59 protein-coding genes, 1 tRNA gene and 1 pseudogene (1 of these 61 only partly in view) are annotated in these 57,671 nt (G+C 43.3%); 16 read left to right on the top strand and 45 right to left on the bottom strand.

Annotated elements, in window-relative coordinates; genetic code table 11:
• Nucleotides 1–276 precede the first annotated feature (276 nt).
• Nucleotides 277–352 (bottom strand) — tRNA-Phe (locus ABFY09_RS05850).
• Between the two features lie 120 nt (nt 353–472).
• On the opposite strand from ABFY09_RS05850, the gene trmL reads away from it, so the two are divergent.
• Nucleotides 473–940 (top strand): tRNA (uridine(34)/cytosine(34)/5-carboxymethylaminomethyluridine(34)-2'-O)-methyltransferase TrmL, encoded by a 468-nt coding sequence (gene trmL, locus ABFY09_RS05855; RefSeq protein WP_347983359.1) that lies wholly within the window; start codon nt 473–475, stop codon nt 938–940.
• Nucleotides 941–954: 14 nt separating this feature from the next.
• Nucleotides 955–2,052: a potassium channel family protein gene (locus tag ABFY09_RS05860; RefSeq protein WP_347983360.1), complete on the top strand. Its 1,098-nt coding sequence runs from the start codon at nt 955–957 to the stop codon at nt 2,050–2,052.
• 39 nt (nt 2,053–2,091) lie between these two features.
• Here ABFY09_RS05860 and ABFY09_RS05865 read toward each other — a convergent pair whose 3' ends face one another.
• The 12 genes from ABFY09_RS05865 to ABFY09_RS05920 all read right to left on the bottom strand — a co-directional run bounded on the left by ABFY09_RS05865 (nt 2,092) and on the right by ABFY09_RS05920 (nt 12,485).
• Nucleotides 2,092–3,831, bottom strand: coding sequence for a potassium/proton antiporter (locus ABFY09_RS05865; protein WP_347983537.1), 1,740 nt, complete (start codon nt 3,829–3,831; stop codon nt 2,092–2,094).
• A gap of 9 nt (nt 3,832–3,840) precedes the next feature.
• Nucleotides 3,841–4,092 (bottom strand): YfhL family 4Fe-4S dicluster ferredoxin, encoded by a 252-nt coding sequence (locus tag ABFY09_RS05870; protein WP_317005829.1) that lies wholly within the window; start codon nt 4,090–4,092, stop codon nt 3,841–3,843.
• 43 nt (nt 4,093–4,135) lie between these two features.
• The gene (coaD, locus tag ABFY09_RS05875; RefSeq protein WP_347983361.1) at nt 4,136–4,621 is read right to left on the bottom strand and encodes a pantetheine-phosphate adenylyltransferase; all 486 of its coding nucleotides are present in this window, start codon (nt 4,619–4,621) and stop codon (nt 4,136–4,138) included.
• Nucleotides 4,622–4,794: 173 nt separating this feature from the next.
• Complete coding sequence (locus ABFY09_RS05880; protein WP_347983362.1) at nt 4,795–5,337, bottom strand: YggT family protein; 543 nt, start codon at nt 5,335–5,337, stop codon at nt 4,795–4,797.
• A 5-nt stretch (nt 5,338–5,342) separates the two neighbouring features.
• Nucleotides 5,343–6,179, bottom strand: coding sequence for a pyrroline-5-carboxylate reductase (gene proC / locus ABFY09_RS05885; protein WP_347983363.1), 837 nt, complete (start codon nt 6,177–6,179; stop codon nt 5,343–5,345).
• A gap of 49 nt (nt 6,180–6,228) precedes the next feature.
• Nucleotides 6,229–6,960, bottom strand: a complete 732-nt coding sequence (locus tag ABFY09_RS05890) for a YggS family pyridoxal phosphate-dependent enzyme (RefSeq protein WP_347983364.1) — start codon at nt 6,958–6,960, stop codon at nt 6,229–6,231.
• Nucleotides 6,961–7,076: 116 nt separating this feature from the next.
• The gene (locus ABFY09_RS05895; protein ID WP_347983365.1) at nt 7,077–8,183 is read right to left on the bottom strand and encodes a diguanylate cyclase; all 1,107 of its coding nucleotides are present in this window, start codon (nt 8,181–8,183) and stop codon (nt 7,077–7,079) included.
• Between the two features lie 116 nt (nt 8,184–8,299).
• Nucleotides 8,300–9,577, bottom strand: a complete 1,278-nt coding sequence (locus ABFY09_RS05900) for a dihydroorotase (protein WP_347983366.1) — start codon at nt 9,575–9,577, stop codon at nt 8,300–8,302.
• 1 nt (nt 9,578) lies between these two features.
• Nucleotides 9,579–10,583 (bottom strand): aspartate carbamoyltransferase catalytic subunit, encoded by a 1,005-nt coding sequence (locus ABFY09_RS05905; protein WP_347983367.1) that lies wholly within the window; start codon nt 10,581–10,583, stop codon nt 9,579–9,581.
• A gap of 301 nt (nt 10,584–10,884) precedes the next feature.
• The gene (gene pyrR, locus ABFY09_RS05910; RefSeq protein ID WP_347983368.1) at nt 10,885–11,379 is read right to left on the bottom strand and encodes a bifunctional pyr operon transcriptional regulator/uracil phosphoribosyltransferase PyrR; all 495 of its coding nucleotides are present in this window, start codon (nt 11,377–11,379) and stop codon (nt 10,885–10,887) included.
• Nucleotides 11,380–11,442: 63 nt separating this feature from the next.
• Nucleotides 11,443–11,913 carry a Holliday junction resolvase RuvX gene (ruvX, locus tag ABFY09_RS05915; RefSeq protein WP_347983369.1) on the bottom strand — a complete coding sequence of 157 codons (471 nt, stop codon included), beginning with the start codon at nt 11,911–11,913 and terminating at the stop codon, nt 11,443–11,445.
• Nucleotides 11,913–12,485, bottom strand: a complete 573-nt coding sequence (locus ABFY09_RS05920) for a YqgE/AlgH family protein (RefSeq protein WP_347983370.1) — start codon at nt 12,483–12,485, stop codon at nt 11,913–11,915. Before ABFY09_RS05920 ends, ruvX begins: the two co-directional genes overlap by 1 nt.
• A gap of 319 nt (nt 12,486–12,804) precedes the next feature.
• Between ABFY09_RS05920 and ABFY09_RS05925 the strand changes: the two genes are divergently transcribed.
• Nucleotides 12,805–12,951: a hypothetical protein gene (locus ABFY09_RS05925; RefSeq protein WP_347983371.1), complete on the top strand. Its 147-nt coding sequence runs from the start codon at nt 12,805–12,807 to the stop codon at nt 12,949–12,951.
• Nucleotides 12,952–13,061: 110 nt separating this feature from the next.
• A complete protein-coding gene (locus ABFY09_RS05930; RefSeq protein ID WP_347983372.1) occupies nt 13,062–13,901 on the top strand; it encodes a 2OG-Fe(II) oxygenase family protein in 840 nt (279 codons plus the stop codon).
• Between the two features lie 87 nt (nt 13,902–13,988).
• Here ABFY09_RS05930 and ABFY09_RS05935 read toward each other — a convergent pair whose 3' ends face one another.
• Complete coding sequence (locus ABFY09_RS05935) at nt 13,989–14,738, bottom strand: sulfite exporter TauE/SafE family protein (RefSeq protein ID WP_347983373.1); 750 nt, start codon at nt 14,736–14,738, stop codon at nt 13,989–13,991.
• A 178-nt stretch (nt 14,739–14,916) separates the two neighbouring features.
• On the opposite strand from ABFY09_RS05935, the gene ABFY09_RS05940 reads away from it, so the two are divergent.
• Complete coding sequence (locus tag ABFY09_RS05940) at nt 14,917–15,819, top strand: LysR family transcriptional regulator (RefSeq protein ID WP_347983374.1); 903 nt, start codon at nt 14,917–14,919, stop codon at nt 15,817–15,819.
• Nucleotides 15,820–15,840: 21 nt separating this feature from the next.
• Here the strand turns inward: ABFY09_RS05940 and ABFY09_RS05945 are convergent, their stop codons facing one another.
• The 3 genes from ABFY09_RS05945 to ABFY09_RS05955 form a co-directional block, all read right to left on the bottom strand.
• Nucleotides 15,841–16,896: a carbon-nitrogen hydrolase family protein gene (locus ABFY09_RS05945; protein WP_347983375.1), complete on the bottom strand. Its 1,056-nt coding sequence runs from the start codon at nt 16,894–16,896 to the stop codon at nt 15,841–15,843.
• A 28-nt stretch (nt 16,897–16,924) separates the two neighbouring features.
• A complete protein-coding gene (locus ABFY09_RS05950; RefSeq protein ID WP_347983376.1) occupies nt 16,925–18,808 on the bottom strand; it encodes a TRAP transporter fused permease subunit in 1,884 nt (627 codons plus the stop codon).
• Between the two features lie 80 nt (nt 18,809–18,888).
• Nucleotides 18,889–19,914: a TAXI family TRAP transporter solute-binding subunit gene (locus ABFY09_RS05955; protein WP_347983377.1), complete on the bottom strand. Its 1,026-nt coding sequence runs from the start codon at nt 19,912–19,914 to the stop codon at nt 18,889–18,891.
• A 370-nt stretch (nt 19,915–20,284) separates the two neighbouring features.
• On the opposite strand from ABFY09_RS05955, the gene ABFY09_RS05960 reads away from it, so the two are divergent.
• Nucleotides 20,285–20,947, top strand: coding sequence for a DsbA family oxidoreductase (locus ABFY09_RS05960; protein WP_347983378.1), 663 nt, complete (start codon nt 20,285–20,287; stop codon nt 20,945–20,947).
• A gap of 20 nt (nt 20,948–20,967) precedes the next feature.
• Here ABFY09_RS05960 and ABFY09_RS05965 read toward each other — a convergent pair whose 3' ends face one another.
• From ABFY09_RS05965 to ABFY09_RS05990, 6 genes and pseudogenes are all read right to left on the bottom strand, one after another.
• Complete coding sequence (locus ABFY09_RS05965) at nt 20,968–21,555, bottom strand: Crp/Fnr family transcriptional regulator (RefSeq protein WP_347983379.1); 588 nt, start codon at nt 21,553–21,555, stop codon at nt 20,968–20,970.
• A 9-nt stretch (nt 21,556–21,564) separates the two neighbouring features.
• Nucleotides 21,565–22,473, bottom strand: a complete 909-nt coding sequence (locus tag ABFY09_RS05970) for a DMT family transporter (protein ID WP_347983380.1) — start codon at nt 22,471–22,473, stop codon at nt 21,565–21,567.
• Nucleotides 22,470–23,324, bottom strand: a complete 855-nt coding sequence (locus tag ABFY09_RS05975) for an arylamine N-acetyltransferase (protein ID WP_347983381.1) — start codon at nt 23,322–23,324, stop codon at nt 22,470–22,472. Before ABFY09_RS05975 ends, ABFY09_RS05970 begins: the two co-directional genes overlap by 4 nt.
• Nucleotides 23,325–23,472: 148 nt before the next feature.
• Nucleotides 23,473–23,667: pseudogene (locus ABFY09_RS05980) on the bottom strand (GNAT family N-acetyltransferase); the annotation flags it as partial.
• A 15-nt stretch (nt 23,668–23,682) separates the two neighbouring features.
• Complete coding sequence (locus ABFY09_RS05985; protein WP_347983382.1) at nt 23,683–23,976, bottom strand: hypothetical protein; 294 nt, start codon at nt 23,974–23,976, stop codon at nt 23,683–23,685.
• A 23-nt stretch (nt 23,977–23,999) separates the two neighbouring features.
• On the bottom strand, nt 24,000–25,001 hold the full coding sequence (locus ABFY09_RS05990; protein WP_347983383.1) for a helix-turn-helix domain-containing protein: 1,002 nt from the start codon (nt 24,999–25,001) through the stop codon (nt 24,000–24,002).
• A 201-nt stretch (nt 25,002–25,202) separates the two neighbouring features.
• Here ABFY09_RS05990 and ABFY09_RS05995 point away from each other — a divergent pair, with 201 nt between their 5' ends.
• From ABFY09_RS05995 to ABFY09_RS06020, 6 genes are all read left to right on the top strand, one after another.
• Nucleotides 25,203–26,624: an ethanolamine ammonia-lyase subunit EutB gene (locus tag ABFY09_RS05995; RefSeq protein ID WP_347983384.1), complete on the top strand. Its 1,422-nt coding sequence runs from the start codon at nt 25,203–25,205 to the stop codon at nt 26,622–26,624.
• 23 nt (nt 26,625–26,647) lie between these two features.
• Nucleotides 26,648–27,523, top strand: a complete 876-nt coding sequence (gene eutC, locus ABFY09_RS06000) for an ethanolamine ammonia-lyase subunit EutC (protein WP_347983538.1) — start codon at nt 26,648–26,650, stop codon at nt 27,521–27,523.
• 234 nt (nt 27,524–27,757) lie between these two features.
• On the top strand, nt 27,758–29,086 hold the full coding sequence (locus tag ABFY09_RS06005; protein WP_347983385.1) for an ammonium transporter: 1,329 nt from the start codon (nt 27,758–27,760) through the stop codon (nt 29,084–29,086).
• A gap of 17 nt (nt 29,087–29,103) precedes the next feature.
• Nucleotides 29,104–29,268: a hypothetical protein gene (locus tag ABFY09_RS06010; RefSeq protein ID WP_347983386.1), complete on the top strand. Its 165-nt coding sequence runs from the start codon at nt 29,104–29,106 to the stop codon at nt 29,266–29,268.
• Between the two features lie 159 nt (nt 29,269–29,427).
• Nucleotides 29,428–30,363: an allantoinase PuuE gene (puuE, locus tag ABFY09_RS06015; protein WP_347983387.1), complete on the top strand. Its 936-nt coding sequence runs from the start codon at nt 29,428–29,430 to the stop codon at nt 30,361–30,363.
• 14 nt (nt 30,364–30,377) lie between these two features.
• Complete coding sequence (locus ABFY09_RS06020) at nt 30,378–30,998, top strand: hypothetical protein (protein ID WP_347983388.1); 621 nt, start codon at nt 30,378–30,380, stop codon at nt 30,996–30,998.
• Nucleotides 30,999–31,162: 164 nt separating this feature from the next.
• On the opposite strand, the gene ABFY09_RS06025 is transcribed toward ABFY09_RS06020, so the two are convergent.
• The 19 genes from ABFY09_RS06025 to ABFY09_RS06115 all read right to left on the bottom strand — a co-directional run bounded on the left by ABFY09_RS06025 (nt 31,163) and on the right by ABFY09_RS06115 (nt 51,330).
• On the bottom strand, nt 31,163–31,612 hold the full coding sequence (locus ABFY09_RS06025) for a pyridoxamine 5'-phosphate oxidase family protein (protein WP_347983389.1): 450 nt from the start codon (nt 31,610–31,612) through the stop codon (nt 31,163–31,165).
• Between the two features lie 81 nt (nt 31,613–31,693).
• Nucleotides 31,694–32,551 (bottom strand): AraC family transcriptional regulator, encoded by an 858-nt coding sequence (locus ABFY09_RS06030; protein WP_347983390.1) that lies wholly within the window; start codon nt 32,549–32,551, stop codon nt 31,694–31,696.
• Between the two features lie 72 nt (nt 32,552–32,623).
• Entirely contained in the window at nt 32,624–33,199 is a 576-nt protein-coding gene (locus ABFY09_RS06035) for a LysE family transporter (RefSeq protein WP_347983391.1), read from the bottom strand.
• 166 nt (nt 33,200–33,365) lie between these two features.
• Entirely contained in the window at nt 33,366–33,731 is a 366-nt protein-coding gene (locus ABFY09_RS06040; protein ID WP_347983392.1) for an AraC family ligand binding domain-containing protein, read from the bottom strand.
• A gap of 177 nt (nt 33,732–33,908) precedes the next feature.
• On the bottom strand, nt 33,909–35,138 hold the full coding sequence (locus ABFY09_RS06045; protein WP_347983393.1) for an allantoate amidohydrolase: 1,230 nt from the start codon (nt 35,136–35,138) through the stop codon (nt 33,909–33,911).
• Nucleotides 35,139–35,140: 2 nt separating this feature from the next.
• On the bottom strand, nt 35,141–36,355 hold the full coding sequence (locus ABFY09_RS06050; protein WP_347983394.1) for an alanine--glyoxylate aminotransferase family protein: 1,215 nt from the start codon (nt 36,353–36,355) through the stop codon (nt 35,141–35,143).
• Between the two features lie 29 nt (nt 36,356–36,384).
• The gene (locus tag ABFY09_RS06055; protein ID WP_347983395.1) at nt 36,385–37,203 is read right to left on the bottom strand and encodes a sulfite exporter TauE/SafE family protein; all 819 of its coding nucleotides are present in this window, start codon (nt 37,201–37,203) and stop codon (nt 36,385–36,387) included.
• Nucleotides 37,204–37,245: 42 nt separating this feature from the next.
• Nucleotides 37,246–38,859 (bottom strand): gamma-glutamyltransferase, encoded by a 1,614-nt coding sequence (locus ABFY09_RS06060; RefSeq protein ID WP_347983396.1) that lies wholly within the window; start codon nt 38,857–38,859, stop codon nt 37,246–37,248.
• Nucleotides 38,856–40,064 carry an amidase gene (locus tag ABFY09_RS06065; RefSeq protein WP_347983397.1) on the bottom strand — a complete coding sequence of 403 codons (1,209 nt, stop codon included), beginning with the start codon at nt 40,062–40,064 and terminating at the stop codon, nt 38,856–38,858. Before ABFY09_RS06065 ends, ABFY09_RS06060 begins: the two co-directional genes overlap by 4 nt.
• Nucleotides 40,065–40,314: 250 nt before the next feature.
• Complete coding sequence (locus ABFY09_RS06070; protein ID WP_347983398.1) at nt 40,315–42,153, bottom strand: ABC transporter ATP-binding protein; 1,839 nt, start codon at nt 42,151–42,153, stop codon at nt 40,315–40,317.
• Between the two features lie 9 nt (nt 42,154–42,162).
• On the bottom strand, nt 42,163–43,092 hold the full coding sequence (locus ABFY09_RS06075) for an ABC transporter permease subunit (protein ID WP_347983399.1): 930 nt from the start codon (nt 43,090–43,092) through the stop codon (nt 42,163–42,165).
• Nucleotides 43,093–43,103: 11 nt separating this feature from the next.
• Nucleotides 43,104–44,027, bottom strand: a complete 924-nt coding sequence (oppB, locus tag ABFY09_RS06080) for an oligopeptide ABC transporter permease OppB (RefSeq protein WP_347983400.1) — start codon at nt 44,025–44,027, stop codon at nt 43,104–43,106.
• Between the two features lie 150 nt (nt 44,028–44,177).
• Nucleotides 44,178–45,815, bottom strand: a complete 1,638-nt coding sequence (locus tag ABFY09_RS06085; protein WP_347983401.1) for a peptide ABC transporter substrate-binding protein — start codon at nt 45,813–45,815, stop codon at nt 44,178–44,180.
• A gap of 566 nt (nt 45,816–46,381) precedes the next feature.
• A complete protein-coding gene (locus tag ABFY09_RS06090; protein WP_347983402.1) occupies nt 46,382–47,263 on the bottom strand; it encodes a prohibitin family protein in 882 nt (293 codons plus the stop codon).
• Nucleotides 47,264–47,621: 358 nt separating this feature from the next.
• Nucleotides 47,622–48,377, bottom strand: coding sequence for a BPL-N domain-containing protein (locus tag ABFY09_RS06095; RefSeq protein ID WP_347983403.1), 756 nt, complete (start codon nt 48,375–48,377; stop codon nt 47,622–47,624).
• A 31-nt stretch (nt 48,378–48,408) separates the two neighbouring features.
• The gene (locus tag ABFY09_RS06100) at nt 48,409–48,969 is read right to left on the bottom strand and encodes a biotin transporter BioY (protein WP_347983404.1); all 561 of its coding nucleotides are present in this window, start codon (nt 48,967–48,969) and stop codon (nt 48,409–48,411) included.
• Nucleotides 48,970–49,584 carry an energy-coupling factor transporter transmembrane component T gene (locus ABFY09_RS06105; RefSeq protein WP_347983405.1) on the bottom strand — a complete coding sequence of 205 codons (615 nt, stop codon included), beginning with the start codon at nt 49,582–49,584 and terminating at the stop codon, nt 48,970–48,972. It abuts the gene before it with no gap.
• Nucleotides 49,559–50,311, bottom strand: coding sequence for an ABC transporter ATP-binding protein (locus ABFY09_RS06110; RefSeq protein WP_347983406.1), 753 nt, complete (start codon nt 50,309–50,311; stop codon nt 49,559–49,561). Before ABFY09_RS06110 ends, ABFY09_RS06105 begins: the two co-directional genes overlap by 26 nt.
• A gap of 200 nt (nt 50,312–50,511) precedes the next feature.
• Nucleotides 50,512–51,330, bottom strand: coding sequence for a MurR/RpiR family transcriptional regulator (locus ABFY09_RS06115; protein ID WP_347983407.1), 819 nt, complete (start codon nt 51,328–51,330; stop codon nt 50,512–50,514).
• 356 nt (nt 51,331–51,686) lie between these two features.
• Here ABFY09_RS06115 and ABFY09_RS06120 point away from each other — a divergent pair, with 356 nt between their 5' ends.
• Both ABFY09_RS06120 and ABFY09_RS06125 read left to right on the top strand, forming a co-directional pair.
• The gene (locus tag ABFY09_RS06120) at nt 51,687–52,346 is read left to right on the top strand and encodes a helix-turn-helix transcriptional regulator (RefSeq protein WP_347983408.1); all 660 of its coding nucleotides are present in this window, start codon (nt 51,687–51,689) and stop codon (nt 52,344–52,346) included.
• A 298-nt stretch (nt 52,347–52,644) separates the two neighbouring features.
• Nucleotides 52,645–53,283, top strand: coding sequence for a LysE family translocator (locus tag ABFY09_RS06125; RefSeq protein WP_347983409.1), 639 nt, complete (start codon nt 52,645–52,647; stop codon nt 53,281–53,283).
• 28 nt (nt 53,284–53,311) lie between these two features.
• Here ABFY09_RS06125 and ABFY09_RS06130 read toward each other — a convergent pair whose 3' ends face one another.
• Both ABFY09_RS06130 and ABFY09_RS06135 read right to left on the bottom strand, forming a co-directional pair.
• On the bottom strand, nt 53,312–53,824 hold the full coding sequence (locus ABFY09_RS06130) for a hypothetical protein (RefSeq protein ID WP_347983410.1): 513 nt from the start codon (nt 53,822–53,824) through the stop codon (nt 53,312–53,314).
• Between the two features lie 124 nt (nt 53,825–53,948).
• Nucleotides 53,949–54,800: a LysR family transcriptional regulator gene (locus ABFY09_RS06135; protein WP_347983411.1), complete on the bottom strand. Its 852-nt coding sequence runs from the start codon at nt 54,798–54,800 to the stop codon at nt 53,949–53,951.
• A gap of 118 nt (nt 54,801–54,918) precedes the next feature.
• Between ABFY09_RS06135 and ABFY09_RS06140 the strand changes: the two genes are divergently transcribed.
• Together ABFY09_RS06140 and ABFY09_RS06145 are read left to right on the top strand one after the other, a co-directional pair.
• Complete coding sequence (locus ABFY09_RS06140; RefSeq protein WP_347983412.1) at nt 54,919–55,572, top strand: glutathione S-transferase family protein; 654 nt, start codon at nt 54,919–54,921, stop codon at nt 55,570–55,572.
• Nucleotides 55,573–55,598: 26 nt separating this feature from the next.
• Complete coding sequence (locus ABFY09_RS06145) at nt 55,599–56,492, top strand: phytanoyl-CoA dioxygenase family protein (RefSeq protein ID WP_347983413.1); 894 nt, start codon at nt 55,599–55,601, stop codon at nt 56,490–56,492.
• Between the two features lie 207 nt (nt 56,493–56,699).
• Here the strand turns inward: ABFY09_RS06145 and ABFY09_RS06150 are convergent, their stop codons facing one another.
• Nucleotides 56,700–57,671, bottom strand: the 3' portion of a protein-coding gene (locus ABFY09_RS06150) for an MATE family efflux transporter (RefSeq protein ID WP_347983414.1). It continues 396 nt past the right edge of the window; only the last 972 of its 1,368 coding nucleotides appear in the window; its start codon lies off the right edge, out of view; its stop codon occupies nt 56,700–56,702.

Here is a 57,671-nt window from a genome sequence, read left to right on the forward strand (position 1 = left end):
CAAAATCATCAAGGCCTCCCAACCTTGAGACACAAACGTTTCTTGAAAGCGTTCAAATAACGACGTCTCCTCTAAAGTGGCAGCCTCGCCAAAAAAACGTGATGAACTGATAGATAAGCTGATATAAATCGACGCGCATATTGTTTACGAAGAGTTATATAGTATATGCTCCCTAAACCCGCTATCCAAGAGAGAGCATTCAAAAGAAAAGAATGTGCTTCTTTAAACAAATTTCAGGCAAAAAAAAACCTGCTATAAAAGCAGGTTTCTTTAATATGGTGCCCAGAGACGGAATCGAACCGCCGACACGAGGATTTTCAATCCTCTGCTCTACCGACTGAGCTATCTGGGCAAGTGGGGCGTATTATAGAGAAACCTTTTTACGGGTCAACAGTTTTTTGAAAAAAAATTAAAAACTTAGTTTCTTCCGCTCCTCTGGTATTATCTCTCTAATATCAAGGAGATAAAACTTATGCTTCATATCGTACTTTACCAACCAGAAATCCCACCCAATACAGGCAATGTCATCCGCCTGTGTGCTAACACAGGTTACCATTTACATTTAATCGAACCTTTTGGGTTTGATCTTGATGATAAAAAGCTACGCAGAGCCGGTCTTGATTATCATGAGTTTACTCGGTTAAAACGTTACCCTGACTTTCAAGCATTCATTGATCAGAATGACATAGGCACAGTATACGCTCTAACAACCAAAGGTAGCAGAACACATAGCGAAGCGAACTTTGTTGAAAATGATGTATTGGTTTTTGGACCAGAAACTCGTGGCTTGCCTGCTGAATTCATCGAGGCGCTACCACTTCCTCAAAGACTACGTTTGCCAATGCAAGCAAACTCTCGCAGTTTAAACTTATCCAATACGGTTGCCGTCATGGTTTATGAGTCTTGGAGACAACTTGGTTACGCTATGCCAGCAGAATAATACACTGAGGTAAAATGAACGCTCTTTCACTGTTTTTAAAACGAAAAAAAAGTCGTCTGACATTTCGCGATAAAGTGCATTTACATGAATCTACCGATTTAAAAAAGCGCTTCCTGCTCTTAATTGGCGTCATTGCTTTGCATAGCTTAGCCATGGTGTTTTTTGAAGACTTAAATTGGTGGCAAGCTTTTTGGCTAACCATGACATCTGCAAGCACCACAGGTTATGGAGATATTTCAGCCGCAACTTTTTGGGGGCAGTTCTCAACCATCTTATTAATTTATGGCATGGGAATAACCTTACTTGCACAGATTGCCAGTGATTATGTGGAACTCAGGCTAATAAAGAAAGAAATGCGCGTAAAAGGCGTTATAAGGTGGAATGAAATGCAAAACCATATACTGATTATCAATACTCCAAAATATGACTCTGAGCGCTATCTAGGGCTTTTGGTGAGCCAAATTACACAAACGCCTGAACTTGCCGACGCTCCTATTCAGATTCTTACCACAGCCTTTCCTGAAGGTTTACCGTTAGAATTGAGGTCTCAAGGTGTGGTTCATCACACTGGAGATGCATTAAGCGATGGTATGCTTTTAGCGGCTGGAGCCGATAAAGCGAAGTACATCATTGTTTTATCACCAGATGCTCAGGACAGTCTCAGCGACAGCTTAACCTTTGATGTTTTGCACCGCATTCAAGCTCTACAGCCTTCGGCTTTTATTATGGCGGAAGCCATTAATGACTCGAATCGACCTCGCTTTAAAAGCGCAGGGGCAAATGCTGTTATTCGTCCGGTAAGAGCTTACCCTGAAATGCTAGTACGCTCTTTAATGGCGCCTGGCACAGAGCAAGTGTTGGAAGATTTATTTCGCCATCAAGGAGACCACACCATTCGCTTAAACATTCAGCTTACGAATGTTACTTGGGCGAAAGTCGTGACAACCTTGATTCAAAAAGACATTGGAACTGCGCTAGGCTACATACAAGAAAGTGGTGACGTTGTAACGCACCCTCAGACTCATGCAGTCATCAATGCAACAGGATTAATCGTGCTGATAAATGACGACCAAGCCATTCCGTCGCTGGATGAAATAGGGAAGTTATTCTAAGGCGAGTATTCAGCTCAAAGTATAATGATGGGCTTGAGATTACTTATTTTGTAACTTAAGCCCTATCACTTCTATTTGATTGCCTTTCATTTCACGAATCGTCAGGCGCTGGTTACCAAACCTAGCTCTATCACCTACCACAAGAGACTTACCAAGTTGTTGTTTTAACAACTCAGCAGCGGTATCGTTTTCACTAATTCCTTCCAATGAAACACCATACACCTTGGCGAGATCCAGTAGTGACGCATCGCCACGAATGGCAAACTCGCCAAAGAAGTTCTGCAGCAGGAATGATCCTGAGGATTGTTGTGAGAATATTTGCGCCACATCATTCACATCCTCTGGATGTAAAAGCATCCAGATTCTATCGCCTGATTTAAGCGCTGTTTCAGTATTCACGACAATCGGTTTCTGGTCTCGAACCAAAGCCACCAGCTGAGGCGTAGAAACCGTCTCACTAGGAACGTTTTGAACAATTGCCGCAGGAATACGAATCGATTCCGCTTGCACCAAAAATTCGTAAAGTTCTAATGTGTGGTGAGAATTCACATCGTCGATTAAAGAGAAACGTGTTGTCGGCGCGGGCGCCGGAGGAACAACAACTTTTAGCCAACGGGCCATCCAAGGCACAGTAGAGCCCTGCAACAACAAAGAAATCAGCACTACGGTGAAAGTGATTTCAAACAAGAGCTCTGCATTGGTGAGGCCTGCGATGACAGGGTAAAGTGCTAATACAATCGGAACCGCGCCGCGCAACCCAACCCAACTAATATAAAGACGCTCAGGCCAACGAAAATCAAACGGCAACAAACAAATAATCACAGCAACAGGACGAGCGATAAAAATAAGAAAAGCAGCTATCGCAACGGCTTCAAAACCATGCGTCAACAAACTCGACGGCGCAACCAAAAGCCCTAATAGCAAGAACATACCTGCCTGAGCCAACCAAGCCAAACCATCCATCACTTGAGATATAGCCTCAAGCTGCTTGATACGACCATTTCCAACCGTTAACCCGACAAGGTAAACAGCAAGGAAACCACTACCACCAACAATGTTAACGCCGGAGAAAACGGCAAGCCCGAAGGAGATAATCAGTAGCGCGTACAAACCTTCTACTAAAGGCACTTTACGCAGTACAAGCAATAATAGTTTCCCACCCAACAAACCAACAATGCCACCGATCGCGAACTGCTGAAGCATTTGACCTAAAAACACCAAAACACTTAAGTGATCCGTACTTTGTAGCAAGCCTGTTAGCATCACCACCAACAAAATTGCCATTGGATCATTGGCGCCAGATTCGATCTCTAGCGTACCACCAACACGTTCATTAAGGCTCACTCCGCTGTTACGCAGTAAATTAAATACTGCTGCCGCATCAGTAGAGCCAACAATGGCACCGAGCAATAAGCCGTAGATAAGTTTGACGTCAAGCAACCAAGCAGCAAAAGAGCCTACCGCTGCTGTGGTGAAGACAACACCTAATGTCGCAAGGGAAAAAGAGGGCCACAAGGCCACACGAAAGGTACTGGTTTTGGTACGCATACCACCATCAAGAAGGATGATAGCAAGAGCAAGATTACCAACAAAAAAAGCAAGATTTGGGTTGTCAAAAGCCAGTCGACCAATACCCTCTTCGCCTGCTAACATCCCCATTCCGAGGAAAACAAGTAACAAGGGCAGACCAACACGAACAGTTAAAGAGCTGGCTAAAATGCTAACCAGTAGCAATATGCCTGCTAAAAAGATAAATCCATTTGTGTCGATAGTAGCAATAACCTCTAACTAAAGTTGTCCGGTAAGCGTTAAGTACTTTTCCATCAGTTGCTCTTCACTTTCTTTGTAGTTTGGGTCCAGAGGAATACAATCTACTGGGCAAACCTGCTGACATTGAGGTTCATCAAAATGCCCTACGCATTCAGTACACTTTGCTGGTTCAATCACATAGATTTCTTCACCTTGAGAAATCGCCTCATTTGGGCACTCAGGCTCACAAACATCACAGTTTATGCATTCATCTGTAATAATAAGAGACACTTTTCTCTCCTAACAAAAACACTATGTAGTAGAACCAAAAAATTTAAATCGTTTGAAAGTGCTCTTGCAAAACGCGCTTAACTTCTGGATTTACAAATTGACTAAAGTCACCATTTAAAGACGCGATTTCTCTTACTAATGTTGATGATATGTAAGAGTGCTTCTCTGATGGTGTCAGGAAAATACTTTCCACATCTGGCGCAATCGCTCTATTCATATTCGCCAGCTGGAACTCGTATTCAAAGTCAGAAACCGCACGCAAACCTCGAATCACCACTTTGGCATTCACAGAGCGCGTAAACTCAGTTAATAAGTTATCAAAGCCCATTACTTGTACATTCGGCAAATGCCCTAATACATGTTTAGCTAATGATATACGCATCTCATGTGATAATGCTGGGCGCTTTTTTGGGCTAGCAGCAACCGCTACGATAACTTGATCGAAAAGCTTTGATGCTCGTTCAACCAAATCCGTGTGGCCATTTGTAATCGGGTCAAATGTCCCCGGATAAACCGAAATCGTACTCATGGTTTTCATCCAAATTTAGTAAGGGATAATGAGAAAGAGCAACCAAAATCGTCATAATAATTCACTCTCGTTCTCGTTTTAGGGGTCGCATCATATAGGAATACGCCCTTATTCTCAATTCACCAAACAATATCGATTGTCTAACTTATATTCAAGATTATAGGGCGCTCTCTTTATAAGCTGTAGGGCCCTAATATTTGCTTAAGAAAAGAAATCGTTAAAAATATAAAGATAGGCGATAAATCCAAACCACCCAAGGTAGGAATTACTCGCTGGCACGCTCGATATAGAGGTGCCGTAATCTGTCCAACCAACATAGCACCAGGATGACTTGCACCAGGAGCAACCCAGCTCAAGATCACAGAAATCAGCATGGCCCAGAAATACAGATCCAACAAATGATAAAAAGTGCCCGCGATGGTGTAAATCGCATAACCTGCTGGAGAGAGTGAAACACCTTTAATAAGCACAACCAAAGCTACTGTTAGAAGTTGCACCGCAAACGCCAATACAAGGGAAGCAGTATCCAAGCGACCAATAGCTGGTATGATTTTGCGTAATGGCAATATCAGCGGACTCGTTGCTCTAACCACACCTTGGCTAATAGGGTTATAAAAGTCTGCTCGCGTCAGTTGAAGCACTAAACGCAATAACACAATAAACAAGTAAAGGTTACATATCACCTTCACCAACATAGTAAATGGGTCTGAATACATTCTATTTATTCCTCACTATTATTCCGAACAGAAAAGTCTCTCGACATTTCTTTTGATCTATTCGCGCAAGCTGTCATGGCATCAGCCACTATTTTATCTATATTCGATGCTTCAAAAGACAATAAAGCTTGTTCTGTTGTGCCATTTGGCGACGTAATGTTTTTACGCAACTCCTCAATCGGTTCTGGTAATTCCACCATCATACGCGCAGCACCTAACATGGCGTGACTCGCTAATTCACGACTGACGTCTTCATCCATGCCTTGTTCTTTTGCTTCTTTGATCATAGCCTCAAGAAATAAAAAGAAATACGCAGGTGCACTACCCGATAGGCTTGTGACTGTATGCATGTGCTCTTCTTGTTCGACCCACACAGAATTGCCAACGCTTGAGAACAATTCAGTTACCCAATGCTTTTGCTCATCAGTAATGTGCTCATTGGCAATCAGACCTGTCATACCAGCACCTAACTGCGAAGGCGTGTTTGGCATACTACGAACAACAGCAACAGGCTTACCAAGCCAGTGTGACAAAGCATTCAGCTCTATTCCCGCCGCGACCGACACAAACAACTGATCACCACGAACATACGGAGAAAACTCCTCAACGACCGTTTGCACTTGCGCAGGTTTAACACACAACACAACGACATCAGCGTCATTAACGGCCGAATCATTATCAGCCAACATGGTGATGCCATATTGTTCATTATAATAGTCTCTTTTTTCTGGCGTTCTTGATGTCCCTATAATTTTGTCAGCAGGGTAACCACTCGCAAGCATGCCACTAAAAATTGCTCTTGCCATGTTTCCCACGCCGATGAAAGCAATGCTAGGTGTCATGTGTCATCCTATTATTAATCTGAGCTCGTACGCCCATTAAAAGTCAATATTATACGTTGTCATTGCGCTGATTAGTTGAGTAATCTCGTTCACCAAAGATCGCTGTTCCCACTCGAACCATAGTGCTCCCGGATTCAATAGCAGCGGCTAAATCGCCAGACATCCCAATAGATAGAGTGTCTATCATGCTATCTTCTTTAGATAATTCAAGGAATGCATGGGACAAGGGAACATAAACAGCACACTGAGCTTGATGACTGTCTTGCGGTGCTGGAATGGCCATCAAACCTCTAAGACGTAGATTAGGCAATTCCTTAATTAACGCAACCATATCATCTAATTGCTCTAAAAGAATTCCAGACTTACTTTCTTCGCCGCTTATGTTTACTTGAATACACACATTAAGCGGCGGTAAGTTTTCTGGGCGTTGCTCATTTAAACGCAGGGCAATCTTTTCGCGATCAATAGAGTGAACCCAATCCATTGTTTCTGCGACTTGGCGGGATTTATTAGACTGAATTGGGCCGATGAAGTGCCACTCAATATCAGAGAGATGTGAAAGCGCATGAAATTTATCAACTGCTTCCTGCACATAGTTCTCACCAAAAGCTCGTTGACCTGCAGTATAAGCCGTTTCTAAAGATGAAACAGGCTTTGTTTTACTCACTGCCAGCAAACGAACACTACCTTGTTGGCGACTTGTTTGACTCTCTGCTTGCTGAATTTGTTGCAAAATTAAAGTCAGTTTTTTTTTAATACTTTCCACGTCACTATTCGTCACTTCAACCACCATTGCACCTCAGTTTTATTTTTAGCGGGTTTATTTAGTTTTAAACAAACCTACTAAAAAGCATATGTTGCGCATCATAGCACTATTTTAAATGGCAGAAGAAACACCTACAGAGAGTAGCACTCTGAACTGGATTTATAGAAAGCATCATGGAATTCCAAGCGATAACCGGACGTGTTTCCGAGAGAATAAGCAGCTGAAGAGGCGGCTTTATGAAGTAACTCTAAAGTCGAGTGTTCAGGATAAAAAGCAATACCGATGGCTAAGCCAGCTCGCATAAGTCTATTACTCGAGCATTCCGCTTTTTTCAGGGAATCCAATACTTTTTGAGCCACTACTTCAGCATCTTCTAAATGCTGAATACGGATTCCCATAACAAACTCACGTTCATCATAATGTGCAATAAGATCGTTATCTCGCACGGAATCTGACATCACATCAGCCAGTTCTTTCAACTCACTCATATCGATTTTTATATCTTGAAGTAAGTGGAGAGATAACAAAGCCGCACGCTGAAAATGACGACGAGAATCTTTTAAAACCATGCCAAAACTGTCATCAAAGCTATAACGTCTTAGTAAACTGGTATTAGGGTCTCTGTGGTTGTTTTCCAACAATAAGAAATCCGCTTTTGCACGTTCAAAGGCCGCGTTCAGCCAGGAAGCGTAAGAATCTAACGCTAATTCCATTAAATTATTGGCAACCGATGGATTGTCTTCCTGAAAAGACAGCATCAAATAAATGGAGCCTTGTCCATCAGAAACACTGACCATAGAAACACTTGTGAAAGCATGCTTGCTTAAAAAGGGCTGCCACTTTTTCCAACCCAATGCTTGTTGAATATTCACATCGTGCTGCTTTGGTCGTGAGGAGGTTGCTGCGAAAGAAAGAAGATCTTGAGGAATAACCGATAGCAAACCATTACTTGATGGCAAATCAGCATTAATCGAATCGGTAAATTGCAAACGCCACTGCAAACAGTCTTTATCTGAGACTAAAAACAAGCAATAAGTGTTAGACAACAGCGCTTGCAATTTACTTTTGAAACGGTTTAAAAGTGCATTTAAAGGTGCACCTTTAGATATGACCTCAAGTATTTTAGGTACGTCGCCGTATAACTTTTTTATAAAGTCCCTTTCTTTTTCTACATTCGCTAATCGAGATTGCAATATTTGCTGCTCTTTTAACGATGAGTTTGAAGTGTCCGTAGCCATAAAAAAATTAAAACCATACCATTCACAATGTAATTTAGAGTAACGCGCTAACATAAAAAGTAAAGAGCTAGTAAAACCAAACGAGAAAAAACCTTACTTTACTTGAAAAAAGAGCCTTAAACGGCCTGATATACCTGTTGCCCAGAGATATAAGTGCTCATCACACGGCCAATGAACTCTTCACCAAAGTAAGGCGAATTATGGCCTTTTGTCTTGCGATCCTCATAATTCCAAGACCAACGAGTCGTGCTGTCGAACAATACAAAATCAGCAAAACTCCCTACCGCTAGAGAACCCGCCTCTAAACCGAAACACGCGGCAGGGCCGGAGGTCAAACAACTCAACAACGTAGAGAAATCAAAGTCCCCTTCATCCATCAGTTGCATTGCTAATGGCAAAAGAATTTCGACATTCGCCATGCCTGGCTCTGTCGCCGCAAAAGGAGCAATCTTTGCCATTTTTTCATGGGGCTGATGATCAGAACAAATCGCAGTAATCACCCCCTGTTTAATGCCTTCGATCAATGTCAAGCGATCGTTCTCTGAACGCAGTGGCGGTAAGACATGATATCGACCATCAAACTGATTCAGCACATCATCGCTAAGCAATAAGTTATGTAGCGCTACATCTGCTGTTACATCCAATCCTGCCGCTTTCGCATCTGCGATCATTTCTACAGATTTAGCACAAGATAAACGTGCAAAGTGCCCGCGCACTCCGGTTTTCTCAACTAATAATAGATCACGCATCAAGGCTACAGTTTCAGCAGTTTCAGGAATACCACTTAAGCCATGCATGGTGGACATCAAGCCGTCGTGAGCACAACCGCCTTCAGACAAGCTTTTCTCATCAGGATGGAATACCACTAACAAATCGTGAGTCGCAGCGTATTCTAACGCTCGGGACAACACCTTGGTATTTGCCATGCTGTTGCGACCGTTAGACAACGCAATACAACCTGCGTCGGTTAATGACACCATATTACTTAGCTGAATACCTTCTAAACCTTGAGTCAAAGCTCCAAGCGGGAAAACATTCGCCATGCCGGCTTCATCCGCTTTATCTTGAATCAAAGCCGCCACTGCTGGTGTATCTACGATAGGGCGAGTATCCGGAGGCGAAATCAGTGTCGTAATACCACCAGACACAGCAGCGCGCCCTTCGGTAGCAATGCTACCTTTTTGCGTAAACCCTGGCTCACGTAATGACACTGCAAGATCCACAAGCCCTGGCAATACCCACTGCCCTGATGCATCAACAACTTGAGCGTCATCAAAACCTTCAGGCACTTCACCAATGGCAACGATTTTATGATTCTCAACAAACAAGTCAGTGACTTTATCTAAACCTTGGCTTGGGTCGATCAAACGACCATTTTGAATACGTAATTTCATACTATTTCTCACCCTTCACCGCTGGCGTTTCATCACTTTGCAACTGACCGCTCATTGCCATCGACATCACCGCCATACGCACTGCAATACCATTAGTAACCTGATTCAAAATTACCGAATGATCACCATCCGCCACTTCTGAAGAAATCTCAACACCTCGGTTAATTGGCCCTGGGTGCATAACAATCGCATCTGGTTTCGCCCACGCCAGGGATTCTTCAGTCAAACCATACAGACGATAAAACTCACTCTCACTCGGCAAAAGAGCGCCTTTCATACGTTCTTTTTGAAGGCGCAACATCACAATAACGTCTACATCTTTCAGGCCAGCTTCTAAGTCATAACAAATGGTTGCGCCCATTTCTTCGAAAAAGCTTGGAACCAAGGTCTTAGGGCCAACCAAACGAACATCACTAACACCTAACGTTGTGAGTGCTTGTAGTTGAGAGCGGGCAACTCGTGAATGCAGAATGTCGCCAACGATAGCGACTTTTAAACCGTCAAAGCTGCCTTTGTGGCGTCGGATCGTCAGCATATCTAGCATAGCTTGAGTAGGATGTGCATGACGGCCGTCCCCTGCGTTAATAATCGCTACATTTGGCGTACAGTGTTCAGCAATAAAATGAGGCGCACCGCTGTCAGAGTGGCGAACAACAAACATATCACTTTGCATCGCTTCAAGGTTTTTCAAAGTGTCTAATAAAGATTCACCCTTAGATGTTGCCGAGGTTTCGATATTCAAATTGATAACATCAGCGGAAAGTCGCTTAGCCGCTAGTTCAAAGGTGGTACGAGTTCGGGTGGAGTTTTCAAAAAAGAGGTTAACAACAGTTTTACCACGTAAAAGTGGCACTTTCTTAACGGACTGTTCACCCATTGAAAGAAAAGATTCCGCTCTATCTAAAATCTCCGTTAGAATTGTTTTATCAAGCCCATCTAATGTCAGAAAATGCTTTAACTGACCGTACTCGTTTAACTGTAATGCCCGAGGGTCGGATCGCATCATGGTTTGCTTTCCTCAAACTGTAAAGACGAAATCGCCTTCTCTATTTAAAATGGTCTTCTAATATTCAGCCGTATTTTAAAATTCAAAAGACGCAAAAATTTACTCTGTAAGTTTAGATAGAAAAATGCCCGGTTAGTAAGACTAAAACCGGGCATTAACAATGCGAAAGACTAAAATAAACAATGAATCCACCAGCATAGCGGGTGGAATAAGGTGCTTTTTAACTATTCGATCGTTTCTTTTATCCATGCTCTAATTGTCGTATTTGTTTGATAAAAAATAAAGCTCTTAGCCAATATTATTACGCATCTACTAAAGAAACGCTCATCGGCTGAGGCCCAGTTAACTTAACCCTTTGATCAGGATTAAGTGCCAAGCATTCACCCACTACATCTGCGCAAATAGGCAACTCATGTTGACCAAGATCATAAAGGATTGCCAAGGTAATACTTGCTGGGCGACCAAAGTCAAAAATTTCATTCATAGCTGCACGAATAGTTCGGCCAGACATCAAAACATCATCCACCAAAATGACGTGACGGCCTTCAATCGCTGGCAATAAAGTTTGGTTTACCTTCGGATTTAAGCCTGCTTTAGTAAAATCATCTCGATAAAAAGTAATATCTAATGTGGCTAATGGTTCATTGGTCGGCACTGACGACATCAGTTTCTCCGCAACCCAAACACCACCGGTGTGAATTCCAACGACAATCGCATCTTCAATGTTTTTCTTTTCGCAATAGTCAGCTAATTGCGTTTTCATAGATGCAAGAGAAAGCTCTAAATCTAACTTCATTATTGCCCATACCTTACTGATAAAATCACTATTTCTATACTGAACAGCCTGTTAATGGATGACTTAAAGAGATTCTGCAAACCAAGTTTCTAGAATCATTTGAGCTGCCAAACCATCGACTGAGTTATCTTTAAAATTACGGTTTCCACCTCGTGCGATTACTTGACCTTTTGCTTCATAGGATGATAACCGCTCGTCCATCATATGGTAAGGAAGATTAAAACGTCCATGCAATCGTTTGGCAAATTTACGTGCTCTTTGACACATCTCATTTTCAGTGCTGTCCATATCTAGTGGCAATCCTACAACAAAGGCGTCCGGCTTCCATTCTTCAACGATTTTCGCAATGTCATCCCAGTTTGGAATGCCATCTTTTGCTTTAATCGGGTCAAGTGGCTGGGCAGTGCCGGTAACGCTCTGACCAATAGCCACTCCCATTCGAGTCGTGCCAAAATCAAAGCCCAATACTGAGCGAACAGTATTGGGCTTCTGTTGATTACTTAAAGGCGCTTCTGTCGAGCCTGACGCTGTCATTAACCATGTCCTATATCCGGTGAAAGTCTTGTCATATCAATTCCCAACACTTGAGTCGCTGCGGTAAATTGCATATCACTTGGTGTATGGAATAATACGTCTAAATCCGCTTCACATACCAGCCAATCATTGTTGGCAATTTCAGATTCTAATTGCCCTGCATCCCAGCCTGCACAACCTAATGTGATTCGAAACGCGTTAGGGCCATTGTTTTGAGCAATGTCTTCCAACGCCTCAAGAGAAGCGGATAACGACACTTCGTCTGTTACTTTTAGTGTATTGCTCCATTGTTTATCCGCAGTATGCAAGATAAAACCTTTCTCTGCTTCCACTGGGCCGCCATGATAAATGGGTTCAGCAGCAAGCAAAGGATTGCTAATTTTCATTTCGAGATGATCAGCTAATTCTGTGAAATCAACTTTTGATGGGCGGTTGATCACCATTCCCATCGCTCCAGCCTCTGTATGCTGGCAAAGATAAATAACAGTATGTTCAAAATGTGGATCGTCTAGGTGTGGCATTGAAATGAGAAAGTAATTTTTAAAAGATTCGAAAGATACATTCATAGTCATTAACCCTCTTTAATTAGATGAAAACACAAAAAACGTGCTAATTGCCTAAACTTAAAAAGAACTGAGATCTGAACAATTACCGAAGCTTAAGAAGCTTCCTTAACGCAGTAGAACGCATAGTGAAGAAGTGTAAAAAAGCCAATCTGAAAAACAATTTAACCAAAACAGTATAAACCAAACTAACGGTAAACCATTCCAAAATATACATTTTTTTACCGACTGGCTTCAAAAAACACGCATCAGGCAGTAAACTACCCATACAAACTCAAAATGATGTATTGTTTCTAAAACTTCTATTTTCATGCTTAGGAAGCACAAAATGTCCCTAATTTCATTACAAAGCGCACAAAGAGACTCGATGTTAATCGGGCCACTTGCTCGCCTTAAAATGATGATGTGGGGACAACATTACCAAGCTGAAACAGTCGATTTACGCTATTTTTTCCACAGCGGCTGGTCTTCTTAATCTCCTTATTTATTGTCTAAAAAAACTATCTCTGCCTCCTTCATTAGAAGAAGAGGTTTTGCTTTTTAACAAACAATACTGTCTGCCAAATGGCGACAAAGGACATGACTATGCAACTACAAGCCATTGATTACACAAGCCCTACAGCTCAAGAAGACTTCGTTCAATCCCTTCACGAAACAGGATTCGGGGTTTTAAAGAACCATCCAATCCAACAGAAACTGGTCACCGCGATTTATGAAGAGTGGCAATCCTTCTTCAACAGCGATGCCAAAGACGACTATCGTTACAATGTTGGCACCCAAGATGGTTTTTTCCCTGCCGACGTATCCGAAACGGCAAAAGGCCACACCAAGAAAGACATTAAAGAATACTTCCACTATTACCCTTGGGGACAATGCCCAAGTGATAAAAAGCCGTTATTAGCGCAATACTATTCTGAAGCAAATAGCTTAGCGGCTGAATTACTTGCCTGGGTTGAGAAACACACGCCTGCAGACATAGCAAAAAACTACACTCAACCTCTTTCAAGCATGGTTGATGACAGTGACCAAACATTACTACGTGTTTTGCATTACCCACCATTGAAAGGTGATGAAGAGCTTGGCGCAATCCGTGCTGGAGCCCATGAAGACATCAACCTACTGACTATCTTGCCTTCCGCCAATGAGCCTGGGTTACAAGTACAAACAAAAGACGGTTCTTGGATGGATGTACCTTGTGACTTTGGTACCTTGATCGTGAACATTGGTGATATGTTACAAGAAGCGTCTGGTGGACACTTCCCATCAACGTCCCATCGAGTGATCAACCCAGACGGTGCCGACAAGACTAAACCTCGTATTTCTTTGCCTCTATTCCTGCACCCAAAACCAGAAGTGGTGTTGTCTGATCGCTACACGGCTAAGAGTTATTTGCATGAGCGTTTAGTAGAGCTTGGGGTTATTTAACACCGCTCTCTGTTTATGAAAAAAGGCACTCTAATGAGTGCCTTTTTTCTTATCCTTTATGAACGTTTCCGCCTACCTGATTACCAACTAAAGCAATGCCTTCAATGACAAACTCACACCAGACAAAAGCAGCAAAGCCAAAGCGATACGCTTGATTATTTGAGGGGATATTTTTGGTGGATAACGCTTTGCTAATAGCGCTGTAATCACAACGCAGGGGAAGCCGATTAAACTGATCCAAACCATTGGCATAGTAATTTGCCCACTGCCTCCCATGATCGTTATTCGTAGCACATTGGCAACAAAGAAAACACTCAACAAGGTAGAACGGATAACCTCAATAGAGATAGGCTGGCGGTACATAAAATACGAAATAGGCGGCCCTGCGGTCGAAAACAAACCGCCAAGTATTCCCGAAAGAGCACCAAATACAAAGTACCCCGAAGAGCCTGAAGGCTCAGTGCTTTTCTTAGGTTTTATCAAGCTCATCAAACAAGCCAAAATAATCGTAATACCCAAAAAAAGCTGCAACCAATTCAATGCATTCTTACCAAAATAATCCAGCAAATACACACCGATAACGATCATTGGCGTAGAAGAGATAAAGAATACAAGCAAATTCTTTGCGTTAACCTGCTTCCAAGCACCGCCATATAACCCCGTCGCCGCATTGGTCATACTCAACACGCTGACAGCAAACGCAGCAATGTCTAATGGCACCAGTGAAAATAGCCCCACAACGCTCATGACAATCAGACCAAAAGCAAACCCCGTTATACTTTGAACGTAACTTCCTAAGATAAATACTAAGAGAAGCCATATAGAAACATCTTGCATAAAAAACTCGACTAAAAATTCAAATAAGAGACTATTTATCAGCTGAAATAAATATAAAGTTTTCGCAGTAAATATGGCATAAATAATGCAAAATTCTCCGATACAAAACGTTATCACTTTCTTATCAAATAACAACGACTAGAAACACATAACCGTATTAAAGTCGTTAGGAAAAGTTATGGACATAAAGCTACGCCCTCTTCGCTATTTTATCGCAGCAGCCGAATGTGGCAGTCTATCTGAGGCAGCAAACAAACTGCATATATCACAACCGAGTATTTCGGCTGCAATCGTAGAAATAGAGGAAACGCTCGATCTACAACTTTTTGTACGCTACCCCTCAAAAGGCATTCGCTTAACGGCACAAGGTATCAAAGTTTTAGAAGAAGCCAGAATACTGATAAGACATGCAGAATCCTTTCGAGTGGCCGCCAGCGCGGTCAGTTCACAACTTAGAGGCAACCTTTCTATCGCCTGTTTTCTTAATATAGGCTCACATTATTTATCAGAAATCATCCGAACGTTCGCGGAAAAATACCCTGACATTAACATCCATATTCACGATTTAGACCAATCGGCTATTTTTGATGCCCTTAGTAGTGGTAAGGCAGAATTGGCTTTAACGTTTGATCTAGACGTACCCAAATCCATGAACACAAAACACATTGTTGCCCGAGAGCCTTATGCATTATTACCTGCCAATGATCCGTTAGCCTTACAAGAAGATGTGCAACTTAAAGAGCTTGTTCAGCGCCCTTTTGTGTTAATGGATTTACCTCATACGAATGACTACTTTTTATCCCTGTTCGCAAGAAAGAAATTGATTCCTAATATTCGCTATCGGACCACCTTATTTGAAACAGTAAGAACCTTTGTTGCCAGCGGCTTAGGGGTTTCGGTCTTAAACTTAGAGCCAAAATCTGCAACCACTTATAATGGTAACGAGGTCGTCATTAAGCCCATCAGAGACAAAGTAGACCCTCTCAATATTGTGCTGATACATTATCGGCGGCTAAAACCTCGACGTATTGCTGAGATTTTTGCCGCGCATGTGGTGGAGTTTTTCGAGAAGACTCAATAAGTCATGACAATAAAAGTTAGTCTAATTAATAGAATCTAAACTTTCTTGCAGGCTTGTATGAACCATAGGAGCGGAACCATTTGCGCTTTGACTCACCACGTCATGCAATGGTTTTTGTCGAGAGCGATTCACCGAAACATGGAAAACATCATGTCGGTTGTAATAACCAGCCATATCATGATGTTGCTTTAACTCAACCAAACTACTGACATCAATATCAGCCAATACAAGCCCTTCACGATCAGACAAGGTATTGCCTAAAGTCAATCCATTCGGCATGACGATCATGGACGCTGACCGTGGCGAGTTCTCAAGAATGGCGGTGGCTTCATCGTCATTACATACTAAAGCCAAATTCTCATCCGTTAAAAAGCCAGACGAAACAATAGTAAACACTTTTGCTTCAAAACAATGAGCAGCAGCACGCACACGAATGGCATCCGCTAAGTCATAAGGCTCTGATTTACGTGGGTCTTTAAATGGCCAAATAGGCGGGTAATTAGCACAATGGATCTCTTCTCCTTGTGCCATCAGCGCATAACGTGAAAGAGGGTTACCATTTTCCCCACAAATCAAACCGCCCACTCGCCCTATCGGCATATCAACAACAGACAAACCGGCTCCGTCACCTCGACTCCATGTTAATTTTTCATAAAAAGTCGGCACTAGTTTACGATGATGATTCACAATAACGCCTTGTGCATCAATCAACACCGTGGCGTTCCATAAACACCCAGCGGAATAGTCAGCGACTTCTGAAAAGCCAAGCGAAACAGATATTTTCTGTTGTGCTGCGGCGCTGGCAATGGCTTTGATTTCTGGCCCATCAACACGCAACGACGCCGCCGCAAATTTCACAAAGTTCTCGTGTCCTGTGATTGGGCTAGACAGCGCGTTCCAAATCGGAAACCCAGGAATAAAACTTTCGGGAAACACAATCAATTCCGCCCCCGCTTGAGCGGCTTCCGTTAAGTATTTGATGGCTTTCGTCACGCCACCAGCAGGATCGAAAAACTCAGAAGAAACATGAGCTGCCGCCACTCGAACGATGTTTTTTTTAGTTGTATGTGAAGTCATTGAATTTTTAATCTCTTATTAAATAGTTTTAATTAACGGCGCTCGCCACTTTCTTGCGACGCATTAACAACACTCTGACCATAATAGTGATAATAGGAATAAGGCCGACCCAGACATTGTGCGTTAGCAAATAAAGGATCAAAGGCAATGGGCCAGTTAACCCATAAATACAGCGCTCTCTTGCACTAAGTGGCTGCCCGATGGCCCCATAAATCACACCAGCGGTTAAAACAGACGCGCATAAAAACACGACCAGCCCAAACGCCGCCGTTGCCGTCATGTTCGCAGGATCTAAAACACTAGGAATGGAAACAAAAACAAAAGGCACTAATAAGGCACAACTGCCCAGTTTAGCCGCTTCAAGAGCACTGCCCATAAAGCTGCCACCCGATATTCTCGCCGCTACTAAAATGCCAACGGCAACCGGTGGTGTAAGAGCTGAGAAAATAGCAAAGTAAAAACCATACATATTCGCCGCCATTGGCGACAAGCCAGCATCAATTAACCCAGGAACCACAATAATTGCAATCAAGGCATAAGCCGCAGGTGTAGGCAAACCCATACCAACCACAAGGGAAACCGCCATACCGATCATAAGAGCAATAATAATATTGCCATCTGTGTAAACAGAAATAAGATGGCCTGCCGACACGCCAAGGCCTGTTGTTGTTAAGGTTTGTACAACCAGTCCAATAGCTGCAAGTACAACGGTCAACTGTATTGCTGTCTCTAGTCCCGTAAGACAACCTTGTAACAACTCTTTAATATTGGGGCGATATTCCGCTGGGCGGAAAAAGGACAGCAAGACAACCAGAGATCCACCCCAGAAACCAGCCATAGCAGGCGAATAACGCAATACCAAAAGAGTAATCAAGACGATAAAAGACAGAATAAATGAAGGCAGAGTCCAACCAATTTTATGCCAATTAATCGTGTATTTTTCTGAAGCAGCACGAGGTTTATGTCCCACTAAACTGTACAAGGCAATGCCAATGGCAAACATATAAAGCAAACCTGGAATCAGCCCAGCAATCACCACTTCAATGTATGAGACACCCAGTATCACCGCCATTAAGAAAGCGCCCAACCCCATAATAGGAGGCAGCAACTGACTTCCTGTTGAGGCCATTACCTCAATGGCACCCGCTTCATTAGCCGTGAATCCATTCTTCTTCATGGTGGGAATCGTCATAACACCAGACAGTGCAATATTACTAATCGCCTGACCGGTTACCATGCCAATTAATGTACTGGCAACCACTGCCGAATAAGCGACTCCCCCTTTAACAATTAAACCAATCGCTTGACCCAGTTCGCCAAAGGTATCAATGACTCGCGTACCATGCAGCAGTCCACCATAAACAAGCAATAGGAAAATCATATCCGCAGATAACGGCATATAATTGAGTACGCCACGAGGCCCACCGATACCACTCAGAAAGCTAATCGCCACATTTAATGGCTGCTGACGTGACGCTAAAGACTCTGGTAACAAATGCCCAAACGTCATATAAGCAGCACTGATTAAGCAGACAAACGCTATCGTCGCTCCCCACATACGCCACGTAATCAAAACAACCGCTGTGATAAGACATGCACCAGCAATGAGTGCTTCATCAGTAACAAAAGGTTGCGTGATTTCTAACGTCTCAGCATTTGTGTAAAGGAAAACACCCGCGCCTGTTGCAAGCACTAAGCTGATCAGCGAGGCCACAAGATCAATCGTTTTTGATAAGGACTTCTCACCAGAATAATTCTTTAGGATTAACAGCGCACCAAGAATGAGTACCGCTGTTAAATGTATTGTGTAGTGCTTCATTGCACCGTGCAGACTGACCCAAAGAGTGACCATATGATAGGTGAGAAGTAACCCTCCCACCGTCCATAAAAGCCAATGACTAAGTCTTGTCATTATTGAACTTTTTTCTAACATAATCAGAGCTCTAGCTTATTTAAAAAAGTATTAGCACGCTCATTCGTCGTGCAAAGGTCTTATTTTATAAGCCCAAATTCTTTATAAGCTCGAAGCGCACCAGGGTGAATATTTTCTGGCCCAATCTTGGCGATAGTTGCAATGGTATCTTCATCCCATATTTTGGCAATCGCGCTGTATTCGCCTAATTTAATACCAGATTTAAGCCATAACTTTGTCATCTCATAAGCGTCTTCTTCTGGGAAACTCTTATGTACAGACAACAAGGTATAATTACCAAAACTCGTCACCGGTTCTGGCTGATTCGCCACTGTGTTTGCAGGCAAAGTTTGTATACTAAAAGGAGCGCCTGTTTTGTCGATATAAGACTGGATGTCTTTTTTATCAATATCAATAAAAGCATATTCTCTACCGGCACTTTCTAAGGTTTTAAATGGGCCTGCTTGTAAAGTGAAACTGAAATCACGATTACTGTGAGTCGTCAGCGTACCGATATCGGCCTTACCGTCTAAAAGAGCATTGATATTTTGAGCAGGGCCTAGTGCATCAAAAGATTTCAATTTTTTGGTGATCCCCCAACCATCAAGCATCATACGCTGATGCATGCCCCATTCATTTTGTGTCAGCAGACCAACAGCAACACGCTTACCAACAAAATCATCCTTGCTCTTAATAGACGGATCTAGAGTCACAAACATATTACTGGTACGGCTCATTACTCCTAGAGCACGAAAGTCATTCACCGCTTCCATTGGTTTAGGAAAAAAAGGTGATATACCTTCTTTTGCCGCCCATTCAACCACTTGTCCTGAGCCAATAATGGTATTTTTCCAAAGCTGTGGAGAAGAAGCCAAGTAGCGGACATTGTAAGTAAACCCTGGGGTTTCAACCGCAACAGGCGCAATCTTATCGGTATAGTCACTGGCGTAATTTTGCATAGTGGCCCAAGCAAGGTAAGGACCAGAACCAGAAGGTGATATTAAAATATCCAGTTTTTTAGGTGCTGCCGTAGCAGACAAAGAGGTAGTCAGTAAAAACAGAGCTGAGACAAAGACAGTAAATGTACTTTTAGCAATATATTTCATAGTGTCGTTCCAATTGTGTTTATCGTTATTAGTAAGTCGATTTTGTTATAAAAATTATTAACGATTTACCAACGCGTAAAAACAGTTTAAGAGCAACACTTCCAAGTGCATAGTATGTTATTCATTAGAAGTAAAAAGGAAAAACCTATGAATGATCAGCGCACTAAGCCAGTGCCACGAAAGTCGATTTTGTCATATTATGAGGCATTTTTATTGGCAATTAGCCGAAAAACACCCAAGAATTGTAGGTTTAATACAATATGAAATTTCCTACGCTCAAAGTTTATTTTATAAAATAATGATCAACCGCTTTTATTCTTACACTTAGCCCATAACAATATATCTCCATTTAATATCAGGGCCATAATTCATGAAAGACTCATTAGAAATACAATTCGTATCGGATATTATGTGCCCTTGGTGCGTCGTTGGACTCGGCAACCTAAACAAAGCCATTGCTGAGCTAGAAGACAAAATAGAGGCAAACATCACCTTCCAGCCATTCGAGCTGAACCCAACCATGCCAGCCCAAGGACAAGGATTCCAAGAACACATCATCGAGAAATATGGCATCACCAAAGAGCAGTCAGATCAAAACCGCGCGATGATGCAAGAACGTGGCAAAGAACTCGACTTTGATTTTAACTTCACCGAAGAAAGCCGCATGCGTAACTCTTTTGATGCCCATCGTTTATTGCATTGGGCGGAGTTAGAAGGCAAACAAACTGAATTGAAAATGGCGTTATTCAAAGCTCACTTTACTCACAATCAAGATGTCAGCGATTACAGCGTGCTCGCCAACCTTGCAGCCAGCGTTAACCTAGATCCAGCGGCAGCAAAAGGCATTTTAGAGAACAACCATTACGCAGAAGAAGTACGCAGGCAAGAAAAATTCTGGCAGGAAAACGGCATCAATTCTGTGCCAACCGTTATCATCAACAACAAATACGCCATTACAGGTGGCCAGCCTGCTGAAAGCTTCAAACAGGCAATCGAAGAAATCGTCGCAAGCGAGTCTAGTTCAGAAGAGTAAACTCGAATGACGAGCATCACTCAACACAGCTTCAACTTCTGTCGAATACGGCTTAACGCCACAGGTGTAATGCCAATATAAGAAGCTATTTGCTGCTGTTGAATGGTGTCTTTTAACCCTGGGAAGGCAACGCAAAAATCCAAATATCGGCGCTCAGCGGAGTGTTTCATGAACGCACTTTCTCGCTCTTCTTTGCCGATGAAAATTCTTTCTAATAATTTAACGTAAAACTCCAGAAAATTTTTATCATGTCGCATTTGTTCATAAAATGAGGCCCAAGGGTAAGACAAAACTATACTGTCTTCTAACGCTTGAATCCCAAATGATGCCTTTAATTTTGTCACCATAGATTTGGTGGAACCAATCACACTCGGGCCTTTGACAAAGCTTTGAGTAAACTCTTTCCCTTCATCGGATACACTGACATAGCGAACCAGTCCAGTAGATAAAAAATAGAAATTGCTCGCAATATCACCTTGCTGAAAAAGGTAATCCCCTTTAGATACGGAATGGGGCTCTACGGGCAGAGTAAGAATCGACAAATCAATGTCATGTCCTAGTCGATTAAAATAGGTCTGCAAACTATTTGTTAATTGGGTTTGCTCCATAAAGTCACTTCACTCTGATTGTTTTCTATCAATTAAAAACAAGGCCACGCCCAAACACAACAACCCAGCAAGAAAGCCCCAATTAAACAAACTGAATACACGAGCGTTAGTGACAGAAACAAAAAGCGCCACCCAAACCGGTATAGTATAAGAAAAAGCCAATAATCGACTTGCGCCTACAGCAACCACCAAACGCTGTTGTAGCACGAAGGTAAATAACGTCGTAAATACCGTTAAATATAATCCGTAAAACCAAAAGCCACTTGTTTGCCATTGCACCTTCTCTAAGTCTCCCCAGAATAAAGCTATCGGCAACAACCAAATACAGCCAAAAAGCATCATCATAAAAGCGCCGGACAAAGCCTCTAGAGATCGTCCCCATTTCTGTACAGACACAACATGCAAGGCCAATAGAACACAAGCACCAATAAAAATAAGGTCGCCTGAATGCCACTCAAAATCACCAATGGCTTGTGTTGAAAACAAAACCAAGATGGCACCACAGGAACCTATGACAAATCCCAAAATGCGTAACCACGGCGAGATTTCATGTAACCACACTCTGGCGATAAAAACGCCGATCAAAGGCACCAAGGTATAAAGCACAGATGTATTCAGTGGTGTGGTCGATTGCAATGCAGCAAATAGCCCGATAAAAAAACCAACCAAAGCGCCACTTATAATCACATAATGAAAAACTTGGTTGCGACAAACAAACAGCGCCTTAAACTGATCGCTAGCCTTAAGCCCTTTCTTACGCCACCTTACGACAAGAACACAAAACATAATCAGGCACGCCAAAAAGAAGCGAAACGTCGATGTGGCAATTGGACTCGCATAATCCACAATAAGACCAGACACAATAAAGGAGGAAGCCATCAACCAAGCCCAAACCAACAAGGTAATAGTGTGGCTCATAGCACTGCCTCAGACTTATCTTCCTTGTTTAATAGAGCCAAATTATTCACCAAAAAGCGATCAAACAAATGCTCGACAATCACCCATTCAACATCCAATCCAAATGTGTTGGTTAACACTTGATATAAATCGTTAGGCGAAGATAAGACCTGCTTTTTCAGGTTTCCTTGCTGCCTTTCCATTAACTCATGGTTTATCAAAAAGATCGTACGCGAAGCGTCTTTTAAGCCAATCATTAAATTATTAACAAAGCCAGCCATTGGATATCGGTGAGAATAGAAGTTACCCGCTAAACAATCTGCATCGGTATAAACTGCCAAGTCAAAACGATACATAGTGTAATAATCGCCTTGCTTCAAAATCTGTAAGTCATACTCTCCCTCCGACTTAGCCACAATGCGATACACATCATTACCTGACTTTTGCAGCACATCTGGTTGCAGCAACAAAGGCGTAATCGGACAATCGCCACCAAACCCAGTATCCACCAAATACTGGCGACCATCATGATTCAATAAAGTAAAACGATGTGTTCTAGGAACCTCTTGCTCTTGGTTTTTAAGCACACGGGCCATCACCAATTTAACGTCATATCCCAAGACTTTTAGAAGCTCAAAGGTGAGCTTATTATGTTCAAAACAATAACCGCCCAAACCACGTTTTACTATTTTCTGGCTTATATCTTCTAGGTTCAAAGAGATATCTTCTCCCATCACCACAGCCAAGCTGTTGAAGCTGTATCGGGCAATATGTGTCGCTTGCAGTAACTCCACAAAACCCATGTCTAATGGTACAGGAATGGCCAAGCCAAGATCTGAAATATAGCTTTGTAAGCTTAATGGTAATGACATGTTGCGCTCCTTTGATATAACCAATAGGAGCACATCATATAGGGGCAAAGGAAGAAAGGAATTAACCTAGGTTAAGTGATATCAATTTACTGCACTTTAAGTGTATTAGACTCATACCACTTATTCAGTGAGATACGAATCTGCTAAATTACCCAATGGCTTTTTCAAGCATTTCAACATCCCAGTATTGATCGAATTTACGGCCTACTTCACGAAATACACCAACAGATTCAAAGCCGAACTTCTTATGAATAATAAGCGATGCATCATTTGGCAAAGTGATTCCCACATAGGCACGATGCACATCTTCCGATTCCAGCCGTTTAAACAGTTCTGTGTATAACGCCTTCCTTAACCCTCAGCCTTGTGTGTTTGACTTTAAGTAAATACTCACTTCGACAGAAGTTTCATAGGCTTGCTTAACTTTATATGGTGCACTGCAAGCATAACCTAGGACTTCTCCGGCTTCTTCTACAACCAACAGCTGATGCCTTCCTGTCGGGGTAAATTGTGAAAACCAGACACTTCGGCTTTCCACTGTATAAGGTTTCATATCAAACGTTGTTGCCGTATTGGCAATGTAATAATTATAGAGATCAGTTAAAGTGATTAAATCGTCAATAACCCCTGTACGAATTTGAAATCTGTTCATTGAGTTTCTTATCTTTTATCTGACTAGATTTGCCACTCTAGTGTTTGAGATGGCTGCTCGCCAAAAAGCTGTTTATAGTCTTTTGAGAATTGGCTTAAATGCCAAAACCCCCATTGCGAAGCGATGCTGCTTACGGTTTCTGAATCTTGAGCGCTTTTGTTTACTTGTATCAAGGCTCGCCTAACACCGTTTAATCGGCTCATTCTCAAATATTGAATCGGGCTAATGCCTAGAATACTTTCAAAGCTATATTGCAAGGTTCGGCGGCTCACATTGGTAATCTCGCACAGTTGCGTCACCGTCACAGGCTCGTCCAAATGGGAATCCAAAAACTGCCTTACACAATCCACCACTTTTTTACGATGATGATAACTTTGTGTTTTTGCAGGCTGCGGGGTTTCTACTTTCAGGATCTCCAGCAACGCCATCATGACAATATCATGCTGTAGTCTTGGCGGTGTCGCTTGATATTGAACAGAAGCTGAACCCTCTGATACGTCATGACCAGACAACAAACGCGCCAGTAAAAAACGAACATCGGCCAAAGTTTTATCTGGCACACCAAGCCGACCATGCTCAATAAATTCACGCCAGTTTAGATCCACACCATGAACATCCGCCATTTTCATTAAGGTAAATTTATCCACCACCAAACCATACAAATCGTAATCTTGGGGTGTCGATAACTGAAAATCACAGCCACCAGGACGACACATGATGGTGTCCGGCCGAATACTCAAGCCATTAATTCGGCTTTCCTCTTGATTTGCCTTAGGAATACCTAACCAGACCGAATCCGGCCAGACAACGCACTTTTGCTGCAAAGCCTGACTTGTATGTTCACAAAAGACCTGTAAATCCTCAAAAGGCAGCTCAACAATACGACCATAAAAGCTCCCGCAGCTGGTTTGATCATATTCCTGTTGCCAATTGGTTAAATTCCCTGCATGTAGGTCTGCATCATGTGCTTCCGAGACTCGAGAAAAAAAGCCCTCTTTTTGTGCATCATTTGCCATATCCAACATAACAATACCTATTTCTGTACTCTACCTTAGTAAATCATGAAACGTTCAACTCTAACTCATTGATATTTATAAAATAGTAATTTTGCCAATATTCGATAACCGCTTTGCATGATTTTCCGTAAAGTGAATAAGAAGCAAGTCCTATGCCTTTACGAGCAATGGCAATTTAACAACGACAAACACATTGGTACGAGAAACGTTATGAGCAATCCACATTCTACTTTTCAATTTCGTCACATTGTGGGAGAGCGCACTTTTGGTTTTGTCGATCTAGCCGAGTTAATGGCCAAAGCCACACCAGCTCGTTCGGGAGATCGCTTGGCTGGAGTCGCAGCGCAAAGTACCGAAGAACGAGCCATCGCCCAAATCACACTGGCTGACGTACCTCTAAAGCTTTTCCTTGAGCAAACGCTCATACCTTACGAAAAAGACGAAATCACTCGCTTAATTATTGATGATCATGACAAACTGGCTTTCGCGCCTATCTCTCATTTAACGGTTGGTGGCTTTCGTGACTGGCTACTCAGTGACCTTGCAACGCCAGAAGTTTTGACCAGTATTCGCCAAGGCATCACACCAGAAATGGCCGCTGCGGTGAGTAAAATCATGCGCAATCAAGATCTCATTTTGGTCGCGAAAAAGTGCCATGTGAAAACTGCTTTTCGAAATACCATTGGTTTGCCGGGGCATTTATCCACACGCTTACAACCTAATCACCCAACGGACGATTTAACCGGCATCGCCGCCAGTATGTTAGACGGTTTACTGTACGCCAATGGCGATGCGGTGATTGGCATAAACCCAGCCACCGACAACGTACAGCAAGCCTCTCGACTGATCAAAATGATGGACGAGGTGATTCAACATTATGAGATTCCGACACAATCTTGTGTATTAACTCATGTCACTAACACCATCGAATGCATTGACCAAGGCGCGCCAGTGGATTTGGTGTTCCAATCCATCGGCGGTACTCAAGCCACCAATGACAGCTTTGGGTTCAACCTTGCCAACCTCGCCGAAGCACAAGATGCGGCGCTGTCACTAAGTCGTGGCACGGTTGGCAATAACGTCATGTATTTTGAAACGGGTCAAGGCAGCTCACTCTCAGCCAATGCGCATCATGGTTTAGACCAACAAACCTGTGAAACCAGAGCCTATGCTGTGGCAAGAAAATTCGATCCGCTTTTGGTTAATACCGTTGTTGGTTTTATCGGCCCTGAATATTTGTACGATGGCAAAGAGATTACACGAGCAGGCTTAGAAGACCATTTCTGTGGGAAGTTACTAGGCTTACCAATGGGTTGCGATGTTTGTTACACCAATCACGCGGAAGCGGATCAAAATGACATGGACAACTTGCTCACGCTTTTGGGCGTGGCTGGTTGCACCTTTATTATGGGCATTCCAGGCTCAGATGACATCATGTTGAATTATCAGACCACCTCATTTCACGATGCTTTATACGCTCGTCGCGCTTTAGGGCTAAAACCGGCTCCTGAATTTGATGCTTGGTTAGCCAAAATGGAAATTTTCAAAAACAATGAGGCGTTCCAACTCAATAATCAACTCCCTGAGGCGTTTTCTCGCTCACTCCATAATCTGATTGGAGGACGCTCATGAAGAACAACACCCCGACAACAGAAATGTCCGAGAACACTCTGACAGAAAACACAACGAGAGAGAACGCGGTAACAGAGAACGCATGGCAAAAACTCAATGCCTTTACGGACGCTCGTGTTGGCCTAGGAAGATCCGGCATTAGCCAACCAACTCGACATCATTTGGCGTTTCAATTGGCTCATGCACAAGCGATTGATGCGGTTCACACCGAGCTCAATATTGACGCCTTACAAACCTCTTTGATGGAGCAGGATTGGGCTCCTGACTGCGCCCCCCTAACCTTGCACAGTCGCGCGATGGATCGCGCAACCTATTTACAGCGCCCTGATTATGGCCGTCGTTTAGACGATGCATCTATCGCCTTGTTGGATGAACATACGAGAACACGTTCAGATAAACCACAATACGATTTAGCCATTGCCGTAGTCGATGGCTTGTCTTCTCTTGCGATTGAGCAAAACACGCTTCCTTTCCTAGAAGCGTTATTTGATTGTTTCAACAAAGAAACACTCAACGAAAAAACAAATGGGCAATGGAATATCGCACCGATTAGCTTGGTACAACAAGGTCGAGTCGCTATTGGCGATGACATTTGCCAACACTTGAACGCGAAGTGCGTGTTAGTGCTTATTGGTGAGCGTCCAGGTTTAAGTTCTCCAGACAGTTTAGGCTTGTACCTAACTTGGGAAGGCAAAACAGGATTGACAGACGCATCACGTAATTGCATCTCAAATGTACGCCCTGCTGGACTGATTTATGAAGAAGCCGCTCGAAAAGCGTTTTACCTGCTAAACGAAGCTCGCACACTCAAGCTGTCTGGTGTGAAGCTAAAAGACAGGTCAGATGATGACTTAATACAAAGCGAACACTCAGAATCTCGTAGTTTTTTAACAAATTAGCTCAAAAACCGTCTGTCAGTAAATTAAAGATTAGGTTCATTATTTACTCACAGAATGAAATGTTTCAGGAGAATTTTTCAATCGCCGATTTTGTCAGCATTGAAAATCACAAGGATCAGAAAGCAGCAGATAGATAGTACTGCTCTGAAAAATAAGCCGTTCAATAATAAGCGGCAATTGCGTTTGTATAAGTACTTATTGAATTAAATTTATCACATAACGAGGAACAATCTTATGGCAACAGAAACCCCAACGCTTGAATCGTTGCAAGCTGCGCTCGATGCGCAGCAAGCCGTATTCAACATGCATCAAGCGATGAACGTAGAAGTCTTTTATTGGTGGTGTACCGCCATCATGGTGATGATTCACGCAGGCTTCTTGGCATACGAAATGGGTGCATCACGTAGTAAAAACGCATTGGCAGCTGGTGTGAAAAACATCCTTGCACTTGCCGTTATTATCCCAACGTTCTACTTATTCGGCTGGTGGATTTACAACGCTTTCCCTGCAGGCATTATTCCTGCTGAAGCATCAGGCGCATTGCCTTGGTCGACAAGTATGGGCCCAGACGTTCAAGACATGGGTTCCGGTATTTTCTGGGCCGCCTTTGCTCTATTTGGTGCAACAACAGGTTCGATTCTTTCTGGTGCGGTCATCGAACGTATCCGTGTAAGTGCATTTTTGATCCTTGCTATCCTTCTAGGTAGCGTGATCTGGATCCTTGCGGGCGCTTGGGGCTGGCACCCAGACGGCTGGATGTTGACTGAATTCGGTTATCACGATGTTGGTGCTTCTGGTGTGGTTCACGCAATTGCAGGTTTCTTCACATTAGGTGTGTTGATCAACTTAGGGCCTCGTGTTGGTAAATACATCAACGGCGTTGCTCAGCAAATCAAAGCGCATAACCTACCAATGACATTGATCGGTCTAATGATGATCATCTTTGGTTTCTTCGGTTTCCTAGGCGGCTGTATCATCTTTAACGGTGGCGAGACTGGCTGGACAACGATCTACAACAACCCAACTAACTTATCTGCTTTTGCTTTCAATACCTTGATGGGCTTCGCAGGTGGTGTAATCGGTTGTTACATTGCTACTCGCGATCCTTTCTGGACAATGTCTGGTGGCCTTGTAGGTATCATTTCTGTTGCGGCTGGTTTAGATCTATACGATCCAGGCTTGGCATTCATTATCGCCATTTGCATGAGCTTCGTTGCCGTTGGTTCTGCTAAGCTTCTTGAAAAAATGGGTGTTGATGATGCGGTTGGTGCAGTTGGCGTACACGGTGTAACAGGCTTTATTGCGGTTATTCTGGTCGGTGTCTTCGCTGGTGGAACACCAAACGTTGGTGGCAACCCTGACATCACGCTATACGGTCAAACAGTTTGTGCAATCGTTATTGCCATTCTAGGCTTTGTTCCTGGTTACCTTGTGTCTCTAGTACTTAAGAAACTAGACGTACTACGCGTACCAGCGAATGTAGAAGATTTGGGTCTTGATGAAGTAGAAATTCTTGCTCACCCTTACCCAGAAACAGTTCCATCATCTACAGCTAAATCATAAGTAAAAGGAGCATTGAAATGGGTACATCTATTACAACTTGGGAAAATGTTTCAGCGTACTTTACTTTCGCGGATAGCCCAATGGCATTAGTGCTGTTTAGCCTTGGCGTAGCGGGTATTGTAGTCGGCTTAATTGGCTCGATCATGAAACACGAGAAAGAAGCATTTAAAAATCACAAATAATCTACCCCCTTGTTTGACTCATCCGATGGTGAGTTAAACATCCAAGGTTATTGTTATTTATCGTGATTAGATGATTTTAAAAGCCCTGTACTGATTCAGTATAGGGCTTTTTCGTTTTATACTGATGACATGCTTTCGCCACTCAACCGGACACAGTTTATGAAACATTATTTAGAACGAGATTACGCAGGCTACGGCCGCCAACAACCTCATGCGAACTGGCCAAACAAGGCCCGCATTGCAGTGCAATTTGTTTTAAACTTTGAAGAAGGTGGCGAAAATTGCGTGCTTCATGGCGACGAACATTCAGAAACCTTTTTATCCGAAATTTTTGGCGCGCAGCCTTACAAAGACCGCCACATGAGCATGGAATCCTTATACGAATACGGTTCACGTTCTGGCGTTTGGCGCATTCTCAACGAGTTTGAACGCCGTAATCTACCACTGACCATATTTGCCGTATCTACTGCTTTACAACGTAACCCTGAAGTCGCGAAAGCCATTGTCGACGCCAATCACGAAATCGTCTGTCATGGCTTAAAATGGATTCATTACCAAGACATGAGCATCGAACAAGAGCGCGAACACATGCAACAAGCGCTCGACATGATAGAGCAAGTAACAGGCGTAAAACCAAGCGGCTGGTACACAGGACGGGACTCTCCAAACACTCGAGCCTTAGTCGCAGAGCAACCTCAACTAAAATACGATTCCGATAACTATGGCGACGACTTACCTTACTGGGTTGAAGTACCGCATCATGAAGACGCAACGAAAACGAAACCGCACCTGATTGTGCCTTACACGCTCGACTGCAACGACATGAAGTTTTCTTCGCCTTATGGCTTCAGTCATGGCGATGAGTTCTTCCAATATTTAAAAGACAACTTTGATTGTTTGTACGAAGAAGGCGCAACCGCACCGAAAATGATGTCGATCGGTATGCACTGTCGAACCTTAGGAAAACCAAGCCGTTTCATGGCCTTAAAACGTTTCCTAGATTACGTGCAGTCACATGAAGATGTATGGATTGCTCGACGCGGTGACATTGCCGATCATTGGATAGAAAACCACCCACCTAAAGACAATATCTAGAGATGTAAGAACGCATGTTTAAAAAGTTAAGCCTGATCGTATACGGTGTTATTTATTTTATTATCATTGTTGCTAGTCTTTATGAGGTTCTCTTTCAGGGAGCCTCTGCGTGGGACTCAATAGGGATATTTTTTTCTATTTGGGCTTTCATTGGTTTTGTTCATTACGTTTTTGAAAAACGTTTTCAGAGCCCGAAAGTATGGAAAAGACTATTTTATTTGAAATGTGTGGGCCTTGCGGGGTTTTTGGTGCTTTTTATTATTTCACCTAATATTTATTCTTTTCTTAATTTTCTTTTTATATTGATTTACGAACTTCCTATGCTTACTTGTATTTATAAATACAGTCAGCCTAAAGGTGATATTTGGACTTCAGAATCAGAAAAATTACAATTTATTCATTTAGCTAAAGTACTAGATGATGGAAAGGAATTATCAGCCTATAAAAACATTGATCAAAAAAGTATCACGGTACTGATAACGAAAGTGAATGGCACATATAAAGTAAAGGTCGATAGGCAATCTAATTATGCTGAATCTTTTACGAAAGACTTTTCTACTGTTCCTAAAGCAGTATCTTTCATGGAGAAATACGCATCTATTAATATGGATGAACTGCTTGCATCGAATACATAAGAGAACCTGAGAATCATTAACCGCTCAAGAGAGTTTGGGATTGGTTCGCTGTTGGCACGAGCGTATGCTGGAAAAACTACAATAGAGATTAAATCATAAGATATTAAAAGCTCTCTGTTCTTTATAAACAGGGAGCTTATTTATTTTGAACAAAATAAATACCATCAAATACCGTATGTGCGTTTTGCGCCTTCTATTTGGCTGGCTTCATCCACATCAGGCAGTAAAAAATAGCCGGGGGCGATGATCGGCTGAGCACTGGATATATCCACCAGAATAATGCCTTTCACAGGGAAGGCTTCTCCAGCAATGGATTCCAATAGATCAAATTGTGCTTTATAACCTCCGTCTTCTTTAGAGACATAAGTTGCCTTTCCTTTCACCTTGAATCCCTTTTGCTTAAGAACATGCACAAAGCTCACACAAACAGCGGCATTACTTTTAATGTTACTCACGCTATTGGGCGATGCTATGTTTGCAATCAGAATATGTGAATCACCAAAATACGTAAATATCTCCTTTGGTGAACAGTTAGGTGTGCCTTCTTCATCAACCGTCGCTAACCAGCAAAGCACGCTCTCATCGATAGAATCTTTTATTTCTTTTGTTAGCATTTTTTACTCTAGCCTTGTCTTATATGAACCCAATTAAAAAACTCATTACTTACCATGATTCACATAGATTTTTTGCATGAATTACTTTCGTAGGTCTCTGGGTGAAAAACCATAGTAGCGCTTAAACTTTGCAGAAAATTGGGTGTGATAGTTATAGCCGCATTCTAATGCAATATCGAGAATACTCTTATCCGTTTTGATCAATAACGTGTGCGCTTTTTCCATTCTCATTCTAGTTAAGCAGGCATAAGGGGGTTCATGAAAAGTGTTTTTAAATTTTTTTAAGAAATGAAACTCGCTCAGATACAGCTCATTAGCCATGTCACTCAAGTGAACAGAATCACCTAAGCGGTCCTGAAAATAGTCTATGATCTTTACTTGATGGGCTAGTGAAAAACAGCCTACTTTTCTTGTGCGACGCTTGGACTCTGATAGGTGAGAAGTTGCCAAATTCACCAGTACCCAGTTCGCTGCACTTTCAAGACCTAGAGCGATGTGGCTGTCATCCCAATCCGATAAAGCAATGCTTTTCATTGCTGCACTTAAGATAGGATCAGAGGCTTGTAAGGATTCATTAAAATCAAAACGATCACCATAACCGTCATTTAGCTCGTACAAATTTTTAGCAAAATAGTCGTTGCCAACATACAAATGGAAAAACTGAAGGTGACCATTGATGAACCAATTCGATTCCAAACCGTCTTTCGGAAAAACACAAATAGCGTCATCAAAGCCTGTACGTATGGCACGCCCTTTACGGTCTATTTGAGAGCAATTTTGACCGCCACGCTGATAAAAACTGATCACGTTTTCATCCGAGCCTTCATAATAAGTGTGTGTATTTTGCCCAGACCACTCAGAAATAGAAACCCCAGAAGTAATGAGAGAAGACCTCACCAAATCAACACCAGCATTCGTAAGAGTGTGTCTAAAATCCATGAAATTTCCTGCCTGAGTCACCAATCAATATCATCATAGTAAAATATCTAAGCGTAGGATCACATAGGCAAGTCACAGCAGCATCAATAAGCCAGATAGAACCAATACAAAACCGAAAATACGATTTTGAAGAAGTCTATATTTTGAACTGCTACCTGATATTAACAACATTCGGCCAGCACCTAACCACAACAAATGCCCAACGATACAAATGCAAGGGAATAAGACAGAGACTTTTATAATGTCATCATAACTGCCAGAGCCAAACGTAGTAACCAACGACATAAGCACAGCAATGGTTTTAAAGTTCAAAGCACTTATAAACAAGGCCGATTTGAAACTAAAAGAATCCAATGCCGCCGCTGCATCCTCGCGTTTCATCATCAACGTCGCGCCTAAATAGACAATATAAATCGCCCCTAATATGGACGTGTATGGCATCAGATCTGGAATGAGCCGCATGAAGGTGGAGACACCAACGCCGACTAAAATGGCATAAGCAAAGATTGGAAGGTTGAGCCCTAAAATAAACAGAAGTGACGGCTTAATGCCTTGTTTCGTCCCTAATAACGCACACATAATATTATTAGGCCCCGGACTCCATGTTAATGGTATCGCTGTTCCTAAAAAAAGCAGTAAAAAACTCATATTACCCACCTATCTATTCATGAACACCGCGCCTATAACGCGCATAGAGTCTTGTTGATAAGTGGGTATTTGATGATAAAACAGTGGGAGCTACTGTTCAGATATTGCTGTTTTCTTAATGAATATTGCTGTTTTAGATTCTAAAATAATAATGAGGACAATAGATTTAAAAAACCATCCCTTCAGGGAGCGTCACAAAAATAGAATGGCGAACTTCGTTAAAGAGCGCCTTGCTGCAGTGTCCTTCGCCTTCTGTGTCTTCCAGCAAAAGCACATCGCCGCCACCGAATTGTCGTGTTTCACCAGATGAAACTTTGAATTCACAACGCCCTTTGATGATGAACAACAGCTGACGTTGTGGCGCTGGGTGCCACTTAAAATCGTAGTCGCTTGGGGTTTCACGGAAGATGATGTCGCCCGCAGGGAAACGCTCTGATAAGAAACCAATTGGGCCGCCATCTTTTAACGTCAACTCCAATTCGCCAAAGTGGCTTTTGCCTTCTTCGTCGTTATAAATTCGTGTGAACTTCATTGTTTACCTCACAAATTTTGAATGACTTTTCATCAAGCATGAGAAGAACTTAACATAGCACTAGAGCGATTCTTCGAGCCTGCTCGGGGAGCGGCAGTGTTGTGTTGAGTTCTTCTCACCATCGAGATTTTCGAGTCTGCCCGGAGAGCAAAGTGTTATAATGGGTGACGCTTGTTCTTAGATGTTTAGATTCTTAATAGCATGATCTAACACTTCTAATGTCACCGCCACATCGCTTTCCATAATGGCTTCGGCTGGGTGATGACTAATGCCTTTGTCGCAGCGCATAAATAACATAGCGACGGGGCAAATATCCGCGATTGCCATGGCATCGTGCCCCGCGCCAGAAGGTAATGTTCTCGCTTGATAACCTGTTGTTTCAATTGCGTTGCGCAAAATATCTTGCAGGCTTTGATCACAATGCACAGCATTTGCCGAATGTGTTTGTTTCTTCTCTAACGTCACGCCACGACGATCTGCAATCGCTTGAATATCTGACATGATTTGCGCCAGTCCGACGTCACGCTTTTCATCAAATTCGCTACGAATGTCCAAGGAAAATTGTGTTTTCCCTGAAATCACATTCACGCCATTAGGGCGATTATTGATTTGTCCGACTGTGGCCACAATGCCATGTTGTTGTGCCACGTTCTCTATGGCTAAGATCATTTCACTGACCGCACACAAGGCGTCTTGGCGAAGTGGCATTGGCACTGTGCCAGCGTGTCCCGCCATTCCTGTTACCGTCAAATCAAAACGTTTAGCCCCTGCAATGGCACTCACTACGCCGACAGGTAACTCTTCGTCTTCTAACACTGGGCCCTGTTCTATGTGCAATTCAAGATAGCCCAGTAAGCCTTCGGTCGAGATCGTTGCATTGGGAATGGCATCAAAATCCAACCCAAAATTTGCCAATGCGTCTCTTAGGCTGATGGCATTTTCATCAACCAGCTCTGCCCATTCCAGAGGCCATTGGCCTGTTAAGGCGCGACTGCCTAATAACGTTGAACGAAAGCGGGTACCTTCTTCGTCTCCAAAACCCACCAAATCAAGATGAAATGGCAAATCGATATTTTGCTCATTAAAGTAATGAACCAAGGAGATCGGTGCTAATACACCTAACATGCCATCATATTTGCCACCATTTGGCACTGTGTCCAAATGACTTCCTAACAAATAACGCGGCGCACTTGGGTTGCTGCTTTCCAAACGTCCCCATAAATTTCCGGCTTCATCCTGCCAAGTTTTCATGCCAGCTTGCGACATCCACTCACCCACTAATTGGTTCGCTTGCTTATGCTCAGGTGTGAGATAGCGACGATCCAAATTTTCATCCGATTGGCTGATTTGTCCAAGTTCGTCGCAACGTGACATCACTTGTTGAGCGAGTTTGCCGTAATGGATCATGATTATGCTCCGTAAACCGACATAGCAGCATCAACCGCTTCACCAGATGGCAAAGCAAAACCCGCTCGACGCAATACTGTTTCTAGGGATTGAAGCGTGTGTAATACCGCATCCTGACGAGCGTTATAACCCATGGTTCCGATGCGCCATACCTTGCCTTTTAATGGGCCAAAGCTGGTGCCGATTTCAATATTGAACGTGTTGAGTAGGGCGTGGCGAATGGCTTCACCATCTACATTGTCAGGGATATGAACGCCAACCACATTATTCATCTTGTGGCTCAAGTCACCAAAAGGTTGTAACCCCATGGCTTGAATACCGGACAACATCGCATCGCCAGCTTGTTTATGGCGGGCAATCACTTGGTCTTGGCCTTCACGGAGTAATTCAATCGCACATTGGCGGGAGCCAAATAACATGGTCGCCGCTTCTGTGTGGTGATTAAGACGTTCTTCACCCCAATAATCCATGATCATAGACAGGTCGAAGTAGTTAGAACGAATGCGCTCGCCACCAGCATCTTCATGGTGAGCATCACGAATGCCAGCTTCCACATGGTGACGTTTGCGAATCACATCAGCAAAGCGGTCACTCATGGAGATCGGCGCGCTACCAGATGGGCCGCCTAAACACTTTTGCAAACCAACAGACACCGCATCTATTTGCCAAAGATCCGTCTCAAACGGATTACCACCAATAGAGGCCGTCGCATCGGTATAAAGCAAGACATCGTGGGCACGGCAAATGTCACCTAAATGCTCCAAGGGTTGCAACATGGTTGTGGAAGTATCGCCCTGCACAATCGCCAACAACTTTGGTTGTATTTCCTTAATGGCGTCTTCAATTTGCTGAGGGTCAAACACTTCACCCCATGTGGTTTCTATCGTATGGACTTCTGCACCAGCGCGCTCTGCGATTTCCGCCAACAAATGGCCAAAGCGACCAAACACAGGAACCAGCACTTTATCGCCCGCTTCTAAGCAAGACACCAACGCCGCTTCGATACCAGCACGAGAAGTGCCATCCACTAAGAATGTTTGCTGATTCTTAGTCTTAAAAACTTGGCGATACAGCGCCATCACCTCGTTCATATAACCTGTCATGGCAGGATCGTATTGCCCAACCAATTGCGTTGACATGGCGGTTAACACCTGTGGATAGCAATTAATCGGCCCAGGCCCCATCAATAATCTAGGAGGAAGAGAAAGTGGTTGCATGAATAGCTCCTAATAAAAAACGCTCTAGCTTAAGATAGAACTTGGTACAACATACGAAGACCAGTAAAAATCAGCACAACGGCGAATACTTTCTTCAACTTAGAGGCGTCTAAACGATTGGCTAATCCTGCCCCCACTGGCGCGAACAACACAGTCAATGGCACGATAAAAGCAAAGCCAATCAAGTTCACCAAACCAACGGTTCCGAATGGCGCATCTAATGGACGTTCGCCCACCACCAACATGGTAACTGCCGCTGGCAAGGAAATAATCAGGCCAACAGCCGCAGCGGTTCCCACGGCACGATGCGCTGGGTAATTACAAAATGTCAGCGACGGAACGGTCAATGTGCCGCCGCCAATGCCGATCATACTGCTGAAAAAGCCGATAAAAGTCGCCATCACACTTTGTCCTGCTTTACCCGGTAACGATTGGAACAAGGCCGTTTTACGTGCGAACAACATGTTCAACGCAGACAAGCTGGCAATAATGCCGAACAGCAAGGTTAACCATTGGCCTTCAACGCGAGTCACGACAATACTGCCAGCAATCACGCCAACAAAGATAAAAACGCCCCAATGCTTTAGCAAAGCGAAATCCACATTGCCTTTGGCGTGGTGAGAACGAATGGAGCTAATAGAGGTTGGAATAATGGTCGCCAAAGACGTTGCCGTCGCCACCAGCATGGCCGTATCCGCTGCCACGCCAAGACCTTGGTAAATAAAGAACAACACAGGGACAATGACAATACCGCCACCCACACCCAGCAAACCCGCCAGCACGCCAGCCACAACACCTGTGCCCATCATGGCCAATAACATGGAATAGTTTTCCATCAAAAACGACATTTTATTCTCCAGATTTAATCTATCTTTTTGTCTTAATGACTCTTAATTTGATTTGATGTGACTTGATAATGCTGAACCATCACTGCGTGGGTCAGTAGCAACCTGCATTTGACCATCCGGCATTTGCACGACCGCGCCAGCATGACCCATTAGTTCATTACACGAACCCACTATGACAAGATCGTGACCGCGAGCGCGCAAAGTGTCTGCGGCTTCTTTGGCAAAGTCTTCTTCAATTTTTAAATTATGGCTTTCATCGCCCCACGTTCTACCCAATAACCAGCGGCCTTCACTGATCGCTTTGTCTAATGGGAAGTTATGGTAAACATAACGACTAAACAGCGCCGCTTGTGTTTGTGGTTGGCCTTCACCGCCCATGGTTCCGTAACTCATACGACGGCCATCGTTCAGTTCAGCAAACGCTGGATTCAAGGTATGAAACGGTTTTAAGTTTGGTCCAAGCTCTTGTAGAGAATCCTTTTCTAATGAGAAAGACGAGCCACGGTTGTTCCAAACGATCCCTGTAGAAGGGCTAACAACGCCACTACCAAACTCCCAGAAAAGGCTCTGAATGTAACTCACCATACGGCCTTCGCTGTCACAAGCGCCCATCCAAATAGTGTCACCATGTTTCGCCACATGAGGCCAAGTTTGTGCGCTGTCTAAAGAGATATGGCTGAGCATGTCTTCTAACGATTTATCTGCTAATAGCGATTCTAAATCTGTCGTCAATCGGGACTCGTCCGTCACATATTGATTACGAGCGATAAAAGCCTGCTTGGTGGATTCGATCAACAAATGCGCCATATCAGTTGGCGTTTTCGCTTGTGAATACAAACGGTCATACAAGGCAAGAATCAATAAAGACGCAATGCCTTGAGTCGGTGCCGATAAGTTGTATATCGTGCCTGCGCTGGTTGTGACTTGTAGCGGTTTTACCTGCTTCGCTTGATAAGAATGGAAATCTTCTAAGCGAATCGGCGAACCTGCCGCTTCTAGCTCTTTTGCTAATTGCTCGGCTATTTCACCGTGATAAAAATCGTCTAAGCCTTTTTCAGCAAGGCGTTCAAGGGTTTTGGATAACGCTGGCAACGTTAAGTTTTCGCCTTCGTTATAAATGCGTTCTTCTTGGCTGTCACCGTCTTTCAGGAAAGCGGAGAAGCCTTGTATATTCTCTAAATCAGCGAACACTTTATTACTGGCCGCCACATACGTTTCTGTGACCTTACTTCCTTCGGCCGCTAGCTGAATCGCATCGTTCAACAAGGTAGATAAAGGCAAATTCGCTTGCCAGCCTGCACTGATCGACAAGGCTTCTTGCCAACCCGCTACGGCACCCGCCATTGTCAACGCGGCTTTTCCGCCACGAGTTGGAATGCTTTGATCTCCCTGATAGAAATCAAACGTTGCCCCTTGCGCGGCTTTGCCTGACGCATCAATGCCAATCGGCGCTTTGCCCGGCTCGCTGATTAACCAAAAACCATCGCCACCCAGACCATTCATATGCGGGTAAACCACAGCGATAGCGGCCGCGGCCGCCACCATGGCTTCAATCGCGGTACCGCCTTGTTCTAATACTTTTTGACCTGCTTCAGTCGCTTTGAAATGCGGAGCCGTAAAGCCGATGCCGCCTTTTTTGATACTATTATTGCTCACAAATCTTGCTCCATTAATGTTTTTGCAAATTCAATCAACGCCAAATCACTGCCTCTTGGCCCCACTAAAGACAAACCACAAGGCGCGCCGTCTAACTCGCACACGGGCAAGTGCAACTGAGGTAATCCAGCCAAGCCAGCAATAGCGGTTAAATTCATCAATTGGTTGCGATAGTCGGCTAACTCATCGTTACTGGTGGTAAAAAGCGGCGATAATCCCGGTGTCGTTGGTATGATCATCACACTATTTTTCAGGGCCGTCTGCATCCATTCGCTAAAGGCTTCTCGTTGTTCTTGAGCCGCCTTTACTTCTTCTGCTGAAATAGTGCGGCACCATTCAAATCGTTGGGCGATGTCTTCGGCAAAAACAGGTTTCTCTGAGTCAATCCATTCACCGTGCTCTTGCCAGATTTCCGCACCTTGTAAAGTACGAAAGGTCTCGCTGGTTTTCCATTCTTCAGGGTCAAGGTGAAGTTCGGCTTCGTTCACCAGCAAACCTCGTTGTCGCCATGCGCTCAACACCGATTTCATTTCGCTCTTATGGGCCACTTGAGCAATCAAATTATGGGCGATCAGAACCTGACTGTAGGACGTGTCTTTCGATACTGGCAGCAAGACGTTAGCGACTTTTTCTAAGCTAATGAGATCTTTTGTTATCCAACCGACCGTATCAAAAGACGGTGCTAATCCCACCATATTGTCCATTTTGATAACGCCATGAGTCGGACGCAGCCCAAACAAACCATTGTAGCTTGCTGGCACTCGAATCGAGCCGCCGGTGTCGGTTCCTAAGCCAATATCTGACTGACCTGACGATACCGCCACCGCGGAACCCGAAGACGAACCACCGGGCAAACGATCAGGCGTAATTGGATTCTCAGGCGTGCCGTAATGAATGTTCTGGCCGTTTAAACTGTAAGCCAATTCATCGGTAATGGTTTTGCCACTGAATTGCGCGCCCGCTTCTATTAAAGCCGTCACACTTGATGAGGTGTTAGTCGGAATATCGTGGGACGCTAACCAGCTTGGGTTACCTGCCGTTGTTGGCAAGCCTGCCATATGAAACAAATCTTTCACCGCCAACCTCATACCTTGCAAAGAAGCACTCATATCTTGTGAAGAAGTACAGGCACTGGTCGCTTCAATGGGCTGTAGATCAGAATGACTCAATTGCAGAAATGGGCTCTGAACGATGGAATGTTTCATAGGGTTTCCTCATATAGACAACATATGAAACAACCGTTTCATAACAATGTCAAATGAAACACTCTGATTGGTGGGTTTATCTTACGCAGAAAACGTGTGTTGTTTGCCAATGAAAATCATTATAGAAACTGGATGGGTTAGGTCTTTAATGATTTCTTTTGCTCAATAGCGTCACTGCGGATCAAGCCAATTCTAATAGCAAAAGCCCAGTGAGGAAAAAAATCCCCACTGAGCCTCATCATAATAAAACTTAACTCTGCATCAATAATTGATCTAACGCATCATGCTCTGCCACAAAATGACCCGGACTATGCTCAAGCAATTTAGGTAAATACCCCTTTTTCTCCGTCTTAAGTTTAGAAGGCAAAAACTTCAATTGCGCATCTGGGTTCATTGGCGAAGGAAGCTCCCCTGGGATTTTAATCGCTTTTCGTTCACGCTCTATTTTAGGATCCGGAACTGGCACAGCTGAAATCAACTGCTGAGTATATGGGTGAACAGGGTTGTCATAGAGGTCTTCACTTTTTGCCAACTCTATCACCCTACCTAAGTAGAGCACCATTATACGGTGGGACACTTCTCGTACGACGGCTAGGTCATGAGAAATAAAGAGAATAGACAGTTGGAACTCTTGCTGTAGGTCCATCAGTAGTTGAATAATCTGCGCCTGCACAGAAACATCCAAGGCAGATACCGCCTCGTCACAAATCACCAACTTTGGCTTAACTATCATTGCACGGGCAATGCCCACACGCTGATTTTGCCCTCCTGACAATTCATGAGGATAACGATTACGCATATTGCGATCTAACCCAACTCGATCCATCATTTTTAGAACTTCTTCTTTCATTTCACTGCGACTGAGTGAGGAAAAGGTTTGCAATGGCTCCATGATGGAATCTGCAATAGTCATCCGAGGATCTAAACTGGCTAGAGGGTCTTGGAAGACAATTTGCAGGTCCTTACGTTTATCTTTAAGCTCTTCTTTCTTTAAACCATTTAATGGTTTACCTAACCAGCAGACCGAACCAGCACTAGGGGGAATAAGCTGAAGAACAGAACGAGCTAAGGTTGATTTCCCACAGCCACTCTCACCGACAATACCAAGAGTTTCCCCTTTTCGTAATTCAAAACTAATCCCATCCACTGCTTTTAACGGTACTTTTTTTGGCCAAAGACCACCGCCCACCGAAACATCAAAGTGCACTTTTACATCATCAACTTTTAAGAAGTCTGCGCCACTAACGGATTCATCAATCGGCATTTGATTTTTATTATGTTGGCGGTCTGGGCTATCAATACGTGGCATAGAATCAATCAACATCTTGGTGTAATCATGTTGAGGATTATAAAAGATGTCTTCTGTTATCCCTTCTTCAACATATTCCCCACGGCGCATCACATGAAGACGATCACACATGCGGGCCATGACGCCCATGTCATGGGTGATTAAAGCGATAGCGGTACCGTTTTCTCGCTTTAACTCATCCATCAAATCGAGAATCTCAGCCTGTACGGTCACATCCAGTGCTGTGGTTGGCTCATCGGCAATTAATAACGATGGCTGACACAACATAGACATTGCAATCATGACACGTTGACGCATCCCTCCTGATAGCTCATGTGGGTACTGATTTAACCGACGTTTAGACTCGGCAATTCGCACTCTATCTAGCCATTGAGCACAAAGTCGATCTGTTTCTTCTCGGCTTAGGTCCATGTGAAGCGACGAAACTTCACGCATTTGCTCTAAAATCGTTAGATGTGGGGTCAGTGACGTCAATGGATCTTGGAAGATCATCGACATATTTTTACCACGCACACGGTTCAACTCAGAAGTTGATAACGATAATAGGTGGTGGCCCTGAAAAATGATATCGCCTTTCGCACGGCCATTTCTCGCTAACAACCCCATTGCAGCCATAAAGGTTTGGCTTTTTCCTGAGCCACTCTCGCCAACAATACCAACACACTCACCGGGATTAATGGAAAAACTCACCCCTTTCACTGCCTCTACTTCACCATCATGTGTTGCAAAGGATATTTTTAAGTTATCTACACTAAAAATAGGTTTAATAATCTCTGTCATGATATATCCCTAACGATCTTTAGGATCGAATGCATCGCGCAAACCATCACCAATGAAGAAGAAACAAAATAGGCCCGTCACAAAGAAGCCTAACGGAAATGCTAATTGCCAAAGGGTGCCATACTGAATAGTGGACGCACCGTCACTAATCAATGCTCCCCATGATGTCAGTGGTTCTTGAATGCCTAGACCTAAAAACGAGATAAAGCTTTCCAGTAAGATCAAGCTAGGAATCATCAATGACATATATACCACTACTATCCCAAGCAAATTTGGAATGATATGACGAACAATAATTTTAAAGTCACTGACACCTGCCATCACTGCCGCTTCAATAAACTCTTTATGTTTTAAGGTGAGGGTTTGCCCACGAACAATACGAGCCATGTCCATCCAAGAAAACAATCCCAGACCGATAAAGAGGATATAAACAGAGCGTCCAAACATAACGAACAAGATAATCAAAATGAACATATAAGGGATCGACATTAAGATATCGACAAAGCGCATCATGACATTATCAATTGTGCCGCCAAAGTAGCCTGCGATCGCCCCGTATAGTACGCCAACAGTCACGGCAACAAGGGTTCCAATAAATCCAACCATGAGCGAAATTTGAGTCCCTTGCAGTACCCTTGAATAAAGGTCTCGACCTAAATCATCCGTGCCAAAATAATGCCCATTAGTTATTGAAGGCGCTCCCATTTCAGCAGCATTACCTATCAAGTCCCAATCAATAGTTTCATGATCCCACTGACTTAAAAATGGACCTAAAAAAGCAATAAGAGTCATTGTTAATAATACAAAAACACTCATTAATGCTGCTTTATTGTTTCTGAAACGCCGCATTGCATCTTGCCATTGCGAACGCCCTTTGATTTGTCCTTGATCGGCATTACTGTTAATCAGAGCTGCCATCTTCTTTTTATTTACTAACATTTTAGTCTCTCTCAAAGTCGTATTTTGGGATCTAACCAAGCGTAAGTGATATCAACTAAGGTATTAAAAATAATCGTCATCACCCCAAAGACAATCGTCACCCCCATTAACAAGGAGTAATCGCGGTTCAATGCCGCATCGACAAAAAACTGCCCCATACCACCAGTACTGAAATAAATATCAATAATGACGGACCCAGTAATCATGTAGACAAATGCTGGACCAAGGTAAGAAATAACGGGTAATAGTGCTGGCTTTAAGGCGTGGCGCAATATAATGCGACGTATCGGGACGCCCTTTGCTTTTGCCGTACGAATAAAATTCGCATGCAATACCTCTAGCATCGACGAACGTGTGATACGGGCAATACTGGCCATATAACTGGTAGATAGAGCGAGAATAGGCATTACGACATATTCCCATTGACCACCATTCCAGCCACCGCCAGGTAGCCAATTCAGCCATAACGTGAAGATGATGACTAAAATAGGGGCCATGACAAAGTTAGGTAATACTTGTGCTCCAATAGAGAAACCAACGGCGGCATAATCAAGTTTGGTGTTATGTCTTACCGCTGCAATGATTCCCAAAGGAATCCCAACAGCCACGGCAACCAAAAATGACCAAATGCCATATGTTAAAGTAACGGGAAAGCCTTGAGCTAAAATCTCGTTAACTGATTTATCCGTATATTTAAAAGACGGACCAAAATCAAAATCGAAAATAATACCTTTAAGGTAGACGTACAGCTGTTCAAACCAAGGTAAGTTCAATCCGTACTTACTTTCTAAATTTGCCAACACCTCCGGAGGTAGACCTCGATCTGACGAGAAAGGGCTTCCTGGAGCTAACCGCATCAGGGCAAATGAGATAAGAATTAAAATCAAAATCGTGGGGATCGACGAACCCATTCGTCGAATAATAAAACTAAACATAGGCTATTACCTTGAATAAAATCAAACTAAAAACCACCCCTTGATAAGGGTAATCACTAATTGCGTTTGCTATCGATTTTGCCCTGTAAAACATAATAGGGCTTGAAGAGCTCAAGCGCTTCGCCAACCATGACAAAGCGCTTGAAAAGCTTACTCTGCCGTTTTGTAGAATTCACGGCTGTAGGTTATCTGCTGAATATTCTCTGTTGGCCACCCCTTTAGAGTGTCGTGAATCATGTATGTGCCTGCAAAGAAGTACACAGGAATGACAGGCATTTCTTCACTCATCAGTCTTTCAACTTGGGTGTAATTTGCGCTGGGATCTGCGCTGGTTTTAGCTTCCTCCATCAAACGATCTACTTCGTTGTTTTTCCACTTTCCATAGTTGTAGTTCGCTTTCGATGTCGCTAGGTCTAAGAAGGTTGAAGCTTCATTGTAAGCACCACAAAAAGCGCCACGAGTCAGTTCAAATGCTTGTTTGGTTCGACTGTCTAAAAAAGTCTTCCACTCTTGATTAACCAGTACAGCCTGAACACCTAACTTTTGTTTCCACATTTGCGATATAACAGTCGCTACTTTCTTATGAGACTCGCTGGTGTTGTAGAGCATTTCAAACTTTAATGGATTACTCTTGCCATAACCGGCTTCAGCCAACAACTTAACTGCCTCAGCATCACGCTGTTTTTGTGGCCATTGAGCATAGTCAATATAAGGGGCCTTGAATCCCAGTGTTGCAGTAGGGGTGAAAGTATAAGCTGGTGGCTCGCCTCCTTTCATGACATTTTTCACAATCACATTTCGATCTAATGCATAAGAAAGGGCTTTTCTAACTCGAACATCTTTAAAGGCTTCTGGACCATTATCCGATAAGTTAAAACCATAATAATAATTGCATAAACGAGGGAGTGAATAAGCTTCCGAAGGATTCGTTTTTTCTAAAGAAGCGTATTGGCCAGCAGGGATATTAGTCTTATCAAGGTCACCCGCTTTATAGCGAAGCAGAGCTTGATTCTCATCATCAATTACCAATGCCGTCACTTTTTCTAAAATGGTTTCGCTATTATTCCAATACTCTGAATTACGTTCTCGAATGCTTTTTTCTTTCAGTGTCCAATTGGTTAATTTATAAGCCCCGTTAGAAACGATATTCTCTGGACGAGTCCACTCATCACCGAATTTCTCTACTGTTGCACGATGAGTTGGGAAGGTTGTTGCTCTCGTCACCATAGAAGGGAAATAAGGGATAGGCGCATCCAAAGTCACCCTAAAGGTATAATCATCCACGGCTTCTACACCTAACGCATTAGGATCCATTCCATCGTTTAAAATAGCTTTGCCGTTCTTGATTCCCATTATCTCCATATACCAAACATAAGGGGATGCGGTTGCAGGGTCGATAGCACGTCGCCAAGCATAGACAAAGTCATGGGCTGTTACTGGGTCACCATTAGACCAATTCGATTTACGTAGGTGGAAAGTATAAGTTTTTTTGTCTTCTGAAAGGTCATAACTCAGTGCAACCCCCGGTACAGCATTACCCAACTCGTCTTGGTTCAACAGCCCTTCAAAAAGATCTCGGACAATCGTAGAACCTTCAACCGTTGAGACCAATTGTGGGTCAAGGGTAGCAATGCCGTCAGGTAGACGATAAGTAAAACTTTGATCACTTGCCAGCACTTCACCAGTCACTGGGTGGTTGGCAGCCACCACTGCTCCAGACATAAGTGAACTTGCTGCTGAAATGGCTAAAATGAGAGCCGACTTATTGATATCACACTTTATATTCATCTTAATACTTTCCTTTTAACGATCGAATAACTGGGTTAATTACGATTATTTAGATCGGTAAATGAGCCTTAGTAGTAGACATCCTGTCACAAAACCAACAACTTATTCCGACCTTCATGACTTCACCATGACAACTCTTTCAACCAATATCCAATCGCAAAACCACATATAGTATGCCTAAATATTATAAGAAAAAGACTTTCTCAAGGGCACAAAGGAGAGGCAATACGCAAGCATCGTCACAATGAACTAAGACATAATTTACCAATTAATATGAGGTGAGATATTCAAGTCTAATGCTTAAAAATCTTTAAAAATCTTTAAAAATCAAATACAACAGCGATAGCTATTTATCTTGCTTAAGATTAGGAAAACAGTTCGTCAGTCACACTACTCACGGCTTTAAAATTTGGAAGAGAGTTAGGAGAATCGCTTTATTTATATGTCTCCTAACAGGGGTTAAAATAGACAAAAAATTGATCAGCCAATACTGGCTATTAGATTATTACGATCATTTTGGAAGCATCTACGGCGTAAATTCGTGTTTAACACCGTAGATATTTAGATTATTTAGCACGTAAATCTAAGATAGGCATATTTCCGTTTCCGAGAATGGTTGCTGGTAGTTTACCATCCCAATTTTGAGCTTCAGTCAGTTTAATAATCAAAGGATTATTACCTAGCGCTTTGGCTTTAGCTGTGATCGCTTCCGCCTCTGCCAAACCTTTAATTCTAATGGACTCCGCTTCTGCTATAGCAACCAAATTAATTCCGTCTGCTTTTGCTTTTGCCGTATTCACACCACGTTGGGCTTCTAGGTTTTGACGTGCGAGTTTATGCTTTTCTGCATCCGCGAGGTTCTTCTCCGTTTGTTTTGTTTCAATAGAAGCAATGTATTTGGCAGGCAGCTCTATATTCTCGATCTGAATATTATCGACTGTAACAGGGAAGTTTTTCATTTCTTCAATTAAATTTCTTTCAATCAACTGAATGGCACTGGCTCTATCTTGGATCAATTGCTCAGCTGCGAATTTAGGTATCACATCTTTGGTGGCAGATCTAAATCTGGGGTCTAATATTCTCTGCTCAAATTGAGATAAGCCACCGTATTGCCTAAATAGTTCTAACGCCGCTGATTTTTCAACTGTCCAGTTAACAGAAACCACAACGGTCACTGGCATTTGCTCTTCAGTACTTGATGCCATTTTCTCTTCATTCTTACGAGTCCTAACTTCAATTTCTTCAACAGAGTCAATTAATGGAACTTTGAAATGCAATCCCGGTGAAACTTGATTCTGTGCTTCACTAAACCTTTTCACAATGCCTACATGACCTTCATTAACCGTGTATGTAGAATCGAAAATGACGGTTAGAAAAGCAATGGCAATGAGTGCGTCGATTATTGTTCGCTTTGGTTTTATAGATCCATTTTCCATATATCTTTTCATTTCTTTTCCCTTTCAATTAATTTTTTTTGAGACAATGTAAAGCTAAATCACCTACATTAAAAATACTTTGGCGGCTTATGGTCGCAGCGTCGCTATCAATTGTTTTGCCCTCACTTAAAACCCCTATGTGATAATTATTAGTAAGGTAATCGATTGTAGGTTATCTGCCAACTTAGATTGACGATTGGCGTTTTATTCTATTACGCACCAATAAGTCAAATGAAACAGCGTTAGCCGCGATGTGTTAGATAAGATGTTATGAACACACTGAGTGAGAGATTCTTGAAATAAACGTATTATTAACAGGAAGAAGCCTTTGTACGAAGTATTAGTAAGGCGCACTAGCCGTGCCAAGGCCTCAGGAAGGGAGATTAAGAGTGGCTAATAAACTTTCCATCAGCTCCAGACCTAAATCAATGTCGTCTGGCAATCGAGAAAAATGCTCGTACTGATTACCAACCACATTGAAATCTAGCAGCTCAACGGCTTCGTTATCGTATTCAGGGTGTGTTGAGCACAGCAACCACAGACCCTTTCCGTATCCACCTGACACAATCGCTGCTAGTTTTTCTGGTAAGTCAGCAAAAGACGCCAGAACCTTATAATCCTTTGCCTCATCATCAGTTGCCGTATAAGGCTTAAAAAAACAGCCACCCAAATACAGAGAGGAAACCGATTTGCCTTGGTATTCCAGCGTCACTAAATGGGCATCGGTCTGATTGTAGTTATCACCCCGACCAAACGCCTCTATCGGACCTATCGCCGCCGCCGAGAAGAAATTCAATTCATTCTCAGTAATGATCTCATGGGGAAAACCTTGCGCCCATTTTGTCACACTACAGCCCATATAAGCGCCAGCACAAATACCAAAATAGCGGCCACCCTGTTTAACGTAGCTTTTAATCATGCGGCTTGCTGCGCCATTAAGCTTATCGGCTTTGTAGCGGCTGGCTCCGCCGGGCATAACGAATAAATCCACGTCATCCGTTAAAGCACCGTTTAAAATTTCATTAGCATTAACGAAGCAAACGCTACTTTTACCGTACAGCCGTGCCAGCGCGTAATAGAGGATGTGGTTAGCGGAAACATTATCGGTATAAATCTGAATGTTCACCTGACTTCCTCTATTACTGTCTACACAGATATTACGATGTGGCTTTAGCCTGTCGAGACAACAAGCTTGCTGGGCGAGCTTTCGCAATGGCTGCGGTTAACAAACCCGCGATAATCGCTTTAATAATGTCACCAGGGATAAAAGCCGTCATCAATGCTGCGGACTCAAGGAATGTTTTTTCCAATACGATCGCCATGCCAACAATGCCAAACAGGTACATCACGAAGATGCCGCCAACAATAGAAGCAACGACTGAAACAAGCGTAATAGAACCACTGCGCCACTTCTCAACGATCAAACCTGTCACATAAGCAGAAATCGGCCAGCCAATTAGGAAACCACCCGTTACGCCAAAAAACAGCCCTAAGCCTCCGCGGCCACCCGCCAATAAAGGCAAGCCAATGGCGACAAGTAACAGCAGTAATAACACCGCCAACGCACCTCGTTTGGCACCCAGTATCGTGCCGCAAAGCATAATACCAAGACTCTGTGCAGTAATCGGCACACCAAAACCTAAGGTAATTTTAGGTATCAATCCCAGTGCGGCAATCAAAGCAGCAAACAACGCGATATAAGCAATATTCTTTTCCATCTATTTTCTCTCTTGGTTTGTTAATCCGCCGCGGGCCTTTAAGGCTTCGGCAACATGGTCCGCATCGTCAAGCGCGAGGACCGTAAAAGGTAAAATGATTCGCCAGCCAGAGCGGCGGTTTGAACGTGCTCGCCATGCCAAAGTCAAACTCTGCCCTTTGGAAACCAGCACCGGTGTCATTCGTATCACCAAGGCAATCGCCAACTCTAGTACACGAGGGTTAAAGCCAAGCCGTTGCAGTGGGCGAGTTAGCCAATGCACAACGTCTATCATGTCGGAAAGGCGCGTTGTCATGGTGACTAAATTCGCCAGCCCCACCGCGGAGATCATACGAAAAGCCACGGTTAAACCCAGCGGCAGCTCGTCTGTGAACAAGTGCCAAGCCACCACAATAAAAACAAACGGCCACAAAATCTTCAGATGCTTCCAGCCATTTTTAAAAAACCGCATCCCGGGCAATGCATAGAGCGCAACCACAAAGACCAAAAACACACCATGAAAGAGGACGCTATCAACAAAAAACAAGCCAAAGGTCACTAAACACAGCAACCCTAACTTTAATCCGGCAGGCCAGCGATGTGCGCGGGTTTCAATTGGAGAGGTCAGAGATATCATCACTTTCTCCCAGTTTATGCATGGCCGCTAAATAACGTGGCATCACCTCGTCAGACTGCCCCAAGGCTTCGACTTGCCCAGCTTCTAGCCATAAAAGCTGGTCGTAATTCTGCAAATCATCGGGGTCATGACTGATGTGAATAAGACTGCCAGAAAAGGTATCGAGGTAACGCTGCAATTGGCGCTTGGTGGGAATGTCCAAGCCAGCAAACGGCTCATCGAGAATAATGAGATTCGGCTTCATGGCGACAATCGACATCAGGCAAACCAGATGTTTTTGCCCCTGAGACAACGCAGAACAATGGGCATCCTGCCAGTGTTCTTTGCCGAAGGTAGACAAGACTTCCAGAGCGTTATGTTTCGCAGTGGTTTTATCTTGTCCCAGTTGACGTAAGCCAAATATGACTTCTTCTAATACGGTTGGGAAAATAATCTGATGTTCCGGATTTTGAAACAGCAAACCCACCTCACGTAAGGCTGCGCGGCGGTCTTTAAACGGATCAAAGCCAGCAATGTCAAGCTGCCCAGACGTGGTGTCAATCAATCCAGAAAGCAAGCGAGATAAAGTGGACTTGCCCGAACCATTACGACCAATCACACCAAGTCGACGAACATTCGTCTGTAGAGACAACTGGTTAATGATCTGTTTGCCTTCGATCTCTAGGCAAACCTGATCTAACCGAATGGCACAACCAGTCGTAGTAGAACTTTCAGCAGGGCTATTCATATTAATCATTCACACCAGCGCACATCACAGACACAACGTGCCACAGACGCACGCCTAACAAAGAAGATACACGGGTAAAGTACGCGTATCCGTAGATCTTGAGCGCGAGATACTAGCAATGCCAGCAATCAATGTAAACTGAAAGTTTTTAGGTGGTTTACAGATGTTTAAAAAGAAACCTAGTGACTGGAGTTTTTTCCCTAAGGCTCCAATTCATCCAGTGTTTCATACAATTCTGAAATGTCTTGCGCTTGGTTGCTGGCACTGTCACCCAGAAAACCAAAGGTGCGGTTGCACAACATAGAGATCAAACTCATTGGTGCGGCGTAGCTATCGAATGGACTTTCGTTGCCAAGATGACAAACAAGCACGTCAGACACTTGCTGATTATAAACCTGCCCTGTTGGGTCAGTAATCAAGACAGTATCGCGCCCTTCCAAGACCTGTATGATGTGTTTGAATTGACGTGTGCGCCTTCTGAAGCCCAAAAGCACAATCACTTCATCATCAAGAATATCGTGCAAGTCTTCACCTAAGGTTTGACCGGGCTGCGGCAATAAACGCACAGAATGGCGCACTTGTTGAAGTTGTTGACGGAAATGCAACGCCATTGGATACGCATTTCGGAAACCAATTAAGGTAACGCGACTCGCCTTCGCCAATCTCTGACTTATGTCGTTAAGAATATCGGGGCGCAAGCCTTCAAAGGTCAGAGAAAGGTTTTTCATTTCTTGAGCGGTTTGATCTAACGATGCCCCTTCGATAAAAGTCGGCACGCCACTTTCTCGCAAAGCAAGTTGAGCTTGTTTTGCCCCTTGGTGCGTTTCATAACCAAGCTGACGAAAAAAACGACTCACAGTCGCTTTTGAGGTTTTGGTGTTGTCTGCAATTTCTGCCGATGTTTGGCTCACAATTGCCAATGGATTCTGTTGTAGATAATTCGCAATCGACCGTGCAGAAGGAGAAAGGTTAGGGTAATTTTTCTCGATTAGGGATAGCACATCCTGCTTTGTCGTCACGTAAAAACCTCTGTTTGATAATAATTACTAATAAGGTAATAGATTGTAGATAATCTGCCAACAGAGATTCACTTTTTATTTCAACTCGCACAAAAAAAGAAACTTAAGTTTCACTTGCTCGTCAAGCTTGAAAGTAGCGACTGCCGCTGCTTAACTCGAGTGTATTCTCAGCCAACTTACTTAGTTCGATTCTAGATGCTCCATAAAATGGTAGCTTCTCGGTGTACTTCAATCAGGTTTTCAAAAGAGTGCTATTATTTAATGAATATTTTAATTTTGTTACTTATTTGTCATCTTAATAGGATAGCGTTCATAAAAACCTTACCCGTTTCATTGCCAATAGGAGCAACTCCAAAATGAAAATGAAAGATCAATTAAATAGCCCTCAGCCGTTGAAAAAGCATAAAGCTAAGTCTAAAAAGGCAGAATCAAAGAAGAAAAAACAGGCAAAAATTGAGGGTAAAAAACAATCTAAAGAAAAGAAGGTAAGTAAAACAAAAGAATCGACACCTATTATTGAACAGCCTGTGGTGGCCCCAAGCAACAAAAAAAAAGGAAAACCAGCACCTGCGAAACAAGCCGCTCCACAAGAGAAGAAAGCACCAGAAGTAAAACCGGAGTCAGCTCAAGTAGCCACTCAAACACCAGAAGAACTAACAACAACCCTTACAACCACTTCCACAGAAAGCTTAACCAGATCACGCGTTTCAAAAAGCCTAGAGCCAATGTCAAAAGAAGACCAGTTAGTTGCGGTGAATCAAATCATTAAACGTTTATTATTAAATGAAATTTCACAAGGAGAAGCACTTCGTGAATTACGAGTGAATGTTTTGCGTCTAAGGCAAGAAGCTTACACTGAGTTAACTGGCGTTTCGCGAAAAACCTTGTCTGAAATCGAAAACGATAAAGGTAACTATACACCTGAAATTATTAACAAAGTTTTTAAACCTTTTGAATTAAAAAGCAGTCTAGTGCCAACATCGAGCCAATTATTGGTTGCGATTTTAAGCAGCTAATTTGTTACAGTCGCACTATCAATGACAGTAAATAATTAATTCATTATTTAGGAAAACTTTATGATTCTGCACAATTTTTTTGCCTTCAGGAAACGGTTATAAAACCCATTTATTATGCGCCTTCTTAGGACTAAAAGTGTCGCGGAAAGCATACAGCATAACCAAAGGCGAAACTCGAACAGACGAATTTTTAGCATTAAGCCCGAGTGGTAAAACCTCAGCTTTAGAGTTGGGCAATGGGGAAGCACAGACTTTCAGATAAAGTCATGTTTTATATCCTACAAAACGGAAACTTAACATGCTTAACCTTACCTATTTTAGCGGTTTTCTAATCGCTACGGCCATCATAGTGCTAACACCAGGGTCAACGGTGGCATTAGCTTCGAGTCAAGCCGTCCGGTATGGACCAAGAGCTGCAGGGTTGGTTGTCATAGGTGATGCGGCTGGAACATTAATTCAGATAATAATCGCAACGGCAGGACTCCAGCTACTGCTTGAATATGCACTGGCGTATTTACCTCATATGCAAATTCTAGGAGGCGCCTACATACTTTACCTAAGTTATGCCGCTTTTCGATCTCCTAAGGTAAATGCAGCAGGCAGGGATACAGCACCAACAGGGTTCTTACGTGCCATATTAAGTGGCTTCATTGCTTGTGTGACAAACCCAAAATCCATCATTTTCTTCATTGCATTATTCCCTAGCTTTATTGACCCGACGCTTAATGTAACCTTCCAATCTACTATTTATGGGATTGTTTTTATTTCCTTAGATGCACTCTGTATTATCATCTACGCGCTTCTCGCATTCTATATTTTTAATCGAGACGCCACTCAAAAAGTAAATATCAATATCGTCAGCGGACTTGGCTTTTTGTTTATCGCATCATTACTGATATTAAGAGGAATTTCTGAGTTTAAACCATTGGTAGCCTGACAAAATTAGCCTGGTAGTTTTTAATGGGTCAAAGTGCTGTTATGGGAAAAGGGACCACAGGACAATTAAGAACAACATTAGTTCTTGTGATCGTAACCAGACCTTCTTCTTCCGCGACAAATATGGCTTCTTCTGATTTTAATTCTCTCGCTTGGCTTGGGTCTTTCCATACCACTGTGTACATTATCCAAAGAGGAGAGTAGCGGTGATCTTCACTCAAATAACCTAATGGTTGAGGCGCAGAAGGGAAAACAGTATGAGTTTGTTCATTATTGGGAAATGAATACACACGCTCTAAAGCCGTTTTGACTTGAGGTGGTTTCGGGTATTTCGGAATAGCATCACGCAAACGCGGAGCATAATTGGCATTTTTTAACCGAGCAATGTCTCGATCAGAAACATCTGTCGTGACGTAAGCCACTTCTTCGCCATTATACCAAGCATAAAATAATGGCAGAGTTATCTGTGCCGGCTTCTGGACGCTGCTGCAAGCCATTAATAACAATGACAGGCCGACTAAAAACACATTTTTAAACAGCATGATTATGCTCCAATATTTGATTATGTCTCATTGTTTAATAACACCTATAAAAAAGAAAGGCGCTTTATGTAAAGGGCATCAAATTCACAAGGCCCAGAAGTAGACAATAAGTACTCATGTAAATTCAATTTTTTTGAGCAACAAAACGCTGACTCAGATTCGCTGCCAAGTGAGAGCCAAATAATGGGTGAGGCACAGGCGCCACCGCAAGAACGATATCCACAGAAGGCACAGCGGGTAAATCACTGCTTTGGATGATCTCTAACCCATAAGACACGCTGGACATAGCCATGGCACTGACCCCATGACCTTTTCGCAATAAACCTTTCATGACTGTCGCACTGGCACTACTGCACATGATTTGATACTCACGCCCTTGTTTTTCCAACCCGTCAATAGCGGCACTGTGAAACTTACAGTCAGGTTCATAAAGCACCAAAGGTAATGGCTTTATGCCTTCCACTTTTCCTACATTCGCGCCTTTCACCCAAACGCCAGTATCGTGTTTCAGCAAGTAACCTTCTTCCATATCTGGTGCACGACTTAAGACGGCTAAGTCAACTTTCCCTTGGTCCAGCATCAAGCGTAGCTGAGTGCTGCAATCACAAATAATACGCAAACTTTGACTCGGTAACGTTTCTCGGATCAAATCGACCAAAGAAGGCAAAATAGATTCCGCGTAATCATCAGGGCAACCAATCACCAAAGGTGGATGTTGAAGGTGCGTTGAAAAGTGTCCAAGCGCTTCATCATGTAAAGCCACAAGGCGTCTTGCATAACTCACTAACTGTTGGCCTTGTTCAGTTAATCCAAGGTTACGCCCTTCTTTCACAAACAACGTATGGCCAGTATCTTCTTCCAGACGCTTCATTTGCATACTGATCGCGCTTTGGGTACGAAAAGTCTGCTTAGCAGCACGAGTAAAACTGCCCGTATCGACAAACGCGATAAAACTACGCAGCGCATCAATGTCCATAAATAAAAGCCATCTATCAAGGTTTGGAATAGGTCGTATCAAAACTATTCGTTAGTCGTCACAAAAACAAGCTGACACAATGAATTTTATCGACAATATCTCAAAAAAGGATCAAGACATGCAACTCATCATCGGCAACAAAAACTACTCTTCTTGGTCGCTACGACCTTGGTTGGCATTAAAAGCATTCAACGTTGCTTTCGACGAAGTCGAACTCGGTCTTTTCACAGAAAATTTTTATACCGAACTCGCACAGTATTCCCCTGCTGGCAAAGTGCCTGTTCTCGTCGATGGCGACATCAATATGTGGGACTCACTCGCGATTTGTGAATACCTCAATGAACAGCATTTAAACAACAAAGGCTGGCCGACAGACAAACAACACCGTGCAGAAGCTCGCTCTTTCGTAGCAGAGATGCACTCTGGTCTGTTTGCCGTTCGCGGTGAAATGCCAATGAACTGCCGAGGAAAGAAAAAAATATCTTTATCGCCAGAAGCGAAAAAAGAGGTTGAGTGGTTAGATAACGCTTGGACTAACTTAAGAGCGCAGAATAAAGCCAAAGGCGATTATTTATTTGGCGAATTTAGCTTAGCAGACGCCTTCTTCGCTCCCGTTGTTTTCCGCTTTGCAACTTATGGTATTGACGTTTCAGAGCCGTCAAAAAACTATCTGAAAACAATGCTGGCTCACCCAGCCATGCAAGAATGGTTAAAAGGTGCGAAAGCAGAAAATGCCATGATTGATGTTGCAGAAGTGGGTATAGACATTTAATCACTAGAACATGAGAGGCCAACACCATGGAGAGCACGTCAATCTGCCAATTAGAAACCTTCCAGAAAACGGGGTTTCTAAAACTTTCCAATATCATTGATGAAGAAAGCATCACGACACTTCGTGGGCAGTTTTGGCGTGAGATAAGTAACACGTTTGGCATTTCTCTTAGTGACCCAAGCGCATGGTTTCACAATCCTAGCAATCCTGTTGGAGGTTCAGGCGCAAAGCGTTTAAATGGCATGGGACCGATGATGCGAGACTTAAAAGCGTCTGGCAAATTCGACAAGATAGAAGCGATGATGCAGTCGGCAATCGATCCAATATTTGTCGACAACACGTGGCGCCCGTTAGACCTTTGGTATTCCCTATTGAGCTTTCCAGGCAGCGAGGCCAAATGGAATGTGCCGCATAAATCTTGGCATTGCGACGAACCAATCGTCGTTGGGGATTCGAACCCATGGAGCCTATTCGTCTTTTTATTACTCGATGATGTCAGTGTCGACATGGGCCCAACGACGGTGGTTTCAGGCTCTCATCGTCGCGCAGAACAACTCGCTGAGAGAATCGCCAGTTCAAATCAGGAAGCGGCAATAAAAGCCTTTGATTCGGTAAACAACGGATTAATAGATGACCCTAAAAACACGCGTTTGCTGACGACCGATAACGTATTAGAACCGCTCAAACAAGAAGACCCTTGGATGAAAGCACTAGTCACAGAAGGCACGCCAGAACAGCGTATCCAACAATTCGTCCAAGAAGGTGACTCTTACCATGGCATCGGACAAAAAGTGGTTTCCCTTACAGGTTCCGCAGGCGACATCATCCTACTCAACCCTCGTTGCCTTCATTCGACGTCAGCCAATATTTCCTCACTTCCAAGGCAAATTATCCGACTCGATTTTAGGCGTCACGCCTAGGGAAGGTACGAATAAGTCTTCTGAGCGTCAGTCTTATCAGAGAAACGGTTTCTCTGAAAGACCCGAAGGGCGTGGGCTAAACGCTTTTTATTCTTTGTTAAGCTTCTTGCCAATATGCTCAATATTGGACGGCGAAGCTTGCCTCGAAAAATAAAGGTTTATCCACACGCTGAAGCCAGTGGACTTGTTCGTACCTTCCCTAGCCTCCTATTTGTCTTCGTCGTACATCAACTCGTCCATTTTCGCTTGATCAAACTCTTTGACGGATCGACGTGCGAGTTGTCTAAACGGTAGCGCTTTCATCATTTCTTCAAACGGTTGAACCGCGAACGCCCAGAAGATAGACGCATCAAAATACAAAATAATCAGCGCACACAAAGGAATGGAGATGCCCCATTGACCGATGAAGTTAATCTTGAAAACCGACGTGGTTTTACCCAACGATCTCAAGATGTGTCCGTGCACTGTGTTGTAACCTCGCACAATCGGCAAGAAAATATACAAGGGCGCGATCACACTCAATGCCAAGTAGGTTTCGGCTTCTAGATCAGAGTAAATGCTCGGTACGAAGAAATACAAAACCGCAAAAAAGCCCGCACAAGCGACAGAAACGATCACCGCGACGTCGATGCTCTTATTGATGTTTTCTGACAAGTCATCCAGCTTTTTTGAACCGATTGACTGACTGATGCTGATGGCCGATGCGTGCGCCCAAGACGCCACAAATTGGCTGCCTCCTCGCACCCAAGGCATAATCAGAATGATCGCCGCGTACGCATTGATACTGAGTTGAGAATACAACAATTGGTACACACTGATGCCGATCTGCAAGATAGTGATGTTCGCCGCGAAAGGAAAAATCTCAACACTGTGCAAGCGCACGCTTCTCAAGAAAGCGGAAACGTTACTGGTAAAAGAAAGGTTAAGAGTTCGGTCGATTTTTAAGCAAACACTTAAATAAAGCAAACGGATCATAATGGCCAAGACACTGCCTAGTGCCGCGCCTTCCACGCCCATTCCTTGAAAGCCGCTCACGCCATGAATCAAAAAATACGACAAAACAGCATTAATCGGCATTTCTATCAAATAGCCTTTTAATGGGGTTTTGCTTTTGTCTCGGCTGTTAAATAAGGCAATCAGCACTTGCGCTATCGCCGTACAAGGCACCAAGATGATGGC

The sequence above is a fragment of the Marinomonas sp. 5E14-1 genome (assembly GCF_039939215.1).
Lineage (GTDB): Bacteria > Pseudomonadota > Gammaproteobacteria > Pseudomonadales > Marinomonadaceae > Marinomonas.

Excerpts from the sequence above, each read along its gene's own strand:
- coaD (WP_347983361.1), bottom strand. The coding sequence starts at position 4,621 with ATGAGTACGATTTCGGTTTATCCGGGGACATTTGACCCGATTACAAAT.
- ABFY09_RS06030 (WP_347983390.1), bottom strand. The coding sequence starts at position 32,551 with ATGGATTTTAGACACACTCTTACGAATGCTGGTGTTGATTTGGTGAGG.
- ABFY09_RS05950 (WP_347983376.1), bottom strand. The coding sequence starts at position 18,808 with ATGACAAGACTTAGTCATTGGCTTTTATGGACGGTGGGAGGGTTACTT.
- ABFY09_RS05960 (WP_347983378.1), top strand. The coding sequence starts at position 20,285 with ATGAAAGACTCATTAGAAATACAATTCGTATCGGATATTATGTGCCCT.
- proC (WP_347983363.1), bottom strand. The coding sequence starts at position 6,179 with ATGACACCTAGCATTGCTTTCATCGGCGTGGGAAACATGGCAAGAGCA.
- ABFY09_RS06090 (WP_347983402.1), bottom strand. The coding sequence starts at position 47,263 with ATGAAAAGATATATGGAAAATGGATCTATAAAACCAAAGCGAACAATA.
- ABFY09_RS06025 (WP_347983389.1), bottom strand. The coding sequence starts at position 31,612 with ATGCTAACAAAAGAAATAAAAGATTCTATCGATGAGAGCGTGCTTTGC.
- ABFY09_RS06065 (WP_347983397.1), bottom strand. The coding sequence starts at position 40,064 with ATGAAACATTCCATCGTTCAGAGCCCATTTCTGCAATTGAGTCATTCT.
- ABFY09_RS05955 (WP_347983377.1), bottom strand. The coding sequence starts at position 19,914 with ATGAAATATATTGCTAAAAGTACATTTACTGTCTTTGTCTCAGCTCTG.
- ABFY09_RS05905 (WP_347983367.1), bottom strand. The coding sequence starts at position 10,583 with ATGATGCGATCCGACCCTCGGGCATTACAGTTAAACGAGTACGGTCAG.
- ABFY09_RS05880 (WP_347983362.1), bottom strand. The coding sequence starts at position 5,337 with ATGTATTCAGACCCATTTACTATGTTGGTGAAGGTGATATGTAACCTT.
- ABFY09_RS06135 (WP_347983411.1), bottom strand. The coding sequence starts at position 54,800 with ATGGACATTGATGCGCTGCGTAGTTTTATCGCGTTTGTCGATACGGGC.
- ABFY09_RS06070 (WP_347983398.1), bottom strand. The coding sequence starts at position 42,153 with ATGACAGAGATTATTAAACCTATTTTTAGTGTAGATAACTTAAAAATA.
- ABFY09_RS05975 (WP_347983381.1), bottom strand. The coding sequence starts at position 23,324 with ATGTCATTACCATTAAGCTTACAAAGCTATATTTCAGATCTTGGCTTG.
- eutC (WP_347983538.1), top strand. The coding sequence starts at position 26,648 with ATGTCCGAGAACACTCTGACAGAAAACACAACGAGAGAGAACGCGGTA.
- ABFY09_RS06110 (WP_347983406.1), bottom strand. The coding sequence starts at position 50,311 with ATGAATAGCCCTGCTGAAAGTTCTACTACGACTGGTTGTGCCATTCGG.
- ABFY09_RS06055 (WP_347983395.1), bottom strand. The coding sequence starts at position 37,203 with ATGTCGTTTTTGATGGAAAACTATTCCATGTTATTGGCCATGATGGGC.
- ABFY09_RS05935 (WP_347983373.1), bottom strand. The coding sequence starts at position 14,738 with ATGCAAGATGTTTCTATATGGCTTCTCTTAGTATTTATCTTAGGAAGT.
- puuE (WP_347983387.1), top strand. The coding sequence starts at position 29,428 with ATGAAACATTATTTAGAACGAGATTACGCAGGCTACGGCCGCCAACAA.
- ABFY09_RS05995 (WP_347983384.1), top strand. The coding sequence starts at position 25,203 with ATGAGCAATCCACATTCTACTTTTCAATTTCGTCACATTGTGGGAGAG.
- ABFY09_RS06045 (WP_347983393.1), bottom strand. The coding sequence starts at position 35,138 with ATGATCCATTACGGCAAACTCGCTCAACAAGTGATGTCACGTTGCGAC.
- ABFY09_RS06105 (WP_347983405.1), bottom strand. The coding sequence starts at position 49,584 with ATGATATCTCTGACCTCTCCAATTGAAACCCGCGCACATCGCTGGCCT.
- ABFY09_RS05895 (WP_347983365.1), bottom strand. The coding sequence starts at position 8,183 with ATGGCTACGGACACTTCAAACTCATCGTTAAAAGAGCAGCAAATATTG.
- ABFY09_RS06130 (WP_347983410.1), bottom strand. The coding sequence starts at position 53,824 with ATGCTGTTTAAAAATGTGTTTTTAGTCGGCCTGTCATTGTTATTAATG.
- ABFY09_RS06100 (WP_347983404.1), bottom strand. The coding sequence starts at position 48,969 with ATGGAAAAGAATATTGCTTATATCGCGTTGTTTGCTGCTTTGATTGCC.
- ABFY09_RS06010 (WP_347983386.1), top strand. The coding sequence starts at position 29,104 with ATGGGTACATCTATTACAACTTGGGAAAATGTTTCAGCGTACTTTACT.
- ABFY09_RS06085 (WP_347983401.1), bottom strand. The coding sequence starts at position 45,815 with ATGAATATAAAGTGTGATATCAATAAGTCGGCTCTCATTTTAGCCATT.
- ABFY09_RS06020 (WP_347983388.1), top strand. The coding sequence starts at position 30,378 with ATGTTTAAAAAGTTAAGCCTGATCGTATACGGTGTTATTTATTTTATT.
- ABFY09_RS05965 (WP_347983379.1), bottom strand. The coding sequence starts at position 21,555 with ATGGAGCAAACCCAATTAACAAATAGTTTGCAGACCTATTTTAATCGA.
- ABFY09_RS06050 (WP_347983394.1), bottom strand. The coding sequence starts at position 36,355 with ATGCAACCACTTTCTCTTCCTCCTAGATTATTGATGGGGCCTGGGCCG.
- pyrR (WP_347983368.1), bottom strand. The coding sequence starts at position 11,379 with ATGAAGTTAGATTTAGAGCTTTCTCTTGCATCTATGAAAACGCAATTA.
- ABFY09_RS06035 (WP_347983391.1), bottom strand. The coding sequence starts at position 33,199 with ATGAGTTTTTTACTGCTTTTTTTAGGAACAGCGATACCATTAACATGG.
- ABFY09_RS06040 (WP_347983392.1), bottom strand. The coding sequence starts at position 33,731 with ATGAAGTTCACACGAATTTATAACGACGAAGAAGGCAAAAGCCACTTT.
- ABFY09_RS06125 (WP_347983409.1), top strand. The coding sequence starts at position 52,645 with ATGCTTAACCTTACCTATTTTAGCGGTTTTCTAATCGCTACGGCCATC.
- ABFY09_RS06005 (WP_347983385.1), top strand. The coding sequence starts at position 27,758 with ATGGCAACAGAAACCCCAACGCTTGAATCGTTGCAAGCTGCGCTCGAT.
- ABFY09_RS05925 (WP_347983371.1), top strand. The coding sequence starts at position 12,805 with ATGTCCCTAATTTCATTACAAAGCGCACAAAGAGACTCGATGTTAATC.
- ABFY09_RS05970 (WP_347983380.1), bottom strand. The coding sequence starts at position 22,473 with ATGAGCCACACTATTACCTTGTTGGTTTGGGCTTGGTTGATGGCTTCC.
- ruvX (WP_347983369.1), bottom strand. The coding sequence starts at position 11,913 with ATGACAGCGTCAGGCTCGACAGAAGCGCCTTTAAGTAATCAACAGAAG.
- ABFY09_RS06075 (WP_347983399.1), bottom strand. The coding sequence starts at position 43,092 with ATGTTAGTAAATAAAAAGAAGATGGCAGCTCTGATTAACAGTAATGCC.
- ABFY09_RS05940 (WP_347983374.1), top strand. The coding sequence starts at position 14,917 with ATGGACATAAAGCTACGCCCTCTTCGCTATTTTATCGCAGCAGCCGAA.
- oppB (WP_347983400.1), bottom strand. The coding sequence starts at position 44,027 with ATGTTTAGTTTTATTATTCGACGAATGGGTTCGTCGATCCCCACGATT.
- trmL (WP_347983359.1), top strand. The coding sequence starts at position 473 with ATGCTTCATATCGTACTTTACCAACCAGAAATCCCACCCAATACAGGC.
- ABFY09_RS06145 (WP_347983413.1), top strand. The coding sequence starts at position 55,599 with ATGGAGAGCACGTCAATCTGCCAATTAGAAACCTTCCAGAAAACGGGG.
- ABFY09_RS05930 (WP_347983372.1), top strand. The coding sequence starts at position 13,062 with ATGCAACTACAAGCCATTGATTACACAAGCCCTACAGCTCAAGAAGAC.
- ABFY09_RS05900 (WP_347983366.1), bottom strand. The coding sequence starts at position 9,577 with ATGAAATTACGTATTCAAAATGGTCGTTTGATCGACCCAAGCCAAGGT.
- ABFY09_RS05990 (WP_347983383.1), bottom strand. The coding sequence starts at position 25,001 with ATGTTGGATATGGCAAATGATGCACAAAAAGAGGGCTTTTTTTCTCGA.
- ABFY09_RS06120 (WP_347983408.1), top strand. The coding sequence starts at position 51,687 with ATGAAAATGAAAGATCAATTAAATAGCCCTCAGCCGTTGAAAAAGCAT.
- ABFY09_RS05860 (WP_347983360.1), top strand. The coding sequence starts at position 955 with ATGAACGCTCTTTCACTGTTTTTAAAACGAAAAAAAAGTCGTCTGACA.
- ABFY09_RS05945 (WP_347983375.1), bottom strand. The coding sequence starts at position 16,896 with ATGACTTCACATACAACTAAAAAAAACATCGTTCGAGTGGCGGCAGCT.
- ABFY09_RS06140 (WP_347983412.1), top strand. The coding sequence starts at position 54,919 with ATGCAACTCATCATCGGCAACAAAAACTACTCTTCTTGGTCGCTACGA.
- ABFY09_RS05985 (WP_347983382.1), bottom strand. The coding sequence starts at position 23,976 with ATGAACAGATTTCAAATTCGTACAGGGGTTATTGACGATTTAATCACT.
- ABFY09_RS05920 (WP_347983370.1), bottom strand. The coding sequence starts at position 12,485 with ATGACTATGAATGTATCTTTCGAATCTTTTAAAAATTACTTTCTCATT.